We start from the raw sequence: 54,917 nt of genomic DNA on the forward strand, positions 1-54,917 counted from the left end.
GGGTCCGGCCAGCAGGGTCCGGCCAGCAGGGTCCGGCCAGCAGGGTCCGGCCAGCAGGGTCCGGCCAGCAGGGTCCGGCCAGCAGGGTCCGGCCAGCAGGGTCCGGCCAGGGTAACGACAGAGCGAGGAGGTCAGGATGAACACTCTCTCCCCGGCCAGAAGTGCCCCAGTCGATGTCGCGGGCAGAACTGCGGACGAGCACAACCGGGACTTGATGTCCGCAGGAGCGCTCTATTCTGTCCCCATGGAGCTTGACCGGGTCGCGCTGCTCACCGACCCTGATGCTTTGCCCCGTGACCGGGAGGAGATTCCGGATGACACGCTGATCAACCTCAGTGTGTGGGCGGCACTCCAGGGCGTTAAGAAGGCGACCGTTGACTCCAACCGGGTCCGGTCAGAGGCGAGGCGTCGCGCGGGCGAGCCCAAGCCTGGGGACATGCCGCCATGTGATCGCACGATCAACAAGTCACCGATGTGGCGGATGTCTACCTATCGCGCGTGGGCAGCGTCGAGGCCGGGGAAGGGCGCTGGTGCAGGTCGCCCGAAGGGCACGCGCAAGCGGATCGGGCCTAGAAAGGTGGCCCTTCCTGTGGAGTGTCCTCACTGCGGGCACAAGATCACGAGCGCGGATCTGAGAGAAGGCAACTGACCGGAGGGGTCCCCGGCTCCCCTCGCGCATGGACCGGGAACCCCTCGGCCAGATGCTCCAGCAGCCGTGTGGGCTGCTGGCGGCCCCGAGACGTGCGGCCGCTGTCCGTCAGACGCCGTTCTCCGCTCGGGGCTGGTCAGTGACAAGCTCGGCGCGGGCCTGCCATGTGGGCGGTACGGGTCGGCCGAGCCTGATTTCCCGCTCGATGAGCGCCAGGTCCCGCAAGTCGTAGTACACCGTTCGGCCGACGACTCCCCAGCGGCGCGCCCCGTAACGGCTGGCCCATGAGCGGATGGTGGCTGGGGCGCGTTTGAAGTGGCGCGCGGCTTGAGCGACGGTCGTGACGTGTCCAGGGTGCGGGGGCAGGTCAACTCCTTCGAGGGTGTCCGTGGGCACAGCTCTCCCACTGCCCCTTATGTTGCACAGGCGCAACAAGTAGTGCAAGGCGAAGATGATCGGAGGGCTACCGCAGCACCGCGAGGCCGACTGCCGGGTCGCCCAGCCAAACCCACTGAGAGGTCGGAGTGACCGTCACTCCGAGCTGATCAGCGCGGGGGCGACCAAGGTCTTCCCAACGCCCCCAAGCGCTCATGACCTCGCGCCAGAGTCGTCGTGGTCCGCCTTGCCGAACCTTCGGAGCGATCCCAGCCGGGCGCGTCACCGAGGCCCATGAACCGTCGGGAGAGGTGAGCCAGACCGCATGCGTGTGCGGATCGCCATCGTGGAGGACGAAGCGGCGAACTCCTGGCAGCAGGAGGCCCACGGTGAAGGCGGCATCGTCGCTGGGCCCCAAAGCGCACGGGCAGCCCGGCTCGGCCGGCAACGTGCCGAATGGCAGCGAGGCGAACAGGCCCGACGCCGTGCCATCCGGCTTCACCGCGAGCGTCACGCGGACCGCCGGGTGGTAGCCAGTCCAGATCGGCACCTCGACACGACCGCCAGCCTGAGTTCGCTCGACCCATGAGTAATCCACGACTGGCACCGGACGGTGGATGACGGTCCGGTCGAACAGTGAGCGAGGCTTGCCAAATGGCATGGCCGCATCGTCGCACATCACCACCCACTCGTGCGTGCGGCAAGGGCTAGGGAGCCTTGCAGCGAGAGCGAAGCTCGTGTAGGCGCTGCGTCCAGCAGGCCCATAGGCGCGCCGCGAACACCATTCGACAGTTTCCCCGCGCGGCCGTCTCTACAGCGGCCGCCAGCCTAAGTCCACCCGGTTACGCGGAGGAAGCACCTGCCATGCGCCGAGCTGACCGCGCAGGGGTCTTCCATGCCGTTGCGACGAGTGTCACGCTAAGAGTGGCCCTTGAAACGACGCATCCGAAGCCATAGGCGGGTGTGGATGACGAAGAAGTACTTTCAGGAAGCCCTCACCACTCTTGTCGCAGCGATCATCATCGCGGGACCGCTCTCCTACTTCAGCTACCGCCTGTGGGTCTGGCTCTGGACAGACGCCGCGCCTAGTGGGAGCACCGTTGTGTTCCTGGATCCCTACGGGCCGTTCAGCGGATGGCTCGACGTCTGGTTCTGGTCTTCTCTGCTCGTCTATGTGGGTCTGCTCCCACGCGCGCTACTCGACGTGCGCAGAAGACGCGGTCGGCCCGCGCCCGGCGGGGTCATCTCCTTTCGCGGCCGGGACGGTGATCTGAAGCTTCTGCGCACCGCAGAGACGTGGCTTCGCCAGAATGCCGAAGCGCTGACGGCAGCCAGGCGGCAGGCGGAGGAGGAGGAGAAAGACGCCGCTCGTGGGACTGAACCGCGCCGTACCGTCGATGAGCTACGCCAGGCGCTGCATCCGCCGTGCCCTCGCTGCGGAACGCCCGTTGAGGACTACAAGTTCAAGCCGAATGGGTGGGTGCTACTGAAGTTCAGTCCGTGCCACTGTCGCATGATCTTGAACAGCCGACGCAAGAGGTAGCCGCTGAGGATGCCGGCCGTTGACTCGCTCTTCCCTAGCTCGCGGGAAGGGCCGCCAGCTTCGGTTGGGGGCCGCGGTGGCCCGGCCGCGTCGGGACGGTTGGGCCACCGGGTGCTGTCATCACGAGTTCCCAGGCGCCGCTACGCGCCGCTTAGGCCGCTCCGCGGCGGGAGCGCCTGATCATGTCGCGTCGCTCGCGAGCGGTGTATCCGCCCCAGATCCCCGACCTCTCGTCGTTGGCGAGAGCCTGGTTGAGGCACGCCTGCCGGTGATCACAGCTGGCGCAGAGGCTCTTTGCTTCGCGGATCATCTTCTCCACCTTGTCGGGGTCGTAGATGCGTGCGTCGCCATAGGTCCCGTCGTCGGAAAAGAACAGGTCGGGGTCGTCGGTGCACGGTAGAGCCAGGGGTTCGTCGTTGCTCATGGTGAAGCCTCTCCGAGGGAGGGGCGTGGCCCACGGCGTTGTCCGCGTAGGGCCACGCCCACGCGTTTGCTACTGGCAGGTGTGGTCGCCGTGTCGGCTCGGCTCGGCGGGCAGATCTTCGAGGCAGGCCAGGCAGTACCAGGTGAGTGCGACAGGGTCGTACAGGCTCTGGCAGCGGCCGGTGATCTGCTCTCGCTGACGCAGGGTGAGGGGGATGTGGGGGCCTGGTGTAGAGGCGATGGGCGCCAGGTTGACGAGGGGGATCCCCGCGAAGCGGGGGCAGCTGGGCATGGCAAGACGCACAGTTCTGCTCATTGGTTCTCCGTGGCAGTCGAGCTTGATGAGGCGGTCACGCGCAGGCGTGCGGGGGCGCCTGCGCGTGGTTGACGGTCAGAGGACCTGGATGTTGAGCGCCAGATCGACGGCGATCGGACTCATGGCCTGCGCGTAGCGGATGTAGGGCTCGCGCTCGTCGGGCGTCAGGTACGCCGTGAGGGCGGTGCGGACGTCCTCGTCTCCGACCATGACATCGGTGGCGCCGTCCGGGGTGGTGAGGACGTACTCCTTGGTGCCAGCCCAGTAGGCCAGGCTCAGGGTCTTGATCTCCATTGCAAACCTATCGGCTTGTTGTGCTGACATAAATAACACTATGAGACCTGCCCATGCTTGCCAATAGCCAAGACAAAGAATCCGGGTCACCGCCAACTTTGTCCCACTAGTTGACAAGACCTAGGCAGTCACTTAATCTTGACTATGTCAGCACAACAACCCGAAGGTATAAGGTGTGTCCGCATCCGCATCCCGTGACGCGCTACTGGCTGCGGCCAACGCCTTTCGGGCAGGGGACATCTCCGCCCGAGATGCGCTGGCCACCGCGGTCAGCCTCAGCCCTCTCCGCGGCTCGATGGCCCTCGAATGGTTTGCCGAGCTGGTTCACAGCCTGGACCTGGCCGACGCCGCTGCGGTGGATCCGACGCAGTCGGACAGGGTGACCGACGCTCTCCTACACCTGGTCCCCGCGTAGCGGGTTTCCCGACTCCGCTGCTCGCCCCATCCCCGCCCGGGGCGAGCAGCGGGCCTCGCCCAGAAAGGACCCCAACACCATGGCGATCACGACCGTCGTCGAGGCTCACGCGGTCAGCGCGCTGGAACGCTTCCTACTGCCCCGCGACAAGCCTGCGAGCAGCGAAGACGCGCGGGATGCGCTGGGCATCCTTGCCGAAGCCGCCTATAAAAAGCTCCAGGCCGGGCCACGCAACAAGGACATCGCGGACCGCTGGGCGCGCCACGTAGTGCTCTCACAGGTAGCCCGAGCCCTATACGGAGACGACTACAACGCGCTGCTGGCGGACCTGTCCGAAGCACTCGGAATCGCGACGGCCCACCTGGACCGCGCATGGTTCGAGCAGTACCGCGACGCCCCTCTCACCGATGACCAGTGGGACGACATCCGGCCGCATCTTCGCCGTTACGCCGAGGAGATCGCCGACACCTGGGTGAACGAGCGTTTCGCCGACGAAGTGCTGGAACAAGCCCACATTCCTCCTTCGAGCGACAGCGAGGACACGGCGGCCGACGATGAGGAAGCCACCGAGGAGCCAGCACCAGACGGGGCGGAAGAGGAATTCGACGGAGCCGACCAGCACGAGCCGGAGCCGGAGCCGGATAGCGCTGACGAGGATCAAGAGAACCAGGAGAACGAAGAGGAAACGAGCGAGGAAGAGGCCGACGAACCGAACCCCACGCCCGCCGAGGAAGAGGACAACGTTGACCTCCCCCCGGATGGGGAGGAGGTGGACGAACCTCCGACCGACGAGGAACCGGACATTCCTCCGGAGGAGTAACCGACCGCAACCCGTGGGCGGCGGTTGACTGGTCAGCTCCCCTCTACCTGTCACCGCCGTCCACCCCCGCAATCCGCGCCGCGATGCGCCGCGGCGAGATCGCCGCGATCCTGTCGCCCGCGGCCGGCAACCGCCTACCTGAAGACTGCCTCTTCGCCGCCGACAACTCGGTGTACGGCGGCTCCTACCCTGGCGACGAGCCGTACCTGCGGTGGCTGGAGCGGTTGGCCCCGCACGCCGACCGAGCCCTATGGGTCACGGCCCCGGATGTCGTCGGGGACCACCTGGCGACGTTCGCCCGTTCCCGGCGGATGCTGGCAGACATCCGGGCCATGGGCTTCCCGGCCGCGTTCTGCGCACAGAATGGCATGGAATGGGACCACTCGGCGGACCTGTGGGATTCCTTCGACGTGTTGTTCTTGGCGGGCACCACGGCTTGGAAGATGAGCCCGGCCGCCGCCGAGCTGGTACGCATCGCCCTGGACCACGGCAAGTCTGTCCACGTCGGCCGCGTCAACTCCCTCAGTCGGATGAGGTACGCCGAGTACTTGGGCGCGAGCACTGCTGACGGCACCTACCTGACCTACGGGCCGGACCAGCTCCTGCCCACCGTCCTCGACTGGGTGCGCGAACTGCGCCAACAACCGGCGCTGTTCCACTACGCGCAGCCCACCCAAGGGTAGGCCGCAGCCATCGTCGCTCGGGCCGAGCAGGTCACTGCCGGGTAGACCGAGACGTCACGGCCCAGGTGGTCCCGCGCGCGCGTTTTGGCCGTGAGACCGGTCTCAGGGCCGTGTTTCCCTCACCGTCGGACCCCGAGCCCGTGTGAGCATCCCGCCCTGTGAGACGGGCGTTGGTGCCGTCTCGGACACTCACTGACAGGACAGTGCCCAGCGCTGGAGGGGGCGGCCCTCACGGTGCCGAGCTCGCCGAACGCATCACTCAGCAGAGACACCTCTGGGCCGAGGGCCACGACGCCCAGCCGACCATCACCCTGTAAACCCGCGGACACTCCGGACGAGCAGATGATTGATGGGCTGATCAACGACAAGCGCGACAGCCGCATGGTCTTCACATGGTGATTGTGGTGTCAGTGGGCACGGCACGCTAGGCCGCATAAAGACGGGCGAACTCTGTGTGATATGCCGACGCTCACTCACAGTTCCCCTCGTTTCCACGCCTCGAATTCTGCCTCGATGGCAGCGGCATCTGGGCGCCGGATGGGGTTGGAGTCGATCCATGCACGGATGAGGTCGGCGCCCTGTCGGACGGTGTCGGTGTCGACTTTGCCGTGGACGTGGAAGTAGGTGATGAGCGCGCCGGCGGTCGGGTCGTCGAAGTCACAGTTCGGGCAGAGCAGGACCTCGGTGGTGCCGTGGACCCAGTGGCCGTCGCTGCGTTGGATCGGGTACGGCATTCGAGCAGTGAGTAGCACCTGGTCTCCGCACCGCGGGCAGGGGGGCATGTCGCTGGTCAGGTTGACCTCGACAGGCCGGTTCTCCAGGTGCGGAGAGTTGCCGTTCTCCTCCGACTCCGGGATCACTGGGTCACAGATCCGGCGCCGAACAGCGACTTGAGGTCGCCGAAGAGTGCCGAGGAGGGTTGGACCTGGAAGTACTCCAAGTTGATCAGCAGGCCCTTGCGGCCTCCGTAACGCCGCAGCTGGAGGTGGACAGGCGCGTCGCCGGGGTGCGCTTTGAGAATGCGCTTGAGCTCCTCGGTTGTCTGGGGGTTGATCCTGTCTTCTACGACCGTGATGACCACGGGCGGCTCGCTGCCGGTTGCTGCCGCGATGTCGAGGAGTTCTGCCTCCTTGGCGTGCAGGGAGATGCTTCCCTCGCGGTTTTCGATGCGCCCGAGCACGGACATGACGACGTCTTGTGCGAGCATCGGCGCGTAAAGCTGGTAGACCTGGGGGAAGAACAGCACTTCGACGCTGGCGTCGAGGTCTTCGAGTTTGACGATCGCCCAGGTCTTTCCTTGCTTGGTGACCTTTCGGTCGAGTCCGGAGACGATGCCGGAGATCCTGGCCATACCTTCGCGGCCGCCTTGCAGGATGTCTCCGATGGTGCAGTCGCGGTTGCGTTCCAGGATGCGTTCGGCGCCGTCGAGGGGGTGGGAGCTGACGTAGAGGCCGAGCATTTCCCGTTCGAACTGCAGGAGGGTGGCCTTGTCCCATTCGTCGTCGGGGATGGAGACGGCGATCGATCCGCCTGTCGGGTCGTCGTCGTCCAGGCCGCCGAACAGGGAGTCTTGGCCGTGGGCGGCGTTGCGCTTCTCGTCGATGACCGCGTCGACGGCCTGCTCGTGGACCAGCAGCAGGCTTTTACGCTTGTGGCCGAGGCTGTCGAATGCTCCCGCCTTGATCAGCGATTCGATGGCGCGCTTGTTGCACACCGGCATCGGGACCTTGGAGAGGAAGTCGTTGAAGTCGGTATAGGCGCCCTTCTCCTTGCGGGCTTGGATGATCCCGGCGACGACGTTCTCTCCGACGTTGCGGATCGCCTCCAGGCCGAACCGCACGTCGTCGCCGACCGCGGCGAACTGTTCGACTGATGCGTTGACGTCGGGAGGGAGGACCTTGATGCCCATCCGGCGGGCCTCGCCCAGGTATACCGCCATGCGGTCTTTGTTGTCGCCGACGGAGGTGAGCAGTGCCGCCATGTACTCGGCCGGGTAGTTGGCCTTCATGTAGGCGGTCCAGTACGACACCATTCCGTACCCGGCGGTGTGTGACTTGTTGAAGCCGTACTGGGAGAAGGGCACGAGGACGTCCCAGACCGCCTGGGCGGCTTCCAGGGAGTAGCCGTTCTTCTGCATGCCTTCGGAGAAGATGGCCCACTGGCGGTCCATCTCCTCCTTCTTCTTCTTGCCCATCGCCCGCCGCAGCAGGTCCGCGCCGCCCAGGGTGTACCCGGCGAGTTGCTGCGCGATCGCCATGACCTGCTCCTGGTAGACCACCAGGTGGTAGGTGTTGCCCAGGATCGGCTCCAGCGCGTCCTTCAGGTCGGGGTGGATCGGGGTGATCTCCTGTTGCCCGGCCTTGCGGAGCGCGTAGTTGACGTGGGCGTTGGCGCCCATCGGCCCGGGGCGTCCCAGCGCCAGGACGGCGGAGACGTCCTCGAACCGGGTGGGGGCCATCAGCTTGGTCAGGTCCCGCATCATGGACGAGTCGAGCTGGAAGACGCCGAGGGTGTGCCCTTCCCGCAGCAGCTGGTAGGTCTTGTCGTCATCCATAGGGATCTCGGTCAACTGAATGTCGATCCCGCGGTTGGCCTTCACGTTGTGGATCGAGTCGCCCAGGATCGTCAGGTTCCGCAGCCCGAGGAAGTCCATCTTCAACGCGCCCAGCTCCTCACAGGAGGGGCCGTCGAACCCGGTGATGATCGCGCCATCGTCGGGCCGCTGGTGAATGGGCATCACGTCGATGAGCGGCTCGGATGACAGGATGACGCCCGCGGCGTGCACACCGGTGCCGCGGGTCAGGCCCTCGATGCCTAGAGCCGTGTCCATGACCCGCTTGACGTCGGCGTCATCGCTGTAGAGCTGCCGCAGCTCGGTAGCCTCGGGATAGCGGGGGTGCTTGTCGTCGAAGACCGCCGACAGCGGGATCTCCTTGCCGGCGGCCGCGGGCGGGAACGCCTTGGTGATCCGGTCACCAAGCGCGAACGGCAGCCCGTGGATGCGGCAGGCGTCCTTCACCGCAGCCTTGGACTTGATCGACATGTAGGTGATGATCAGGCTGACGTTCTCACGGCCGTACTTGTCGGTGACGTACCGGATCATCTGGTCGCGCTGGCGGTCGTCGAAGTCCAGGTCGACATCGGGCATGGACACGCGCTCGGGGTTGAGGAACCGCTCGAAGATCAGCCCGTGCTCGATGGGGTCCAGGTCGGTGATGTCGGTGACGTAGGCGACCATCGATCCGGTCGCCGATCCTCGACCGGGGCCGAGCCAGATTCCGTTGGCCTTGGCGTAGCGGCAGATGTCGGAGACGACCAGGAAGTAGCCGGGGAACCCCATGTCGTCGATGACTTTGAGTTCGTAGTCGATCCGCTCGATCACCTCGGCGGGCACGGGGTCTCCGAACCGCCGGACCGCCCCGGCGTAGGCTTCCTTACGCAGCCAGGACGACTCGGTCTCGCCTTCAGGGATGGGGTACTTGGCGGCCAGGTCGCGGCGGGAGAAGACTTCGTCGTAGGGCTCGACCATCTCGGCGACCAGCAGCGTGTTGCGGCACCCGTCCTGCCAGACGTCCGAGCCGTCGATCGCGCGCATCTCCTCGGCCGTCTTCAGGTAGTAGCCCGAGCCGCCGAACCGGAACCGGTCGGGGTCGGTCAGCAACGCCTGGGTCCCGACGCACAGCAGCGCGTCGTGGGCTTCGGCCTGGTCCTCGGTGACGTAGTGGGAGTCGTTGGTGACCAGCGGCGGGATGCCCAGTCGCTTGCTGATCTCCAGCAGGTCGTCACGGACGCGCTTCTCCAGCGGGAGCCCGTGGTCCATCAGCTCAAGGAAGTAGTGGTCCTTGCCGAAGATGTCCTGGTACTTGGCGGCGGTCTTGAGTGCTTCGTCGAACTGGCCGAGCCGTAGCCGGGTCTGCACCGCGCCGGACGGGCAGCCGGTGGTGGCGATGATGCCCTCGCCGTGCTCGGCCATCAGCTCGTCGTCCATGCGCGGCCACTTGCGGTAGTGGCCTTCCAGGCTGGCCAGTGAAGCGATCTTGAACAGGTTCCGCAGTCCCTGGGCGTTGCGGGCCCACATCGTCTTGTGCAGGTAGGACCCGTTCGCCGAGACGTCGCCGCCTTCACCGGTCGCCTCGTTGGTCTTCTTCTGGTGCGGCTCGCCCCACAGGATGGGCTTCTTGACGAAGCGGGACTCGGGGGCGACGTAGGCTTCGATGCCGATGATCGGCTTGATGTCAGTCTTCTTCGCGGCCTTGTAGAACTCGTACGACCCGAACACGTTGCCGTGGTCGCTCATCGCGACGGCCGGCATCTTCAAGCTGGCGGCGCGTTCGATCAGCGGGGAGATCTTGGCGGCGCCGTCCAGCATGGAGTACTCGGTGTGAACATGCAGGTGAACGTACGAGTCTGCCACGCTGCCCCTCCCCTTGAACCACTGGCGACTCACAAACGATAGTGCGTCGCAGGAGGCTGATACGGCGTCTCCACGGGCCCGGCACCGACGATCACGCACGGTACTGCCTGCATGGCAAGGCTTGGAGCGTTCTCGAGTTCGTGGCAGTGATAGCACGTTGACCGGGGAACATGGCGAGGCGCCCCGCCGCTCGTCCCTGGGCCGCCCGGAGCGGCGGGGACGTGCGGCGGGGCGCCTCAAGTACGCCGCGACACGTGCGTCATGTCACGCAGGGGCGCGGCAGGGGTGGGTGTCAGGCGCTGGTGCTGAGGGTGGCCGTGGCCTCGTGCCGGAGCGCGTAGTTGTCCTGCATGCCCTTGTCGCAGGGCGTCTCGGGGACGATCAGTCCCTGCTCGGTGGCGGCCATGAACGCCTCCACCTCGTTGTCGTCCAGGCCGAAGCCCAGACCGGGGGCCTCCAGCCTCAGGCTGGTGGCCGCTTTCTCACTGGGTTGCGTCACGGGTTTCTCCTTCCCTTTCGTGGGGGTGTGGCCCGGTGGGGATCACCGGACGGATTGGGCGACCGCGATCACCGCGAACTGGCCGCGTTCCAGCGGCACGACCGACGAGGTGAGCCAGCCCGGTGCGGCCAGGTGCGCGCCGGGGACGGGGCGGACCATGACCTGCCGTCCCCAGGGCAGGCCCGGCATCGCGGTCATGGCGCTGCCTGCGCGCGGGTCGGCCAGCGACAACGCGCCGGACTCCGAATGGGCCGGGGCCGGGCTGGTGGCCAAAAAGCACCAGCCGATGAAGTCGCTGCCGTGGCCGGCTGCGGGTTCGTCGTAGCCGTGCCGCCACACCTGCACCTCGACGTGGGCGCCGGTGATCGCGGGCGGGTCGTTGGGGTCCTGCGCGGCGGCAAGCGCGGTGAACGAGGCCAGGAACTCGTCCGCGAGCCGATCCGGGTCGTCCAGGACCTGCCGGAGGTCCAGCGTTTCGCGCGCGGGCCCGGCGGCGCCGATGCCCGAGAGGCCGGGGCCGATGATGTCGTCGATCGGCAGCTTGTCGATCGTGATGGGAGTTCCCCAGTAGCGGGTGACAGTTCCCGCTCCGAGCTCGGGTTCGGCGAGGGTCATGACATCCCCGTCCAAATCTCGTGGTAGGCGACGTTCCAGGCGATGGCGATGCGCAGGTTGCTGTCGGAGGCGGTCGCCCGTACCGAGTGCGGCTGCCATCCGGGGAAGGCGATCATCCGTCCGGGGACGGGCTTGAACCTCTCCACTCCGGGCGACGCCTGGCGGCCGACGGCTGCGGGCCTGGGGTCGAGCATCTGGAGGTATCCGGCTTCGTCGGCGTCGTCGCCGGTGTCGGCGGCGACGTACAGGACGCCGGACCAGACGGAGTCGTGGTGGGTGTGGGGGCGCAGGCTCCCTCCCGACCGGTACACCACCGCCCACGCCTCGGCCTTGACGCCGTGGCTGTTGATCTCCGCGGCCGCCTCACCCAGGGTGTCGTTGGTCAGCGCCGTGGCGGCGGCCATGATTTGGGTCTTCAGCCAGCCGATCGAGGGGTGGTCCCAGGTCAGCATCGTCTGGGACGACTTGATGGCGTCGATGCCGCCGAAGTTCGCCGCCTGGGTGTCGGTCTTCTCCGCCTCCAGGATCAGCTCGCGCAGGAGGGGAAGGTGCTCGTCTGCGCCCGGGCAGTCGGCCTGGTAGATCGGGGTCCGCCACATCTGAAGCACGCGCCGTTGCGGCGGAGGCGAAAGCGTGGTCGCCTCGTTGACGGTTTGCGTCACGGTGGCTCCTCCTCGGGGTGTTCAGGTGAGGTGTTCGGCGATTCGTTCGGCTATGCGTGCACCGGCTGGGGTGAGGTGCTGGGCGCGGTCGAGGCAGCCGGCCCCGTAGGCGGTCAGGTGCGCGACGCGTTCGGCCGTGCGTCCGGCCGGGATGTCGCCGCAAGCTCGGTAGAGGCGGATCAGGACTGCGGCGACGTGGGCGGCGCCCAGGGCCTCGGCCGGGCTGCGGTTGGTGGTGCCGGATGGCAGCGTGACCGGCGGTGCGTCGGTGTCGTCCAGCCGCCACAGTTCTTGCATCAGGTAGAGCCATTGGTGCGCGGTTTCGTGGAGGATCTGCTCGCGTAGTTCGGCGTCGCTGGTGAACGCGGCGTCGGCGAGAAGGACATGCTGGGGCCAGTCCCGCGAGGAGGCGGAGATTGCGCCACGGGAGGGCGTGAGCCGGGCGTATCGGATGGGGAGCTTCAGCAGCGGCTCCCATGTCGGGATCAACGCGCTGGCCGCGGCCAGCTGTCGCTTGACCTCGGCCTGGCGTGAGGGAGTCAGCGGTGCCGCAGGCATAGGCGCGGAGCTACGCAGCAGATGAACTGCCGACGGCCACAGCCACGCCTCCGCACGCCGCCCGGCGTGATGACCCGCATGGACGGCCTCGGCGTGGCGGACGGCGGCGACCCCGGCCAGCAGCCGCCGATGATGGAATCCGTCGTCCAGGAACGGCACGCCGTTCATCAGCGCCACCGGATCGGCCAGGTGCTCGGCGGTCAAAGACCCCGTCTCGGGGATCGGCACGCTGACCGGAGTCTGCGCGGTCGTCGATTCAGTCATCAGGGGGTCACCGTCCTTTGCGGCACAGCGCGGGCGAGTAGCCGAGGATGGGAGCGCAGCGGCGCCGTATTGAGGCCGCTGGTCACCACCGCGAAGCCGGCGCGGCGGCCCACCTGCAGGCACGGCAGCGGCCAGCGGGCGCCCGGGTCGGGGGTGAAGTACTCCTGCGGCGGGTCGGGAAGGGTGGCGAGCACATCGACGCCGCAGGTCACCCCGTTGTAGGCGTCAAAGGCGAACCGCGGGTGCCCGACGTCGAAGTCGTGGATGATCGCTACCGCTGCACCGGACCTGATCTTTGTCAGCTCCCGGGGCAGGGGCCAAGGGTCGCCCCAGTGGGCGTCGAGAAAGAACAGCGGCCGCTGGTGACGTGCCATGACGTCAGCGACCAGCTCGGGAGAGTCGCAGCAGCAGACGCGGGCGTTGGGTTGGTCGCCGAGCCGACGCCGAACCACGGTCACGTGCCGCTGGTCGATGTCGCAGCTGTAGACGGGCAGGTGCGGGTACCGGCGTGCCAGGTAGGCGGTGGTGTCGCCCAGGAAGGAGCCCGTCTCGCAGATCGCGTCGCATCCGTACATTTCCACCAGCTCGTGCACCAACAGCGCCAGGTGGATGTCGAAACCGAACGGGCCCCCGCCGTCGGACAACCTGACCTGGCCGGCGCGGGGAATCCGATAGAAGATCTCGTAGGTCCGTTGCAGATCCACGTCGATCGAGGACATGATCACCACCGTGTCGCCAACTGGTTGCTGACCAATAGCCAACGCATCGCGCGCTGGTCTGGCTAGACGCCGAGGTGTTTCTCGCTGTCTCTTGGGTGTTTCTGGTTGTCTCTCCCCGGCGCATAGTGGGAGGGGAGGTGGCGACGATGCCAAAGCCTCGAACCCGCCCGATCGTCAACGAATCCCTCGCGACCAGAATTCACCAAACGGGCCAGTCTTATTCCACGATCGCAGCCTTGATCAATGTAGTCGCAGAAGAGAACGGATTCGTGACCCGCTACAACCGGGGATCGATCAGCAACTGGATCGCGGGAACCCAGCCGATCACTGAAGCCATCCCCGCCGCTGTGGAAGCATTCCGCCGCCTGCTGGGAACACCTCACCTGAGCGCGGAAGACCTCGGCTGGGAGGATCCCGCCACCGATCATCCGGACGACCCCTGGGCAGGTGATCCGATCACCTGGCTCGATTATCTCGGGAGGCACGACATGACCGACATGGACAGGCGCGCGATCATGGGCGTGGGCCTGTTCTCCCTGGCCGCCGCCATCGCACCTCCCGTCCCCCTCCCCGAGATCGCGGAGAAGGTGGGCGGGGCCGCCAGGAAGTATCCGCGTGCAGGCGGTGCCGACGCGGCCCGGATCCGTGAGATGGCTGAACTGTTCGCCAGCATGGACGACCGTTTCGGTGGTGGCCACGCCCGCACCGCAGTCGCCACCTACCTAAGGAGCCATGTCGTTCCACTGTTGCGCGGCGCTGCGGGACCGTCTCGCTCCGACGTGCTCAGCGCCGGTGGTGAACTGGCCTACCTCGCCGGCTACATGGCCAGCGACGGCGGGCGTCCCGGATTCGCTCAGCGGTACTACGTGCAAGCTGTGAGAATTGCCGATGAGGCCGGCAACGCGACGCTTCGAGCAACGGCGTTGCGGGCCATGGCCGTCCAGGCTGTCGAACTCGGCCATCCCGATCGTGCGATCGATCTGGCTGACGCGGCCGCCCAGTCGCTTCCACGCGCCTGTCCCCTGCGGCTACGGGCGTGGATGACGGCCATGCGTGCCGAGGCCGCCGCCAACACTGGCCGCGCCCGCCAGGCGCGCGAGTTGTTGCGAGCCGCCGAGCGCGATCTGGATCGCGCGGAATCCCCGCCAAAGTCCGCATGGACCGGCGGCTACCCCCGAGCGGCACTCCACCACCAGACCGGCCTGGCGTTGATCGCGAATGGGGACCTGGGGACCGCTGAGACACACCTTGCGACCTCTGTGCGGGCACGGCAACCGAACGAACGCCGGTCACGAGCTCTTGTCGGCTCTCGGCTCGCGGTACTGCAAGCACGTCAGCGGCGGTTCGGCGCAGCCGCGCAGACCGTGCAGCAGGTCGAGGATGACCTGAGAATGGTGACCTCCGCGCGCGTGGAAGGCGAGCTTGCTGCACTCCGAGAGCTGTGGCGACCCGCTTGCATAGACCCCGAGGTCGCCGACACGGACCGGTCAGTGGCGGAGATCCTGCGTGGAGGACGCCGCCGAACCACGCCCGCGTAGCGAAGGCAACCCGCCCGGCCCGCAGAGTTACCTGACCCCCGGCAAGCCTGGCTACATTGAGGCCTAGTGCCCCTACCGGACGTGAAGGGAGGTGAACTCGTATGGCCGAGTGCACCATCGCCGGTCAGCAATACAGCACCTCCGTCGTCCTTGAATGGGTCGCGTCTGGGATTTCCATGCCCTGGCCCGTCCAGCTCGAAGGCAAGTCCACCCAGGTCAACGTCGACAGGATCTTCTCCGGAAACGTCCGCCGGGGGCTGAGCCCGGTTGAAGGCTATCTGGGCGTAGCTCTGGCGTCCGCGACGCAGTGGAGAGCCGACCTCAACTGCCAGCTGAACGATGGGTCCAATTTTTCCGGTCCGACTGCCCAGTACACGTTCTGGAATTACCGCGTCGACCTCCTATTTCAGATGGGTCGGATTCATCGGAGGAACAGGACTCTCATCCATGTGTCGACCCGGGACGGTATTCAACGGCGAGTTGCACGTTGGGAACTGCCAGTCGAAGCAGCTTCGTGTCGACCTTCCCGATGGGGGGCGAGGGGTCGGAAATCGACAGAAGCCGTCAACGGGTTCATCCCCAGGGCAGCGAACGGAATCGACCTACTCCGCGAGGGACCTTCCTCCGCATTGCCCTCAATTTCTGCGGGCTTTCTCACTGTACCTGTATGGCTAGTGCGCGAGGTCGCGCACGCTTGGTGCGCAATCCTCGACGGCTTCATAGCCGCACTGCGCACCATGCTCGGGATAGTCAAGGTCGCACTGGCCGCTGTCGTCGACTTGACGACGTTCCATCTGGTCATCATCGCCGCGTTCCGAAGATATGGACATCGCAGCGAACCTTCTGGCCACATCACCTCACTCGCGTACCGAGTTAATCCACTGGTGAGGGACGTTCCGCCACCGGCTTCTTAGGACACGCCCCTCGCCAAGAGAGTGAGGGGAATCCCGTGATTGAAGCACTCCTGCGTGTCGCTGCCGAGTGGGGCCCGGTAGGCGTATTTGCCGCATTCTTTGCGGTGATAATCATCATGTTCGTAGTGTTTACGGGGGTGGCCATGGTCGCCACTCTTCGCGCTAAGGACTCGCAGCAGGCCAGAATCCGCTACCGAGTGTTCCAGGACCTCCTGGCGCTGTTCCCGAGGCGGCTCAGATGAGCGCGTCGGCTCCATCGTCCCTTCGACGGCCAGGGCGCCCGCCGGTGTGCTCGTCGGACACCCGGGATCGAGCCATCGAACTGCGCGAGGCCGGCCTCAGCTACGCCGAGATCAGCAAACGTCTCCAAGCCGAGGGGCTGCCCACACCTGGCGGTGGGGCATGGACGAAGGCGCACGTCTACAACCTGCTGCATACGAGGCATGTCGAGGAGCGCAGATCTCAGCTCACGAGGGCTGGGGGACGAACAGAAGGTTGAGCGCGGGCCCGGCGGGTGCGTGAGCGCGGCGCCGCGTGGTTATGTCCATACGGCGCCGCGTTCGCTTGCCTGGGTGTTTCTTCGGCGGCTGTCGCTCGATCGCATGGACCGTGCTGCCGGACGTAGTGGACGTGCCGCCTCCCGCGCGTTTAGCGCTGCGACCGGGCGCAGGCGGCAGGCTCGACGGCCTTGCGCTCCGGGTGACCGACGCCGACGTCTGGTTGTCGGGCTCTGATGTAGAGCACGATCCGTCCCCACCGTTGTCCTGCTTGGGCTGCCTCTGGGTCGGGCGGTCCCAGGCGCGGGTCGGGTCCGATCAGGTGGGCGGCGTCGTCGTCGGGAAGGATCTGGGCATCGACCAGTGCGCCGTCTGCTGCGGCTTTGAAGGCGGGTGCCCAGTTGGCGGGGTCGCGGCGGCGTGTGCGTGGTCCGGGCCGGTATTCGGCGATGACGTGCGCGGCGGGCAAGGACGGGATGTTGGCGTTGCGGGCGGCGATCGCCGCGGCCGTGCGAAGGGCCCGGGTGCGTGTGTGCCGGACCTGCCAGCCGCCTCGGTCGTTGGCGGTGAACAGGGGGAGGCCGAACGGCAGCTCGACCATCCACAGGTCGGGGGGTAGGGAGGTGAGAGGGGCGTTGTGGGGGGTGGCGCGGGCGTAGTGGTCGGCGTCTGGGTCCCAGCGGAGTACGCCGTTGTGGTCGGCGGCGTACTCGTAGCATCGGGCGAACAGGTGGTCGGTGCGGTAGATCTCCCAGCGGTAGGCGACCGTGGGGCGAAGTCCTTGCGCGCGGGCCCAGGCGTTGAGCTGGTCTCGGTCGTTGAGTCGCGGGTCGTGGGAGTCGTAGACCGCGATGGGTTCGACGATCGGGCGGCGACGTCGGATCTTCACGTGGTGGCTCCGTGGAGAGCTTGTGCGGCCAGGGCGGCGTACTCGGCGGGTGAGTAGTAGGTGCCGCAGCTGGTGCAGGTGGCGGCGTCGTCGAGACCGGCGGGCCCGTCTGCGCGTTCCAGCAGCATCAGGCCGCAGGTGCCACAGGGCGCGGCCATGCGCTGTGGGGCACGGGTCAGCCCGAGCGCGGCACGGCAGCGTCGGGCGAGGTCGAGCAGTTCGAGTCCGGCATCGACGCCGTCGAGGTCGATCAGAGACCAGCCGTCTTCTTCGCTGGGCTTGGGCCGGGCCATCGGCTCGGCGGGCAGCGCGAGAAGGGCGTCTAGGTGTGAGGCGAGGGTGGCGGCGGCGCGGGTGACAGCGACGGTGGGGCGTACTCCTCGGGTGGGTGCGTCGGGCAGGCGTGCGACGGCGCGGACGCGCTCTTCCCAGCCAAGGAGCGTTTCGTGGAGCTGGTGGGCGAGGTCGGCCAGGTCCAGGCGGATGGGGGCGGCCGGGGTGGGAGCACCGGAGACGTGTTCGGCTGGGCCGGTGTGGCGTTCGCCGAGAGCCTTCCCCAGCGCGCCGTGGTAGCGCGGCATGGCGTCGAGCGCGGCCGCGATGCGTGCTCGGTCCGCTTCGCAGAAGGGCCGGGGGGTGCGGGCGGGGCCGTCACCGGTGCGGGCGGCGCAATGGGCACCGGCTGCGCACTCCCGCATGTCGTCGTGTTCGGGGTGAGTCATGAGTTGGTGTTCTCCAGGGCGGCGCTGATGCGGCTGAGTGTGAGCTCGGCGGTCAGAGCGCGGTTCTTCCAGGTCTGGCACTCGGTGCGCAGCTGGTCGAGTTCGGCCAGTTCTTCGAGTCGCTGGCCGAGCTCGGCGAGGGTCAGACGCGCGAAGGGATCGGTCGGCGCCGGTGCCGTGGCCGGCTCGGCGCTGGAAGCGGACGCCTTGCTCGCGGTGGCCGGCGTCGCGGAGGGCTTCCTGGCCCGCCGGGAGGTGCGCGGGGCGGTGGTGGTCTTGTCCGTGGTGCGGTGGCTGCGGAGGTGGTAGCGGATCTTGCCCATGTGCGGGGAGGTCTCAGTGCAGTCGCGGCAGCCGTACCAGGTGGTTCCGTCGGCGAGCTGGAGTTCGCGGATGCGATGGAACACCACGGGCTTGTCGGGTGTGGAGATCGGGGAGGGGGTCGGCTTGTCGGAGACGACGGCGATTCCGTTGACGTGGGTGGCGGTCATGCTGCCTCCTTTGCGGGGATCGAAGCGAAGTGGTTCGTCGCGTGGGTGAGCAGGTATGCGGCCCGTGCGGCGGGCTGCGCAGATGGCGGTGATCTGGCGGAGGGCCGTGGCGGCGGGTGGTCATGCCGCGCGGTCTTCTGCGACGCGTAGCCGGTTGAGGGTGCGTAGCTCGTCGTCGCAGCGCTTGCACCGGTAGGACCGTCCGGTCGGTGTCCTTCGGTCTCGGTAGAAGTGGTCGTGTGGCTTCCGCTGCTCGCAGCGGGTGCACATCGCTGTGTCGTCGTCGGAGGGTTCGAGCAGGCCGAGGGCTTCGGCCAGTTCGGCGCGGTTGTGTGCTGCGCGTTCAGGGCTGATGGGGGTGGTGAGCGGGTGCGTCCGGTTGAGCAGGTCGGCGGCCTCGTGGAGCGCGGGCAGTTGCGCGTCGGCGGGGACCATCTGGACCAGGACCAGCGCGAGCGCCTGTAGTTCAGCCCGGTTCAGCGTCGCAACGGTGTCGGTGACATCGACCAGATCGTCATCACGGTATGAGCAGATAAGGGTGGCGAGGGTCGGGAGCGTGACCGTCGCCAAGTGGTGCGGTACCGGCGCGTCGGTGGGCATGTCTCGGGCTTTCTGTCGAGCTAGTCGAACAGGGGGATGTCGGCGGGTTCGGGCGGCTTCCGGTAGTCGCCGGGTCTGGGGGCGCACAGCTGGCACCAGCCGGTGATGTCCAGGACGACTGGTTCGCGGGTGCGCGGGTGGGGCTGCCCGTCCCATGCGGTGCAGTGGCCGCGGTGCCAGCAGCCGACGCCGGTGCAGATGCAACGGCCTTCTTCCGCGTGGCGGGTCACTGCGGCACCCCTTTGCGGTTCTCGGGAGCAGGGTGTGCTGAGGTGCGTGTTGTCATCGTTTCCCCATTTTCAAATACCTTGGGTTGTCCATTTGATCTAGATAACCAGTACACAACCATGGAGGGTTTGTCAACTGACGCGACAAATGGCAAGGCGGGCCTGTGACGGGGGATTACGCGGTCCGGACTTCCTTGGGATGGCAGTCCGGGCACCGTGCGAGGCGTCCATCTCCCAGCTCGACCATCCGGGTGGTCTCGGCGTCGCACTGTCCACACCACGGTGGCCGGGCCGGTCGGGGCCGCGTCTGCCGCAGCGCTTCTCCCCACCACGGGCCGTCGTGCGTCAGCCGACTGGGAAGCCGTGTGTCCGGGTCGGCGGCGATCGTCGTGAACGCCGCGCGCACCAGGTCCCAAGGCCGTGAGCGCACGTCGGGATGTTCCAGGGTCCGGAAGATCGAGGAGACCGACCAGTCCGGGCGTAGCGCCTGGATCTCCGCGACGAGGCCCATGTCGATCACTTGTGCGCCGTTGCGGTCTTCGTTCTGCCCTTCTGTGTTCCGCCCTCCATCCGCCGTCCCGGGCTCGGTCTTGGCGCCTGTGGAGGCTGCCGTTGTGACGTGCGGGGGGCTTTGGGGGGAGGAGGGTTCGGGTTCGGGCATGGGATCGGGGGTGGGGGCCCGGCGCGCACGCGCGCGCGAGCCATCGTTTGTCATCCCGCTTGTGGCACTGTCGTGGCTCGTTGATGGCTCGTTGCCATGAGCCTCCTGGCTCGACGTTGACTCACCGCCATCACCGTCATTGCTGGTGCGTGTCTGTTTGCCACGCCATCGCGCTTCGGCGCCCTTACGACCGGCCGCGGCCCGCGCCTGTCGGGTCTCCTCGCTCGGCAGGTACTTGATGAAGTCGTGGATCACCCAGCCCCTGTCGGCCGCGTCCCACAGGCCCACCTCCACCAGGAGTTCGGCTGCGGCGCGCCCGGCGGCGCCGAGGTAGCGGCGCGGTAGGGCCGGAGGGATGTGGCCGGGAGCCTTCCCGGGCTTGCGTGTGTTGCGGTGCGCCCAGGTCAGGCACATCACCCACAGGGTGATCGCTGCCCACCCTTCCTCTTCGTGATCGAGGAGTTCGACGACCTTTGGATGATCGTCGAATCCGTCGTCGATCCTCGCCCAGCCCATCAGGACCGGCCTCCTTCAAGGTCGTGCTCGTGTCGTCCGTCGCGCCGCGCGGCTTCGTGGGGCGGCGCGTCCTTCGGGGGTTGGTGTTGGGAGTTCTGTTTCGTGTGCCGGGCGGTGGCCCGCTGGCGTCTACGGCGTTCGGCACGGCGTTCCTCGGCCGTCATGCCGCCCCAGATGCCGTCGAGACGCCAGTCGAGGAGAGCGAAGTCGAGGCAGTCCGCCTCAACGGGACAGGCGTGGCAGACGGCCTTGGCACGGTCCGCTTGTTCAGCACCCGTCCATCCGCTGTCCTCGGGGAAGAAGATGTCGGTGTCCATCCCCTTGCATGCGGCGAAGTCCTCCCACACGGCGGGCGCGCGGCCGGGCGTGGTCGTGGTGTGACGGACCTTCACCGGCCACCCTCCCGGCTGGGAGCAGGCGCGGCCTGCTGCCGCTGCGGCGCAGGGACGGCACCGGTCGGCTCATCGCCCTGGTGCGCTGGCCGGGCGGCGGTGGCCGGTGATTCGGTGAGGACCTGGTCGAGCCACCGCGCGGCCTGGCGCCACCGCTTCACCAGTTCGCGAAGGAGCTCGAATGCCAGGTAGGCCAGCAGCGCGATGCCAGCGAGCAGGAACACTGCGCGGATCAACTGCGAGCTGGTCACTGTGCACCTCGCCAGATCCGGGCGGCGCTGGAGCGCGCGGTGGGCCTTCGGGAGTGGCCGTATCCGGTGGGGATGATGAGTCCTTCGCGGCTCAACGCGGCGAACAGGGCACCCCATTGCTTGGCCGGGTTGCTCGGCTCGGGCAGGCCGCAGCGCGTCACCAGGTCATATGCCTGGAAAGGGGCGCCGGTCGCGGCGAGCTTCCGCACCGCCGCGACGGCCTGGTCCCACCAGTCGGGGTCGGCGGCTTCCACCGCCTCCGCAAGTCCCGGATTGCTCGGTCTGATCTGCTGGGCCGCACGCTGTCGTGCTTTGGACGGGTCGTCGACCTCGAACAGAGGGAGGGTGGGGGGAATGGTTCGTGTCATCGGTCTCCGTTCGTTGCGTCGGAGGCGGCCACGCTGGTGTTGCTGAACACCACGTTCGTGGCGACGTGGGACGCGCTGTTCACGGCTCCGCCGTTCGCAAGTTCGGCGGAGCGCCGACTAACGGCATCGACGGCTGCGCCGCCGAAGCTGTCGCTGGAGATGTCGAGGGAAGGGCGCGGCCGGCGCCGGTACCGGATGTTGACGACGGCCTGATAGGACCGGCCGAGCTGCGCCGCGATCTCCGCGATCGGGCGATTCGACAGCGCCATGGCCACCTGCTCGGACGTCCACGGCAGTCCCGACGTGGCTGTGGCGCCACCACCACGGACTTCGCGATAGGCGTCCTTGCACTGCTGGCAACGGCAGTCCCAGTTGATGTAGGCCGACTTGGTGCCGTGCGGGATCAGTGAAGGGTCGGCCGCCGCCCGCGCTAGTCGACGCTCCTTCTGCTCACGCATGCGGCTGGCGTGGGCGTCTGTGCACTGATCGCACCGGCAGCCGCGGCGGTAGGCGGTCGCTGTACCGCACCGCGCGCCCATCAGGCGCCCTCCTCACCGACAGGGGTGACCGCGCCGTCGTGTCCCAGCAGCACCAGGCCGTGCACGGCGTGCTCCACAGGGACGTGGGCCGGATCGTGGTGGGCCGCCACGGTGAACCCGTGGCTCCGTGCCCAGCCGGGCTCGTTGCTGAGCCACTGACGGCATCCCGTCACAGCGGTGCCGCAGACCAGCAGCAGTCCGGCAAGGTCGAACCGGGGCGACGAAGTGTGGACGCTGCTACGCGGGTAGATGGCCAGCACACCGGACGCGCATCCGCAGACTGCGCAGCGCCCGCGATCACGCTCGTTGAGCCGCGCGGTCACCTGGGCCTCGGTGATCGGCTCAGGGCGGCCGTTCATGAAGTACATGAGGTTCCTCAGCAAGGCAGGCAGGGAGGGCCCTGGGGGCGGGCGAACGGACGCCCGCCCCCAGGACGACTTCGCGGGAACGGAGTGGGGGTTAAGGCTCTTCGTCGACGCCGAGGGCGCCTGGTGGCGCGGGCAGCTCAAGCAGCTCAGGAAGGCTCAGCTGTCCGTCGATCCATGCCGCCGCGATCGCGGCTTGGCCGTCCTTGACGAAGGAGTTCCTCAGGTAAGGCGTGCCGTGCCGCAGCTGCACGCCGGGGATCTCCTCCCCGTTCTTGGCCGCCTGGGCCAGCAGGGCTTTCCTGTAGGACGGGCGAACGACCTCGATCACCTCATCGGGCCGGGTGGCCTTGACATGAGTCAGGAAGGCGTCCTCGTCCACCACCTTGGCAACAGCAGCGCCTCCAACCAGGGCCACCGACGCGACCTTGGTTCCGTCCGGCAGGACCGCGGCGGCCCTGTCGGCTCCCACGCCTACGAGGGAAGTCATCAACGCCTTGCGGGTGTCTTCGTCGGCTTCTGCGATCTTGTTGGCCAGCGCGGCAAGGACGGCGACGCGCAGGGAGAGTTCCTGAATCGGTGTCATCGGCGCGCTCCCTCCTTGGCCAGGTGTTCACGCAGACGGGAGGCGACTTGCTCGGCATCGGGGACGGTCAGTTCGTCCTCGGTGACCGGACGGCCGAGCACTTCCGCCAGGTAGGTGGCGCGGCTGTCGGGGTCCTCGAAGCCGCCGACCTTGGTGAACAGGTCGGCGAGCATGTCCCGTTGCGCGGGAGTGGCCCGTGGGGGTGTTCCGGGGCCGGAGTTGCCCTTTCTGGCCTTCCTGTCGTTGCCACCGCTGGTGTTGCTGGCTTGCTTACGTTGGGTGGCGACGCTCCTGATCAGATCTCCCAGTGCGCCTTCGTTGCCCCACCCGTCGGTGACGAGCACGTTTTCGAACCCGAGGATCTGGGTCAGCTCGTGGAGTTCACGAAGCCGCTCCACTGTGGTGGTGGGGTTGAGCACTTCGGCGCGGATCTGTTCGGGGGTGGGCTCGGACTTGCGGTCCACCAGGGCACGAGATTGCGCGGAGGCGGGGTCGCAGCCCAGCGCGTCGAACACCACCCATTCCAAGATCCGGTCCTCGGGTGGGGCCAGCAGCGCGTCGCGGCCGGACTGCACGCCGGTACGGACGGACCTCCACCCGACGACGGCCGGGGGCTCGTCCCGGGACAGGCGGATCCATACTGAGGCGTCGAACGGCACCGTCCGCTGGGCTTCTACCCGGTACTCCTTGGCGCCCGGGATGAGACGTCCGTTCTCGTCGACCGCGGCAGCGAACTTCCCGCGCGCCAGCATCACGCAGATGCCTGGGAAGGTCAGCAGCAGCCGCATCAGGCGGCGGTGTCTGGCGTTGGCGTCGTCCCAGATGTTGTTGGGGATCGTGATCTCGGCGTTGGGATCACGCGCCAGAAGCCTGCGGTTGCGGTGGCTGTTCTTGGTTCGGTCGGCAGCCCAGTCCCGGAGCAGTTCCCACTCGGCCGTCATCCCATCGAGGATGAGCACTACGGGTGGTTCGCCGGGCGGGACCTCTGCGGCGATCGCGTGGATATCAGCGACGGCGGCGTAGATGGAGGCGAACGTGCCGTCGTGGAGCACGATCTCATAGTCGGCGCCGGGCAGCGCGCCGTACTCGTCAGCGAATCCCCCGACGATGTCGAGCCAGAAGGCGCGGCCGACCTTGGAGGAGGCGGTGAGCTGGGCGCATGCCCAGCGCTTGCCGGACTTCTCCCCGCCTTCCAGCAGGATGAGGGGCCATGGGCTGGCTCCCGTGGGCTTACGGGTCTGTACCATGCGTTTGTTTTCCTTTGCGAGGGGAAACGTGCGGGTCCGCTCCGGCCAGGGAGCGGACCCGCGGCTCAGCAGGACTGGTTCGGGTGAAGGTGACCCGCCAGGACCTCCGTGGCGGTCTGGATGCGACTCGTGATCCACTCCACGGACTCGGGCATGATGTTGGCCAGCCTGAGGAGAGCGGCGAGCTCACGGATCCAGTAGGCGCGCACCGTCACGCTCATGGACGGGGAATAGCGGCGCAGGCAGTCGGAAGCGTCCACCAGATCGCGCTCGCCTTCGGCGTACTCGCGCACGATCCTCTGGACTTCTTCCACTTGAAGTTCCGCCAGCGTGGTCTCGGCGTGCCGGTCGCGGGTCCATGGTTCGACGTGGCGGTAGACCGCTTCCGCGTTGATTCCATCGGCCGCGAGTTCGAAGACTCGTCGCGCCGCGGCCTCAGCATCCTCGGCAGGCTCCTGCTCCGGCTCCTCACCGGAGGCCCGGCCATGGCGGTAGATCAGAACGCAGTGTTCTGTCGGCATGGGGGTGTTCCTCCCAGCGGCTATTGCTATAGCTAAGACAATATCATTATCGCGATAGTTGTCAACACAGGGGTGATAGTTGCCATCACAGGAGTGATACCGATCGCCTACACTGGCCGCATGTCGTGGTGGGCCTATGTGGAGCGAATCGCCAACGGCGACAACCAGACCAAGATCGCTGAGCGCACCGGGCTATCCCAGGCCGGCGTCAACGCCTGGAAGACGCGAACTCCCAAGCCCGAAACCGTCGCCACGTTCGCGCGCACCTACAACCGTCCCGTGCTCGAAGCGTTCGTCGCGGCCGGATTCCTGACCGAGGAGGAAGCCGGCACCACCGCGCTCCCGCAGCCCCTGAGCGAAGTGCCCTCTGGCGAGTTGCTGGCCGAGTTGGGCCGCCGCCTCGGTGTGCGCTGAGCCTCACGCTGACCCCGTTCCGATGTCACGCGGCCTCCTGTCGCCGCGGCCGCACCTCGAACAGGTCCTCGAACGCGCATCCGAACGTGCGAAGCGCTCCAGCAATGAAGAAGCGGTTCAGGTGACGCTCTCCCGACAGGAGGCGATTGAGGTAGCTGGCTGAGACTCCGATCGCGCGAGCCTGATCCGCCTCGGTTTCCAGCCCCGCACGCTTGCAGCAGAGTTCGTACCGATCGCGCCGTAGGACGGCATCCCAACCGGGCTCGGAGATCATGCGAGCAACATAGCCCGACTTGATGCGCCGACGCAACAAATCCCGCGTTGCGCAACTAGGTATTCGCGCGATTGCGAAATGTGATGATGCCTGTGGCCGCCCCCAAGCGCATGTCAGCTCCTCGCCAGCTCCCGGGCGCTTCAGACCACCGGGGACGCCACGCGAACGTGGCCGCTATCGGACCATGAGCCGCCTAGCTTGCCAAGTGGCAAGGTAAGGTTTCGCGCGTGGACGCAACACCAGGACATCAAGACTTTGCGCACTGGCTCCGTGAGCAGATGGTCGCGCGGGGCTACAGGATGGACGGGCTCCGCGCCGGAGGTCCTTCCCTTCTGGCGCGGCAGATCGGTGTCCACCGCGCCACCATCAGCAGGATCTTTGCCGCAGGTGCGATCCCCAAGCCCGAGACGCTGAGACTCATCGCCGACCAGCTGGGCATACCGAGGCGAGAGGTCTTCCTTGCCGCAGGGGTCGTCACGGAGTGCGAGCTCGACGTTCCGGAAGAACCGCCGACCGACGCGCCGGACCCGAGTCCAGATCAGGTACTTCCGGGCGGCCTACGGGACGCCAACGAAGCAACGATCTGGGCCATGAACCTCCCATGGCAGGCCCGCAAAGCGGTGATCGAAACCCTGCGACGCGAGGCCCGACGCATGCTCAGCCGCGAGGACACCACCGCATCGCGCAGCCGCCGGTCTGCATAGCTCTCACCTCGGTCATCGATCAGCACACCGGCTGCACTTCGTTCTGCTCAGCCGACAGCACTGGATCTTGCTCGGGTGTAGGCGTGGGCTCGGCCGTCGGTGTGGTCGTCGGTTCAGTGACAGGCACTGCTGTTGCTGGGGGGCTCTCAACCGGCGTGCTTCCCGGTTCCGGCGACGGTGTACTACTCGGGTTCGGCGGAGTACAGGGGCGCGGGGACGGAACACTGGCCGGGGGAATCACCGGATCAGCGGGGGCGGTGCTGTTGTCAGGGCTGGCCGACCGCGTGACCGGGATCTGCGGGTCGAAGGGCCGGCGTGATGGCATGGCGCCATGCGAACTGGCTGGATCAACTCGCGGCATCACCGGACGCAACTCCACCGCCGCAGAGTCGTGCAAGGGTGGAGGGTCCCCAAAGATCACCTTGAACATCTCTCCCGCGCCAGACGACCAGGCCGTGACGACCACGACCACCACCGCCACAGCGACCGTCGCTACGCCCCTGCTCAAGCGGGATATCCGCTTGCGGGCCAAGCGGCGCTGACGCAGCAGAGCGACAGCCTCGCGATGCGCCTCGTCCGGCGCCAGGTCCTCGGATATCGCCAAGTGGACGCGACCATCCGAGCCCGTGAACGCTACCGACGCAACCCCATCCAGCGAGGCCATAGTGCGTGCCGGGAGAGGCGTGGGGTCATTCACTGGGCTGCTCGATACGGTCGATGGCGTTCACCAGCGACTCCAGCACCTTCGCCGGGCTGACGTCCTTGCCCGGGATGACGCGGGCGGTCGCGGTGTAGCCACATGCCCGTACATCCACCGGCACGGGCGGCAACCCTGCCGGAAGAGCGAGGGCCGCCCCGATCGCATCGCGCGAGACGCCCTGGTCATGTGCTTCCTCGGCGCCCCGCCGAAACGCCACGGCGGCCACCATCCGCACAAGGTCAACCATCTGGGTTTCAGCCTCGATGACGACGCACTCGCGGGCGTTGAGGTCCCGTGTCTTCTCCTCGACCGCGCGCTCACGCGCCCTCAGCGCCTCCTCGCGTCTCTCAAGGGACGCCTCCCATTCCCGCAGCGCCCATTCGGGCAGCACCCTGCGGTCCTTCCCGCACGTTCTCGGCATCAGCTTGCAGTCTCGCTGCACCTCCGGATGCGTCACGTCACCACACTGCAAGACCTGAAGATCGTTCATAACAAGTCCCATCTGGCACCGCCCTGCCGGACGGACGAAGCAAGCAGGTGACCCCAGGCGTCAACCATAGATGATGCCCGTGTCATGAAGATCCGCAAGAGGTGATCCACCTTACTCGCCCTCAGTCCGGTAGCGCTGCACCCCAAGCCTCCATCTGCGCTAGGAGCACGCCACAACCACAGAGGGCGACCAATCTTGGAACTAGGACCCGCAGTGGTGACAGTCAGTTACTATGAGTCGATCTATGGTGATCGCTTGGCCGCCCGGGAGCTTCGTCATCTGTAGATGACGCGATAGTCTCAGTACATGCGTGGCGCTTCCCAGCCGAGTCCGACCAGCCTGCCACCGCCCCGGAAAGGCTCCGCGCGTGAACACACTTGCCGAACGACTTGACTACCTCTTCAAGACCGTCCACCCCGCCGGCAGGGGCCCCTACTCTTACGAAGAGGCCGCTCAGGCGATCACGCAACAGACAGGCGTCTCCATCACCCGCACGGCGCTGTGGAAGCTTCGCACCGGGCAGACCGCCGACCCCCAGTTCAGCACCCTGAAGGCCATCGCAGAGTTCTTCGGAGTACCCGTCACGTACTTCTCCGACGACAGCAAAGCCCAGGCCGTTATGGAAGAACTGGAGCTGGTCAAGCTGATCCGCGACACCGGCCTCGGCAGCGGGCACCTCCGCACCCTCGCAGCCATGACCCCCGAGGGACAGCAGCACATCGCCGAGATGATCCTCTCAACCGCTCGGATGGAGCAGCAGCGCCGCGCTACCTGACTCTTCTCCTCTCCTGCACTGACAGAGCCCGTTTGGTATAGAACGGGCTTCACGTACATACTTCTCCCTCGGGATGATCACCAGCGATCGGCGTCCTCCCGGAGAGAAACCTGAATGCAGCACGCTCAACAGCTCCTCAGGATGCGCGTGGCCCAGTTCCTTGACGAGCTCGGCATCCCCACCCCCTGGGACCTCACAGAGTTCTGCCGCCGCTGGGACCGCCAACGAGGCCGAACTACACGGCTCATCCCCACCCCCGCCCTAGACGAGAAGATCTCTGGGCTGACGCTGTCCTCCGGAAACACCGATTACATCTGGTACGTCCAGACCACCGGTCTCCACCGCGACCACATCGTCATGCACGAGATCGGCCACCATGTCCTAGGCCATAGCCCGCGATACCAAGCGGACCCGGCCCTGCTCGCCCGGCTCCTAGGCTCAACCTTGACGCACGTGTCCCCAAAGACAACCAAGCTCATGCTCTGCGCCCGAACAGTGTTCGACTCCATCGACGAGACGGAAGCGGAACTGTTCGCCACCGTGGTGTTGGCCCAGACCAAGGCCGTACCTCCCCCAGCACCGAACGATGCGCTTCATCACCTGCGCGCTACCTGGGGGCAAGGGTGAGCGTCGCCTACTACCTGGCCGCAGCGCTCATCACGGCCGCAGGTATCTACACCGCCCGGCGCTGCAGAGCCACACCCTCTCCGGCATTGCGCGCGTTCACCGCAACACTCTTCCTCATAGCAGCCGCGTTCCTGCTGCTCGCAAACGGCACCCGACCACTGATCGACAAGGCCATCGGGATACCCTGCATCGCCCGATGGGCAGGCCACACCCTCACCCTCGCCGCCGCGGCCGGACTGAACATCATGCTGGCGTGCTTCGCCCGGCGGCCCGACGACGAGCCTCCCCGCAAAGCACCCCACGTCTCCGTCATCGCGGTGTCCTCCGCTGTCATGGCGACTTTGATCCTCGGGACGCCCGACCATGACGACTTCGTCGACGTCTACGCCACCCGAGGTGACGTCACCGCGTACCTGATGATCTATCTGGTCAGCCTCGGGGTGACCATGTCCGTAACGATGGTCAGCGGCATCCGGTACACCACCCGTACCACCGGATGGCTACGCGCCGGCATGAAGCTGGTCGTCACCGGCGCGGCCTTCGGTGTCGCCTACAGCCTTTACAAGACAGCCGTGGTCGCCGCGCATCACAACGGCCACACCCTCGGCACCGAAAGCATCATCGGCCCAACGCTGGGTCTCGCCTGCGCCTTGCTGCTGACGATCGGCACCACCCTGGGGTCCTGGGCGCCATCGCTCTCAGCCGCGGTCCGGCGCGCCGTCCTCTACCAGCGGATCGCACCGCTCCACAAGGCTCTCTCCAACGCATTCCCTGAAGTACAGCTCAACGTAGACGTCAGCGACCGCCGTGAACGCCTCGACCGGCGAGTCGTGGAGATCCACGACGGGCTCCTGCGTCTCCGTCCCTGGAGCGATCCACTCCACCGCGCCGCCACTCACGCAGGAATGATCCACGAGCATGACTGCGCGGCCGTGGAAGCACTCGTCATCTACCAAGCGCTCCAAGCTCGCGCCAACGGGGAGCCCCCCGCCGCTCTCCACACTGACCGCCCCACATGGGCAAGCACCACGGACCTGGAGGCCGAAGCAGCCCGACTCGCACGCATCGCTCGCGCCTTCGTCAATCCCCCCGCTCACATCGCCTTCTCCGAATCGACACTCCACACGAGATGACCACAGCCCCCACCGCTCAGACCACGACGCCCCGCCCGTCCACCACAGCCAGTTACCGTCTCGCACGAGTGGCTACCGAGGTCGGCGCACCCTGGGTCCTTATCATCGCGCTGTTCCTCGCCGTCGGCGCTCACGCCGCCGGCTGGGCCGGAATCGCATGGGGCCTCACGGGCTCGGTATGCGCCTCGCTGGGACCCATGGCACTGATCACCCGAGGAACACGATCAGGCAACTACAGCGACCACCACCTCACCGAGCGATCCCACCGCATCCGCCCCCTGCTCGCCGCCGCAGCCCTGGTCATCCTCGGCCTCACCGTCTTCCGCCTGGCCAACGCACCCACCCAGGTCTTCGCAGTGATGGCCGCGATGCTCGCGGGCCTGGCCGTCGCCGTACCGATCACCCTGAAGTGGAAGATCAGCTTCCACGCCGGAGTCGCCACAGCCACGGTCGGCATCCTTACGTTGACCTACGGCCCCCTCCTTCATCTGGGCTGGGCGCTTGTCGCACTCATCGCCTGGTCCCGCGTCCACTTGAACGACCACACGCCCGCACAGGTCATCGCCGGAGCACCGATCGGTGGCGGAGCAGCGATCCTGGTCTTCTCTCTCCTTGCCTAACCAATCCGAGCGCGTGAGGACCTCGGCGACGAAGACGAGTAGTCCGGCGCCGGGGATGCCTCTTCCCAGGATGGGCGTAGGCGTCGCGCCTCGTTCGTGGTAGATGCCCTGGAACGGGATGCCGACGAGCCAGGCAAGAGTGCCGCTTCCAGTCGCTGCATCAGCAGCAAGCCGATCAAGGCCACCACGGGAAAGACCAATGCCACGACCAGCATGAGCGACCTCCTGCTGTCGGCGCCCCCTTACGGGTCCGCAGGCGCGGCCCGCCCACCACCAGGGCCCATACCGCCAAGAAACCAACCCAAACTGGATCTTTAGGACATGCCAGCCAGGCACAGCGCAGCGTCCGAAACTGTGGTCTATCCATCCACTCGCGGGGGCGAGCAGCCAGACGTCACCGAACCGAGGCGTCGGTTCAGCCGCTGCGTTGCCGGCTACGGCGCTGTTTCCAGTTACCGCTCGGCCGTTCCTTGACCCACTCGATGATGACCTCCGGCTTCCACGCGGGAGACCGGCCGAAGTAGCGAGTTGGTTCAGGCATGTCGCCACGGGACTTGTACCGATGCACGCTCACCGGCTTGACGCCCAAGTAGTCGGCGACCTCATCGACGCCCCACAGCGGGCTCTCGCGCGACTCCTCTGGTTCACGGTGCTGCCGGAACCACTGCTTGGCCCAGTCGCGAATGACCTGCGGATCCCACGTCATCGGGCGAGCGGACGGGTCGCGCGGCTGTGGCAGATCACCTTGCGAGCGCCACCGATAGACGGTCACCACCGAGACGTCACAGTGGTCGGCGATGTCTTCAACAGTCCACCACCGAGCGACCGCATCATCCGGGGGCTGCTGCTGGACGCCCACCACGCTCCTTCTCGATACATCCGGGTCGCGACAACATCACGATAGCAGCGCAGTCATCACCCGACTGCTCGCCGGACGACACGGCGGTGGGCCGCATCACCGGCACGTAAGGAGCTCGCTACTGCGGAGACTCACGGTCGTCCCTCGGAAACAAGCCAGCCGCCCACATCAGAGAAAGGATCACAGGGATGGAGGCGCCGAGCGCCGCGCCTCCGACCTTGATGGCCTCATACGTAGAACCGTCGTCGGCTTTGGTAAGAATCCCAGCGACGAGTCCGATGATCAGTGCGAATTGTACAGCGTTGGCCACGAGAGAGATCCGGACCTTGCGCTCCACGTTTTTTGCCCTTTCTCCCGGTCGAGAAAGGGCAGGGGAACCTCAGCTCGACCAGGACGTTGCCTGATGAGCCGAGTCCGCCGCCTGGAGTGGATCTCAGCGATCGTTTTAAGTTAGCTCGTGGGTGGGAGTATCGGTGTGGTAGACCGGTGGAGGCGCCCCACCGAGGCTGAGGCGGCTCGCTCGCCACGCCACCAAACCGCGCCGGACACTTGAGCACGGGTCGGGGTACCTCTGTGGCGAGCGGTCTCACTCTAGCCCAGCCCCAGACGCCTCAGGACGAACTTCGGAGAGTTGAAAAAGAAGGCCGCACCTCCACCAACCAGCCACTCGCGGAGTCGCATGAGGAGGGGCGAAGCTAGGTCCCTGCCTCCTGAAGCGCACGCATCAGCTCGCTTACGTCGCGGTACTCCAGCTCAACCGTGCTGTAGGGGCATGGCTCGTCGTGGTCGCACGGATAGAGAGCACCCGGGCCCACCACAGTGACGCGATCATCCGCACGCGAGACCTCGAAGGGGCGTCCCTGCCCGTTCAGGCCGGCCTCCCGGTAGGCACGGTGGCTGACCACCTGCTCCAGAGCGGCGAACACAGCCGACACGTCGTCCTGCGGGACGCTCCATCGTTCGGTCTCCACCACCATCCGGCCGCTCGGCCCACCCAGGTAGAAGGACTCGCGCCGGACCTCGACCCCGTAGGGCCCCATCGCTGGCGTAGGCTCAAGCACTCCGCCCATTGACCTCACCGTCCCCGTCCGAGCAACAGACGCGACGCGATTCGCCACGCTCATTGCTCCAGGCTCAGCCCAGCCTCGTAAGGCTATATGCTAACCGCATTGTCGCCTGCGGTTCTCGGGATAATATCCGGATTCACCCATCAGAGCCGTGGTGCCGGTTGGCACATTGTTGGCACAATCGGCGCCTCACCAGCTCTCATCGGGCCACACCAGCCCTCACAGTCAGCGCCATAAAGGCTGCTCTGACCTGCCAAAACATCAGACAGCCCCACGTGCCCTCATAAGACTTATCGGTCTGCTAATGCGGTTTGGGCTTACCGCCCATCCGGGGTTCAAATCCCCGATCCTCCGCCACTGTCCAGCGCCTCCGCCGAGGGTGAGCACCCCCGGCGGAGGCGTTTCGGTGTTTGGTGTGGCCATCGTGCGACCATCACGTCGCAGCGGCACCACGGCGGCCATCGCCTCAGCCGCGGCCGGACCGAGGCGTAGGTGTCCGCCGTGAACGATGACCGAGAGTGGCCGAACGTCGCGCTGATCACCTTCGACCTTGCCGAGGAGTCTCAGCGTCGCCGCGCCGTGGCGCAGGTCGTGGAACCTGGTCGGCGGGAGCGGTCCGCCGTCGATGGCTGCTTGGGCCGTCCGCAGGCTGACGCGATAGCGCCGTACTACTCGATCGAGCGGCCACTCTTCTTCGAGGTGACCGCCGCCGGATCGCGCGTTGAGGCCCGAGTGGATCTCACAGCGCTTCGACGTCCTGATCGAGCGCTACAACGGAACGGTCTTCACGGGTCAAGACTCTTCCGGAGTCCACCCACGCTTCAGGACTGACTGCGAGGTTCTCTTCCTTCTGGTGAGTACGCCATGAGCGAAGGACGGCGAGGGTACGAGGGTGACGGTTCGCTCGCCTGCTTCGGACTTGGTGGTTGCCACGTCCGGGTGACCGCAGGCGGGCCGTATCAGTGTTCGGGGCTCGCCGGTGTCGGTGGGACGGCCGTAGAGAGCGCGCGTAGATCGTCGAAGGCTCGGCAGAGATGCGCGTCCAGACCCGGCGCGGGGTCGTCGGCCCAGGCGTCGACCGCGTGCTGGAAGGCGGCCCAGCCGGTCCGGGCAGCCAGGTCGGCCAGCCCGTCACTGACACCGCGCTGCCGCAGCGCCTCGGCCACGGCGTCGGTGAGCATCGCGTGCTTGGCCAACTCGCGTTCGCGGAGTGCCGGGGTGACCGCGATGACTTTCCACCGTGGTTCGGAGAACGAGCGGTTGTCCTCAAGAGCCCGCGCGGATTCTCTGAAGGCGCGCAGCAGTACCTCGAACGGCTCCAGCCCCTCGGGCGCTTCGGCGACCGCCTGCATCAGCGCCGTGCGCAGGTCGGCTTCGCCGTCGAAGAGCACCTCACGCTTGTCCGGGAAGTGCCGGAAGAAGGTGCGCTCGTTGACCCCGGCCCGGGCGGCGATCTCCGCCGCCGTGGTCTGGTCGAACCCGCGTTCCTGATACAGCTCCACAGCCGCCTGCCGAAGGCGGCGACGCGCTTCTGCTCCGCTGCGTGGCACCCATGAAGGCTATCGCAACGTGTCAGTGACTGGCGGCATGTAACGCCATTGACTGACACTACGGTGTAGAGTCAGCGACTGGCGCTACTTAGCGCCAGTCGCTGGCGTTACCGGGGAGGGTTCCATGCATGTCTTCGTCACCGGCGGTACCGGCCAGACCGGCCCCGCCGTCGTCGCCGAGCTCGTCGCAGCCGGCCATACCGTCACCGGCCTGGCCCGCTCGGACGCCGCCGCCGCTCGGCTGGAGTCGCTGTCCGCCACACCGCACCGAGGCTCCCTGGACGACCTGGACAGCCTGCGCCGCGGTGCCGAATCGGCCGACGGCGTCCTGCACATGGCCTACGGCGGTGATTTCGCCGATCCGGACGCCCTCATCCGCCGCGACTGCGCCGCGATCGAGGCGCTCGGCCAGGCACTGGCCGGGTCCGGCAAGCCGCTCGTCAGCACGTCCGGCACGCTGGTGATGAGGCCCGGGCGGGTCGCCGCCGAACAGGACGCGCCGGATCCCGCTTCGGCCGCCGCCTTCCGCATCCCGGGCGAGCAGAGCTGTCTGGGCTTCGCCGATCAGGGAGTCCGAGCCAGCGTGGTGCGGCTCGCGCCGACCGTGCACGGCCCCGGCGACCACGGGTTCATCCCGGCTCTCATCGCGGCCGCGCGCAGGACGGGCGTCTCGGCCTACATCGGTGACGGCGCCAACCGCTGGCCGGCCGTCCACCGTTTCGACGCCGCGAGCCTCTTCCGGCTGGCGCTGGAGAAGGCCCCCGCCGGCACGGTGCTGCACGGCGTCGGCGAAAGCGCCGTCACGATCAAGAGCATCGCCGAACAGGTCGCGCAGATGCTCGACATCCCCACCGCCTCGCTGACCCCGGCGCAGGCCGCCGAGCATCTCGGGAACCCGTTCCTGGCCAGATTCTTCTCTCTCGACGTGCCCGTCTCCAGCGTGCACACCCAGAAGCTCCTGGGCTGGACACCCATACACGCAACCTTGCTCGAAGACCTCAAGACCGGCGACTACTTCACACCCCAGGCCAGCGCCCGCGCCGAAAAGATCTGGTTCAAGCACCACGACACCTGAGCCTCGCATGGCGCGCGCAATCCAATCGTCTACGTGACATCCTCATCTGCCGTTGAGCGATGCCACCGCAACGACAAGATTGGGATGACCCTTCTTCGCCATCACATCGGCTCGTATAGGTGTGGGTCCAACGGGGCCGACGCGGAACAATCTGCACGGAGAGTGATCGCGTATCTGAGCCCTCCGGGTAAGTTCGAAACCGTCCAGCAGGCTCTCTGGTGCCCGATCCTCCGCCACCTGACAGGTGCTTCGTCCAAGATCAGATTTTGGACGAAGCCCCCTGTCGCGTTCCGGGATATCCGGTTGGTGCGGGACTCGGCAGGGGGTGTGAGTCCGGCCGGTAGGTGGCAGAGGGGCGGACGGGGGGCCGCCCCTCGCTGGTCTTCATGCCGTGTCGAGGACCGCGAAGACGACCTTTCCCACGTCGCCGGCGATTGGGCGGACGCCCCAGCAGCGGCAGAACTGGTCCACGATGAACAGGCCCCGGCCCGCCTCGCTGATCGTGTCGGTCTCCTGCATGTGCGGGAGGTCGCATGTCGCGTCCTGGACCTCCATCCACAGCGCGCCGTCGTCCGTGCGTGCGATCCGAAACGTCACGTCGCCGTCCGACGCGGACGCGTAGAGCAGGGCGTTGGTGACCAGCTCGCTCGCCACCAGGCAGGGCACGAAGTCGTCCGTGTCCCACTGACCGGTGAACAGCTGCACGAACCGCCGCACCTCCGCGACGACCTTGAGGTCCTGCTTCACCACCATCTCGTTTTCGTGGCATGCCACCTCGCCCATGACCTCTCCTCACTGTGTGTTTCCTTCAACACACAGTGCGCTACTTTGGGGTTACGATGTGTCTACCGCTCCAAGGTGGCAGATGACGGTAGACACGAAGCCCCGCCCGACATATACCTCCCGAGAAATAGGAGCCATGCCCCCACGACGCCAACGCCCCCGAGAGTCCCCCGCCCTCGTTGCTTTCGGCCGTCAGATGCGACGGCTACGCGAGGCCAAGGACGTCAAGCAGGAGGCCATCGCTCATCTGACGAAGGTGAGCGGTCCCCAGGTCAGCCGAATCGAGAACGGGAAGAAGCGCGCCACACGAGCGTTCGTCGTAGCCGTGGACGAGTACCTGGAAGCAGACGGCTCTCTCATCAGTTTATGGGAGGACCTCAATAAGGACGGGCACCCAGTACCGATCTGGTTCGACTGGCCCCAGGTCGAGGCAGACGCAGCCATGCTCGTGTGCTACGAGCACTCGGTGATTCCCGGTCTGGCGCAGACCCCGACCTACGCCCTGGCGATCCTCCACGGGAACCAGGAGGCTGCTGACGCACGGCTCCAGCGGCAGGCCATCCTCGCTCCGGAGGGCACAACGGTCGCACCAACCATCGTCCTGCTTATCGACGAACAGGCGCTTCATCGCGCCGTCGGCACCCCCGAAATCATGAAGGAACAACTGGAGCATCTGATTGCTATCAGCAGGTTGCCCAATGTCACGCTTCAAGTAGTCTTGGGAAGCGGCGAACATGACGGCAACATGGGGGCTTTCGTGGTCGCGACGATGGAGGATCGCAGCGAGGTAGCGTACGTCGAGACGGCGATCCGCGGCATCACGACGGACAACCCCGCCGAACTATCCACTCTGGCGCACCCTGGTCGACCTCCGTTCACGGGCACTCACGCAACCGATGTCGCGTGACCTGATCGAAAGGGTCATCAAAGAAAAATGGACCTGAGAGACGTCGCTTGGCGCAAGAGCAGCTACAGCGGCTCCAACGGTGGGAACTGCATCGAGCTGGCGGACGCTGCCGGGGCAGTAGCCGACGCGGTGGCGGTGCGGGACAGCAAGGACCCGGACGGTCCCGTCCTCCTACTGACCCGCGCGGCACTGCGCACCGCCGTGAACTCCGCCCCCACGATCCGCTGACCAACTCACGCCGCCCCCTCACGCAACAGCTGTCGCGTGGACTGATCAGGAAGGTGGCCGAGGAAAAATGGACCTGACGAACGTCACCTGGCGCAAGGCGAGCCGCAGCGGCGAAAACGGCGGCAACTGCGTCGAACTTGCGGGGCTCTCCTGGCGCAAGAGCAGCTACAGCGGCGAAAACGGCGGGGACTGCGTCGAGCTGGCGGGGCTCGCGTGGCGCAAAAGTAGCCGCAGCGGCTCCAACGGCGGGGACTGTGTCGAGTTGGCGGACGCGGGTGGGGCGGTGGCCGACGCGGTGGCGGTGCGGGACAGCAAGGATCCGGACGGTCCCGTTCTCCTGCTGACCCGCGCGGCACTGCGCACCGCCGTGAACTCGGCCCTCACAACCCGCTGACCGGCTCACGGTCGTCCCCCGCTCACGTAACGCTGAGTCGCGGCGGGTCCGTCCACCCCATCCCGGACGGCCCGCCGCGCACCGCCGCGTCCCCGGAAGCATGGCCCCCGGCCCGTTCACGAGGAACGTCCGGGCCTCCCGGTCCGTGCGCACGGCCGCCGGGCCGACGCCCGATCGTCCGTCCGCCGGTCTGCTCGCCTGCCGGGTCAGTGGCGGAGCCTGCGGTTGACCTCCGCGAGGGAGAATTCCTTCGGGTCGAAGTCGTCGCCCGAGTCCAGGCCGAGCCATTCGAGCATGTCCTCGTGGTCCTCGGCGTCCGGGTCAGCCAGTGTGGCCTTCAGCTCCTCGTATCCCCAGACGCCACCGCAGTCTTCGGGCGGGCACGCCCCTTTGCCGGCGGTGCAGCACGGATCGGCGACCTCGGTGCCGGGCGGCAGGACCTCCTCCAGGACGATGTCGTGCTCCCAGCCGTCGCCGAAGTCGTAGGTGTAGCCGATCCTGTCGCCCGCGAGGGTGAGCAGCTGCGACAGCGCCACCTTTCGCTCGTCGCGATGCCCGAGTTCGCGGTCGGGGAGCCCGTACTCGCCCGAGCCGTGGGAGAACACGTGCATGTGGTAGTTCTCCCAGCCCATCGCGGCCTGGATCACCTCATGGAGCCGGTCCAGCCTGATGTCGGCGGGGACCTGGAGACGCCGCCACACCGGCGGCTTGGTCACCCCTCGCAGCTGGACCTTTATTTGGTACGCGGCACCAGAACCCCCTTCGCGGGGCGCCGGTACCGGCAACGGGATCGGAGCCGGGACCGGGCCGGAGCCCGGGTCGCCGCCCAGCAGTCCGGCCAGCCGCGGTGCGTCCGGATGCCCGCACCCCTCCAGCAGCGGCAGGACCTCGGCGAGCTCGGCACCGGCGCCGGCCCGCAGGATGGCGGGCAGCAGGTTCGCGGGCACGTCGGCGGGCAACGAGTCCAGCAGGACGGTCAACGTGTCCACGGCGACCCATGCCTCGTCGGCCTCGGCCGGCTCGGTACCGTCCTGCTCGGCCAGCCAGACCCGGGCGTGGGCGCCGAACCCGTCCCGGGCCGCCCACTCGCGCCACGCCGGCGCCGCCTCAGGGCCGCGCCCGCGCGCCAGGGCGAGGGCGGTCAGGCGCTCCTGGCCCGACGCCGCCGCACCGGCGGCGAGCAACTCGCGGACGGCCGCCGCGGGAGTGCGGGCCGACAGCCACGATCGGCCCATCAGCTCGGTCACCATGTCGGGAAGCCCTGAGAGCGCGGCGACCAGCTCCGCGGCGTCGGCGTCCGCCGCCGGGGCGTTCACGCGGAAGAGCAGATCGGTGAACCAGTGGCCGAGCGGGGTCAGTTCGGCGCCCTCGTCCCGCGCTTGCGCGATGCCGAACTCGCCCAGCGCCCACACCGCGTCCTCCTCGGCCCCCGCCTCGTCCGGGTCGAGGTCGGACAGCCCCGCCACCGCGCCGGGTGCCTCGCCCCGCGCCGTGCAGTCTGGGCACTCGCAGAAGGGCGGGCCGCCCGCCAGTTCGTCGATGGCCGCGCTCAACTCCGCCGACGAGGCCGCGCCGCCGCGCTCATAGAGAGTGGCGAGTACGACCAGGTATTCCAGATCCTCCGGTTCCGCCTCACCCGCAAGCCCCAGCGACTGGGCCGCGCAAGAGGCCCAGACGGCCAGGACGTTCTCCGGTGTTCCCTCCAGCCACTGCCCGAGGCCCGGGCCGGCCGCCACCCGGCCGCCGGTCACCTCGATGAACCCGGCCGCGGCCGCCGCCGACCACACCATCATCAGCTCATGGACGTCCAGAGCACTGCGCAGCCTGCGGGACGGCACCTCGATGCCCAGCAGATCACACGCCTCGACGGCGGCGGCGGGCCGCAGCACCCCGCGCGCGGTGACCTCCCTCCCCGTGCCAACCCATTCGGCCAGCGTCCGCGCGGTGGCGAGCGCCGGACAGGCACGTGCCTGTGCGACCAACCGTTCAGGTGAAAGACCCTCTACATCCGCGACGGCACGATTCGACATGCGCAGCAGCCTAGGAGGCAGCGCCCCCGGGCGACGCCGGTTTCGGCGTGGGGCACGCGGCCGCCTGTGGTGCGGTCGCAGCGCGTCCAGCGTCGCAGCCGCCCAATGCGGCTTGGGCTTACCGCCCATGCGGGGGTTCGCATCCCCGATCCTCCGCTGTGACCAGCGCCCTCGCCGAAGGCGACCGCTTCGGCGAGGGCGTTCTGGTTCTCTGATGTGGTCACGGCTCTGAAGCGGCACCACGGCGGTCACCGCGCCGGACCGAGGTACGTGCCGACGATCGGGGCTGCCCCAGCTGGTCACCTTCATGGCCGCCTTGCCGAGCGCCTGGAGCATCGGCGGTGGATCAGGAAACGCGAGCGCGACGGCTGGCGCTTCGGCCCCTGCACGACGATGAACGCAAGCTCCAACCCGACATTGCCGACTGGCAGCACCTGAGCGAGCACGCCAGGGACAAGGGCCGCGACGCCGTGCAGGCACTGCCGCAGATACTGGCTGATGCCGGCTACCAGATGGTCCCCTCGAAGAACGCTTAGACCACAGGCCCCTGGCCGTCAGCGGGTAAAGCCAGACCCAAGCCCCACGACGCCGCCACCGCACCTCTCCACCACAACGCGACTACCCACGCCCCGCACACGTTCCCTCAACCTTCAGCCTCAACACGCACCGGCCTCTTCACACGTCAACGAAGCCGAGCACCTCACCATCACCCATCCCGCGCCCTCCCCAACACCCGCCAACACCACACACGCCCCGCACACTCCCCTGGATCCCAACGTCAACACCGCCGTTTTCTGCACAGGCCAAGCAAGCCGAACACCTCACCACGCCCGCCCTCCCGCAGGCCCCCCACGCACGCCCCACACACTCGCGGCCCCGAGCCTCAGCACGCGCCGATCTCCACAGGCCAACACGGCCACCCAGCACAACACGCCCTCATCAAGACGCGCCACCCACGACAGCGCGACCACCCAGCACGACGCGACCAGCTACCACGACACGCCTGCCCACCACGACGGGCCTGCCCACCACCACGCGGCTACCCGCGGCAACACGGGCACCCACGGCAGGGCGCCGCTGCCATGGCGCGGGTACCCGCCGCGATACGGCTGCCCACGCGGGGGCGGTTGCGCAGGGTGGGGTGGCTCTGGGGGGGCGGGTTTTTCGCAGGGCTTTTTTCGCGGGGGGAATCATCCTTTTGGGGGACGGGGGGCTCTTCCGGGCGGGGGAGAATTGGGCCGTGTGGTGGAGATCGATGATGTCGGGGAGGGGGCTTTTATCTAGTTGATCGAGGGCGCATGCGTTCGTGCGGATGATCTTCTGAAAACACGGGACGGGCGTCCCGTGCGTGGTCGCACGGGACGCCCGTCAGGGTCGTCACACGTCGGCGGGACTAGAAGCCGAAGCCGCCGAAGCCACCGCCGAAGCCACCGAAGCCCAGGCCGCCGAAGCCGAGGCCGCCGAAGCCCGTGCCACGGCCCTTGATGCCGACGCCGCGCTCGTGGATGTCACCCAGGGGGCCGAAGTAGTGGCGCTTGAACACCACGACACCCACGCTGCGCTTGTGGTGCTTGTACCGCTTGCAGCGCTTGCGGCCGCAGGCCAGCGCGGTGGCGGTGGAGCCGGCCTGGCCCGTCGCGGTGGTGTGGCCGACGGTGGACGCCTGGGCGGCGGGAGTGAGCACGGCGGCACCGCTCAGCGCGAGGCCGGAGATGCCGAGGACAACTCCCGTGCGAATGTTCTTCCGCATGTCTCCCCCTATCTGGGTTTTCGACCGAGACGAGATATTGCGGAATTCGCTCCATCTCGCCGAGAAGAGGGATTCCCGCACCATCTCGGACAAATACCTCCAGATCAGCAAAAAGAAGCAAGATTACGTCAAAGCGATCACTAGCCTTAAATCGGATGTTTAGCGGCAAATCGCTGCGGAGAGTATGCAAGCAGACACACTCTGTAGTGGGCGGCGCCTGTGCCTCGCGATGCTCGCGCCTGGGAGCGGCAACCGGGCGGGCAGCCGGGGGGCGCGGTCAGGCGCGTTGGCGGGCGGTTTCGTAGAGGGCGACGGTGGCGGCCGACGCGGCGTTGAGGGAGCTGGCCGAGCCGGTGATCGGGATGCGGACCGTCACGTCGCAGGACTCGCGCCAGCCGGTGCTCAGGCCGCTGGTCTCGTTGCCGACGACCAGCAGGGTCGGGCCGGTGAGGTCCTGGTCGGCGATCTCCACCGCGCCCTGCTCGTCGGTGCCGACGACGGTGACCGGCAGGCCGTCCGCGCGCAGGTCGTCCACCCAGCGCAGCACCTCGCGGTGGGAACGCGCCCGGACGGTGGGCACCGCGAACAGCGAGCCGGTGGACGCACGGACCGCCTTGGGGTCGTAGGGGTCGGCGGCGTGCCCGGTGATGATCACGCCGGTGCCGCCGAACGCGTCGGCCGAGCGGACGAGCGTGCCGATGTTGCCCGGGCTGGTCGGCCGGTCGAACACGAGCGCGAGGAAGGACGGGCCCGGCGGGATGCGGGTCAGGTCGTCCGGCGGCAGGGCGACCACGGCCAGCAGCTCGGGGACGTCCTCGGTCTTGCCGCCGAGCTCGGCGAGCAGGTCGGGGGCCATGGCGACGCGCTGTGCCTCGGGAACGCGGTCGAGGATGCCGGCCGCCCACGTCGAGAGCTTGCGCGCGTCGTCGTGGATCAGGGCGCGGATCGTCCACCCGTGCTCGACGGCGAGGGTGATGGGGCGGACGCCCTGCACGAGGAACTCGCCCGCCCGTTGCCGCTTGGTGCGGTTCGACAGCAGGGCCTGCCACTGCTGGAATCGTGCGTTGCGCCGTGTGACGCGCAGTTCCCTGTCCAACCCGGTCGGTCCTTCGGCGGAGATCCTCAAGTGGCCAAGTCTTTCATACCGTGTCACGAGGTGCCGTGTGATGTGCGCCAGGGACGAACGGAGGCTGGTCGGCGGGGTTAGCAGAATCACAGGCCGAGACATTGCCGAGAACGGCCGGCGACGCTACGGCAGGACACGCACGAGGTGAATTCTCCCGGGCTCGCGGTGGGGATTTCGCCGATAGTCCGGCGGCCCGGTGGAGCGTCGAGGCCGGGCATTCGGCGACGTGCGACGGCGCGGATCCCCTGCTCGTCCGGGTGACGACACCGAGAACCGTCGTGACGACGTGCCGGACGTTCCCCGATTCCGGGCGCCGTCATGCCGGCCGTTCACCGGAAAGGCGTAATCGAATTCGGTGCATGGTGGGCGCGCGGGCCGAATGGCAGCGGCCCGTCCCGGCTCCGGACTTGCGGCAATGCGGGGCACGTAAGATCAACCCGGCATCGAAAGGCGAGACGGGGGCATGGCCGAATACCGCATCGACGAGCTGGCGCGGGCCGCGGGGAGCACCGTGCGCAACATCCGGGCGTACCAGGACCGCGGGCTGCTGCGGCCGCCGCGGCTGCGGGGCCGGATCGGCATCTACGACGACGCGCATCTGGCCCGGCTGCGGCTGATCGGCCGGCTGCTCCGCCGCGGCTACACGCTGGCGATCATCAAGGAGCTCCTCACGGCCTGGGAGACCGGCCGGGACGTCGGCGACGTGCTGGGGGTCGAGCAGGTGTTCACCGAGCCGTGGTCGGACGGCGTCCCCGGCACGGTCACCCTGGAGGAGCTGGTCCGCACGCTCCTGCCGGGACGCGGCGGCGAGGCGCCGGAGGTGGCGCGCGTCGTGCGGCGGTCCGTCGAGCTCGGCCTGATCGAGCCGGACGGCGACCGGTTCCGGGTGCCGAGCCCGCGGCTGCTGCACGCGGGCGCCGAGCTGGTCGCCGCGGGGATACCGCTGGACGCCGTGCTCGACGCCGCCGGGCGGATCCGCGACGACTGCGACGTCATCGCCGGGCGGTTCGTCGACCTGGTGCAGGAGCAGGTGGTCCGGCGGCACGCGGACGTCTGCGCGGGCGCCACGGGCGACGCGGCGGATCTGGCGCGGCGCGTGCGTCCGCTGGTGAAGATGGTGGTCGACCCGTTCGTCGCCCGCGCCGTGCAGACCCGCGTCCAAGCGCTCCTCGACGAACAGCGGCGGACCGGAGGCGACGCCCCCGAGCACTGATCCCGGCCGGCGCTCAGACGAAGTAGAAGCCCCAGACGACGTCCAGGCGGCGGCTGGTGCCCTCGTCCACCGAGAAGGTCACGGTGCCCTCGCCCGGCGGGTTCAGGAACGTGGTGCGCAGGGTGACCGTCAGGTCGACCGAGTCGCCCTTCTCGAGGCTGCCCTCGGCGGGGGAGACGCTGATCCGGTCGCTGGACGACACCGAGTTCCAGACCATGGGGCCGTTCTCGGCGGTCAGCCGGACCTGGGCGGTCTTGGTCCCGTACAGCTCGATCTTGGCGGGCACGACGGTCGGCACGCCGGGCGGGGACGGGGTCACCGGCGGCGTGACCGGCGGGGTCGGGGACGGCGACACGGGCGGCGACGGCGACGGCGTCGGCCGGCGGTCGCCGCCGCTCGGCTGGGGCGACGGCCCGGCCGGGACGGCCGGCGCGGCGGGGACCTGGGCGAGCGGCGGGCGGGCGCCGGAGTGGCCGCCCGCGTCCGGCCGTCCGCTGGTCTGGCGGTCGGGCGTCACGGCGGGCTGCGGATGCGTCCGGAACGGCGGCCAGGTGATCGTGGACGGCGGCAGTCCCGGCCCGATCAGCAGCGCCGCCACCAGGGCGGTGACCAGGGCACCGGCCATACCGCCGCCTGCGAACAGCCAGCGGCGGGTGTACGGCGACGGGACGTCGGGCTGGCTGGGCATGCCGTCGGGGGTCAGGGAACCGCCCCGCGCGGCGATGTCGGTCCGGTAGCCGGCCAGTTCGGGGTCGGTGGCGGTGTGCATGACGCGGTGCCGCAGCGCGGCGGGCAGCACCGGGGACGGAGCGTGGACGAGCAGCGCCCCGACCTCCACCCGGCGACGGCGCCGGCACGCCGGGCAGTCCTCGTGATGGGCCCCGCCCTCGCCGTCGCCCCCGTGCGCGCGGGACGCCACGGCCGTGGACGGGCGGGACGAGCGGCGCACGGTGAGGACTCCGGCGGCCCGCCGTGACCGTCCGCCGTGCCGTCTTGCCGCGGCCGCGGGCCGCTCGGCGGCGACAGTGGCGGCGGCGGCTGTGCCGCCGATCGTCGCGGCGTCCCCGGCGCGGCCCGCGGCACAGCGACGGGCGCACGCGACCTGCTCGGCCTCGTACGCGGTGCGCAGGCGCGACCTGGCCTTGCTCGTCCGCGCGGCGGCGCGCCGGGCCGACAGCCCCAGCGCGGCGCCGATCTCGGCGGGGCGCAGGCCGTGGCGTACCGAGAGCAGCAGGAGTTCCTGGTCGGAGGCGTCCAGCCGGGCCAGCGAACGTTCCAGAAGCGCCGACAGTTCGGCGGCGGGCGGCGGCTCCTGCCGGGTCGCGGCGTCCGCGGCGCCGTCGGGCGGGAGGACGTCGGCGAAGTCGGCGTCGGTCTCCCAGTGCAGCTGCCGGTCCCCGCCGCGCTGCAGGCAACGGCGCCGCGCCGCCGCGTACAGCCAGGACCCCAGCCGCATCTGATCGCGCATGCGCGGCGCGCGGCGCCAGGCGTCGATGAAGGTGTCATGCACGATGTCGACGGCCGTTTTGTATTCGCCCGTCATTGACACGCAGTAATCGTAAAGGCGCTCGGCGTACGCGTCGTAGAGCGCGGCCAGGGAGGTCCTGTCACCACCGTTCAGACCGTGCACCAACCTGCGGTCGGCGGCGCCGTCGAACGAGGACCATCTGGGCATGAGCGCTCCCCGCATCCGCATGGGAGTCCGGCCCCAACGGAGCCTTCCGGACAATCGGCCCACTCTGAATACACCCCACCACACCATCCGCACCACATGATCTCGCGAAAACGGCAGAAGGATGACCCGAAGGTGAGGACGATGGAACCGGTGGTATTGAAAAACCTTCGGTTTGTCCACGCCACCGAGGCCCCATATCGGTCAGAGACCGTCAAGAGTCCAGTCGGGCGCCGGGGCTGGCCGTACTGATCACGGATCCGGGCCCGTCCCCGCACCGTGGGCGGCCGCACCCGACACTGCTCGCCGCCACCACGGCCGCCCGGCCGTGTCAGTCGCCCAGGCGCACCATCGCCTGACCGAGCTGCTCGGCTTCCACCGTCCACGGCGCCTGCCGGCCGACCACCACCCGGTAGACGTCCCGCTCGGGCACGGCCCGCCCGTCGATCAGGAACACGCACCGCTCCGCCGTGGTGCCCAGCGTGTTCCTGCGGAATCCCTCGGGCGCGCCGCCTCGGAGCTGCGAGACGCCGAGCACCTTCCCGTCCTCGTCGCGTACCTCCACCACCGCGCCCTGGGCGACGTCGCCGTACCTGCCTGCGCCCGTGCAGCTGTCCTTGTCCCAGATGAAATACGCGGTCGTCGGGTCGGTGTCGGTGATGATGACCTGCCCAGTGAAGATCACCTGCCGCTCGGAGGTGCCACGGGTGGCGAGGAAGATGATGGCACCCGCGACGGCGACGGCGGTGACGGCCGCCGTGACGGCCACGACGACGACCACGTTCGGGCCACCCCGGCGGCCGCGATGTGCGGCGCGGGTCGGCTGGTGGTGTAACTCGGCCACAGGCACCCCCTGGGGGAACGAGTGGGACGCCCCGTTGGACGCGGCCGTCCGGCGAAAGGTTGGCCGGCCGCGCGTCAGCGCAGGTGAAGGACGTCGAGTTCGCCGTCGGCGAACCGCCTGCGCAGCACCTTCTTGTCGAACTTGCCGACCGAGGTCTTGGGGATCTCGGGGATGAACGTCCACCGCTCGGGCAGCTGCCATCGGGGGACGCGGCCCGCCAGGAACTCCCGGAGCTGCTCGGCGCCGACCGTCGCGCCGTCGCGGACCACGACCGAGGCCAGCGGACGCTCCTGCCAGCGGTCGTCCGGCACGCCCACCACGGCGGCCTCCACGACGTCGGGATGGGCCATGAGCTGGTTCTCCAGCTCCACCGAGGAGATCCACTCCCCGCCCGACTTGATCACGTCCTTGGCCCGGTCGGTCAGCACCAGATAACCGTCGGGGGACAGCGTGCCGACGTCGCCGGTGCGCAGCCAGCCGTCGTGGAACCGGGCCGGGTCCTCGTCGCGGTGGTACGCGCCGGTCACCCACGGCCCGCGGATCTCCACCTCGCCGACCGACGTGCCGTCGTTGGGCAGCACCACGTCGCCGTCACCGACGATGCGGACGTCCAGCCCGGCCAGCACGCGGCCCTGCGTGACGCGGTACCGCCACGACTCCTCGCCGTCGGCCGTGACGGGCGGATGCGCGACCGTCGCCAGCGGGGACGTCTCGGTCATGCCCCACGCCTGGACGATCCGCACGCCGATCTCGTCGTAGCCGCGCATCAGCGACTCGGGCACCGCCGAACCGCCGCACGGCACCAGGCGCAGCGAGCCGAGGTCGCTGCCGTTGTCCCGCGCGTACCGCAGCACGTCGTTCCAGATCGTCGGGACCGCCCCGGCGACGGTGGGACGTTCCGTCTCGATGATCCGGACGAGCGGCTCGGCCTGCAGGAAGCGGTCCGGCATGATCAGCGACGCGCCCGCCATGAGCGCCGCGTACGGCAGCCCCCAGGCGTTGGCGTGGAACATCGGCACGACGGGCAGCACCCGGTCCTGGGCGCCGAGGCCCATCGCGTTGGCCGTGCAGGCCGTCATCGAGTGCAGGTACGCCGAACGGTGCGAGTAGACGACGCCCTTGGGGTTGCCGGTGGTGCCGCTGGTGTAGCACATGGCCGCCGCCGAGCGTTCGTCGATCTCCGGCCAGTCGAACGTGGGCTGGGACGCGGCCAGCAGTTCCTCGTACGAGTGCAGCTCCTTGCCCGCGTCCGCCAGGGGCGCGGTGTCGGCCGCCCCCACCACGACCACGTCCCGCACGGTCTTCATCCGCGGCAGCACCGGCGCCAGCAACGGCACGAGCGACCCGTCGACGATGACGACCCGGTCCTCGGCGTGGTCGGCGATGTAGGCGAGCTGGTCGGGGAAGAGCCGGATGTTGAGCGTGTGCAGCACCGCCCCCATGGACGGCACGGCGAGGTAGGCCTCCAGGTGCTCGGCGTTGTTCCACATGAACGTCGCCACGCGCTGGTCACCGTCGACGCCGAGCGCCCGCAGCGCCCCCGCCAGCCGCGCGACCCGTTCGCCGAGCTCGCCGTAGGTGATGCGCCGCGTCCCGTCCCCCGTCCAGGTCGCCACCTGGGTGTCCCCGAAGACGCCCGTGCCGTGACGCATGATCGAGGCGATGGTCAGGGGAAAGTCCTGCATGGTGCTCCACACGGCACACCTCCAGCTCGACGGCCCTCAGAACCGGATTCTCGACCGCGCCGATGTGATTGTCATCACCAGACAGGCCCCTATTTCCCCAGAAGCCCCCCGCAACGCCCCTCTCGGCCGTTCGCTCGGACGACCCCGCCGGAAGCCGGGCGCCCCTACGATGACCCCGATGCGCCAGGCCGTCCCGACGCCCTACTGGAACACCAACGTCGCCCGCCACGCGGGCATCCTCCGCGCCGTCCCCGAGGGGTGCGGCGACGCGCTGGACGTCGGCTGCGGGGACGGGCTGCTCGCGCTGAAGCTGACCGGACGGGCTGACCGCGTCACCGGCATCGACAGGTCTCCGGAGATGATCGCCCGCGCCCGCGAGCTCGGCGCCGGCCACCCGGCGCTCACGTTCGTCCACGGCGACTTCCTGACCGCTCGCCTGCCCGCCGACGGCTACGACTTCATCTGCTCGGTGTCCACGGTCCACCACATGGACTTCGAGGCGGCCCTGGTTCGCATGCGCGAGCTGCTGCGTCCCGGCGGCGCGCTGGTGGTAGTGGGCTTGGCCCGCGACGCGACACCGGCGGACTGGGCGGCGACGATCGCGGCCGCGCCGTTCGTCCGCATCACCAAGGTGCTGCGCCGCGCGGGCGGCCCGGGAGGCATGCCGGTCGCCGACCCGCAGATGAGCTACGGACAGGTGCGGGCCACGGCACGCCGCCTACTCCCCGGCGTGCACTACCGCCGCCACGTCCTGCGCCGCTACTCCCTAACCTGGAGCAAACCCGCCCCCTAGCAGCGGAAATGCCGTTGCGGGGCGGGGCCGCACCGTCCACCCCACCGGCCGACGCACCGCCACGAGCGGCCAAGCAGCCAGCAGCACGCCCAGCCGACACAGACGCGCAGGCGCAGCCGCAACCCGCACAGCCTCCTAGAGCCCATGCCTGCCCCCGATGCAGAAGCATTTGTGTGCTTGGTGTGACTTGTGTGAATTGGCGTTCTGCGACGGCGAGTTGTGGGCGGTGGCGGGTTTTCTGGGGTGGAGATGGTGGAGTAAATATCGATTAATACGGGTCGGGAGGGAGGTCGGGGAACTGGGAGCCGAGAGCGGCGTCGTCGCGGAGTTTTGCCATGGCGCGGGAGACGGTGCTCTTGACGGTGCCGACGCTGACGCCGAGGACTTCGGCGATCTCGGTTTCGGGCATGTCCTCGTAGTAGCGGAGCATGACCGCGAGGCGCTGGCGTTGGGGAAGGCGGTCGAGGGCGCGGCCGAGGGCGTCGTGCAGCTCGCTGCGGCGGGTGTGGTCGTCGACGGGCTGGTCGGGCAGCTCGTCGGTGGGGTAGATCTCCAGCTTGCGGCGCCGCCACCAGGAGATCTGCGTGTTGACCATGGCGCGGCGGACGTAGCCGTCGATGGCGGCCGGGTCGTTGATGCGGTCCCAGGCCAGGTACGTCTTGGCCAGCGCGGCCTGGAGCAGGTCCTCGGCCTCGGCGCGGTCTCCGGTCAGCTGCATGGCCATGCGCAGCAGGACGGAGCCGCGGGACGCGACGTACTCGCGGAACTCCTCGTGCCGCGTTGCGTTCACATCACCACCGAACCAGGGGTTGGAGGGCGTCAGCCGAGCCGTACCATTGAGGGATCTTGAACGGGCAAGCTCCCGGCGCTCTCGACGATCGCACGAAGATCGTAATTCCGGTCCAACAAAAAACACATATTCGGGTCAACCTGGAGTGCGATTCTCCTCTCCAGGGTGATAAATCTCAACCCCTCGGCTGACTTGTCGCGACAAATCCGTCGACAGTCGGATCACGGTGCGTGAACCTTGAGTCGCTGTTCCGTACAGCCAGGCCCCGCAACCGAGATCGATGTCGGAGAGTCGCATGCCGCCCCACCCCCGTGCAGCCAGGCGTCGTCGTCACCGGGAGGCCGTGCTCGGGGCGTCCCGTGTCGGGGCGGTTCCCGGCGGCCTCCCGGTGCGCGCCGTGGCCGGGACGATCCTCGACGCCAGCCCGCACCTGCTCGTCCTGGGCGGTGACAGGGGCGAGGTGCGGGTGCCGATGACGCAGGCGACCGCGGTGTGGCACGGCGGACGCGAGGGCCCGGACGCGCTGCGGCCGGGGCGCCGCGCGATCGTCCGCACCGCCGACGGTCTCGGCGCCGACCGGGTCTGGGTCGACATCGTCCGGGTGACGGGCACGGTCGTGAGGTGCGGGCGGGACGCCGTGGAGGTGGACATGGGCCCCCATCGGGGATGGGCCCATGTGGTGGTCCCGCCGAACGTTCTCGGCCGGGTGCTGGTGCGCCATCCCCGGCTGGAACCCGGTTACCTGATCGACGTCATCTGCGTCGCGTCCCCGGACGGCCCCCGGGCGGCGCGGCCGGGCACCGCGCAGCCCGGCTACCGGGCCGACCAGCCCCCGGCAGCCGATCCTTCGGCGCCCGTGCCGGACGAGGTGCGCGGAACGGCGACCTGGTTCGGCTCCGGGGACGTCGGCCTCGCCTACCCCGCCGTGGATCCGGAGGGCAACGCGGGCGGTTGCCACGGTGCGCCGAGCGCCTGCCTGCCGCTGCCGTACGTGTCCCTGGGCAGCGAGCTGTCCGTCCGCAACGACTGCACCGGCCGTGTCGCGTGCGTCCCGGTGACCGAGTGCGGGTGCGTCGCGGCCCGCTTCTGCGACCGGTGCGTGGAGTGCGGCACGTCGCCGCGGGGACGCGTCGTCGAGCTGGCGCCCGTCGCGTTCGCCGGCCTGGGCGGGGATCTGGCCGCCGGCTGCTTCAACGTGACCGTCGGCGGTGTCGTGCCCGGTCTGGAGGGTTGAGCCGTGCTGCCCGTCGTCCAGAGCACGCAGGTGCTGGTGCTCGCGTTCGTCCTGCTGGCGGCGAGCCTGGCGAAGCTGACCGTGCCGCAGGTCGTGCCCGCGGCGCCCCATAGCGTGCGCGGCGTCCCCGCAGCCGATGACGTGCGCGGCGTTCCGGCGGCCGACGAGGTGTACGGGGTTGCGGCGCCCGGCCGGCGGACGCCGTGGCTCAGCCGCCAGGTCACCCTCGGACTCGGGGTCTTCGAGGGCGTCCTGGGGCTGGCCATGATGATGTCGGCGCACTCCTCGGTCCGGCTGGCGACGACGGTGATGTTCGCCGCCGCCACCTGGGTGGTCGGTGAGCTGCGCAGGCAGGGCGTCGGCACGGGCTGCGGCTGTTTCGGCGAGCTGAGCCGCGAGCCTGTGGGGCGGCGCGGCGTCGTGCGGACGGGCCTGTGCACGCTGGCCGCGGTCGTCGCCCTGGGCGCCCCGCACTCGGGAACGGACGTGCTGCGGCAGGGGCCCGCGCTGGTCGGCCTGGTGTTCGTGGCCGAGCTGACGCTGTTCGCCGCCCTGTCGCCGGAGCTGCCGGCGCTGCTGGAGCGGCTGGGGCTGCGCCCGCGTGCGGCCGCGCCGTGCGATCGCCGCCGCAGCCCGCTCGCCGAGACCTACCAGGCGCTGCATGCGAGCGACGCCTGGCTGAGCCGGGAGAACGCGATCGCCAGCGCGGCGCCGCTGGACGTCTGGCGGGAGGGCTGCTGGCGGTTCCTGGTGTTCCCGGCGCGGGTGGACGGCCGGGACATGGAGATCGTGTTCGCCGTCTCCACGGCCGCGCGGCACCGGACCGTCCGGTCCGCCCTCGTGGAGGCCGAGCCGTCCGGGGCGCCGGACGTCGCCGCCGCGCGTTCCGCCTGACGGTCTCGCGTTCTCTAGCCGCCTCTAGATCTACCGCTAGAGACGGCTAGAGAAGTGCAGAGGTCAGGACGGGATGCGGACCGCGGCCAACTGGGTCGCCTGGGCGACGAGACGGTCCTTGCTGTCCCAGACGTGGACGGTCTCGTCGATGCGGTCGCCGCCGACGTCGGTCGCCCGCATCCGCACCCGGACGGGACCGGGGGCGGGCAGGCGCCGGATGTAGGCGGTGAGCTGGATGGTCGGCGCCCACCCCGGCAGCGCCAGGTCGTAGGAGGCGGGCGGCACCATGTCCAGCGCCACCAGCAGGCTGAACGGATCCCAGTCGGTGCCGTCGGCCAGCCGCTGCCACCCCTGGATCAGCCCGCGCCGGGACGGTTCCCCCAGCGCGAATCCCAGGACGCCAGGATCGACGTGCTCCTCGACGACCTCCATCAGCGGCACCGGGAAGCCGGCCCCCGGCGGCTCCTTCGGCGCGAGGAAGCAGTCCTGCCGGTCGGGCAGTTCGACGGGCGGCGCGGCAGACCACCACGGGTCGGCGTCCTCCAGCCGCTCCTGGCAGATCAGCGCCTCGACCATCGGACGGTCGTCCTGCGACATCCGCACGCGCAGTTGCGAGACGGTGCGTCCCTCGCGCAGCGTGTCGACGGCGATCACCACCGGCCCCGGGTCGGGTGCCCGCAGGAACGTCGCGCTCACGGCGGCCGGATGCGGGTGCTCGGGGGAGGCCGCGCGGGCGGCGGCCCGGGCCATGACCGCCAGGACGTATCCGCCGTGCAGCTTGTCGCCGACGCTCCACTGCGCGTCCAGGTCGGCGTCGAACTCCACGCGCCGTTCCCCTGCGTCGGCGGCGTCCCCCTCGTCCTCGTTCCGCGGCCTGACCGCCGTGGCCCGGCTGAACTCCTTCACTCGGCGCTCCGTTCGCTCGCTCGGTACGGCGTGCGGCCGTCGGCCGGCCGCCCCCGCGGTCCCCCGATGACCTGCCACGATCCCGTTTAGAAGAGGAATCTAGCGAGGCCTCTCTAAAAGGTTCAACGCGGGGGCCTTCCGAGCGTTCTCTAGAGGCTTCTAGGCGAGGACATAGAGACGCCTACACATTTATATGGCCTGGCACGGCGGCTTCGCCCGCACCTGCGGAGTTCGATCGGATTCTCTAGGGCTTTCTGGGGCGGACGCTAGAAAGGCCTAGAGAAGCGTAGGCGAAGGCACGGGTGCTGCCGGGGCAGGTCGAGCGGAGGCGGTCAGGCGGGCTGCGCGCGCAGGAACTGGCCGAAGTGCGGGACGGTGAAGGCGACCAGGCCGCGTTCGGCGCTGTAGATGAGCCCCTTCTTGATCAGGCCGTCGCGGGCCGGGGACAGGCTGGAGGGCTTGCGGCCCAGCTCCTCGGCGACCGCCGAGGTCGCGACCGGGCTGTCGCCCTCGTCGCCGAGCATGGCCATGGCGCGCATGTAGTCGCGTTCGGCCGGGGTCGCCCGCTCGTACCGGCTGCCGAAGAAGCCGACCGCCAGCTCGCTCTCGGCCTCCGGTGCGGCGACCCGCACGTCCTCGGCGGTGATGGGGCTGTCGGGTGCCACGTCCCAGGCCACCTTGGCGTACGCCTGGACGAAGTAGGGATAGCCGTCGGCCGCCAGGTAGAGGGCGTCCAGGGCCTCGGGGGTGAAGGTGACGTCCTCGCGTTCGGCCGGGGCGAGCAGCGCGATGTCGGCGGACTCGCGGTCGAGCCGGTCGATGCGCGAGTAACGGAACAGCCGTTCGGAGTAGGACTTGCTGGCCGACAGCACCGCGGGCAGATGCGGCAGCCCCGCGCCGACGACGATCAGCGGCCCGCCGATCTGGGACAGCTCGTGGCAGGCGGCGCACAGCGCGGACACGTCGTCGCCGGGGACGTCCTGCATCTCGTCCACGAACAGCGCGATGCCGACGCCGACGTCGGTGGCGACCGAGGCCGCGTCGACGAACAGTTCGGTCAGGTCGATCTCCAGGTCGCCGGAGTCGGCGCGGCCGCGCACGGCGGGCACGTCGATGCCCGGCTGCCAGCGGTGCGCCCGCGCCCGGGCCCGGCCGGACGGCTCCTCGCCCGCCTGCGCGAACGCCTTGAGCACGCCGAGGAACCGCTCGATGCGGTCGGGGGCGCGGTGCCGGGGGGCCAGCTCGCGCACGGCCATGTGCAGGGCCGAGGCGACGGGACGGCGGATCGACTGGTCCGGACGGGCCTCGATCTTGCCGGTGCCCCACAGCCGCTGGATCGCCATCGAGCGGAACGCGTTGAGCAGCACGGTCTTGCCGACCCCGCGCAGCCCAGTGATGATCATGCTGCGCTCGGGACGGCCGCGGGCGACCCGTTCCAGCACCACCTCGAACTGCTGCAGCTCGCGGTCGCGTCCGGCCAGCTCGGGCGGACGCTGCCCGGCGCCCGGGGCATAGGGATTGCGCACGGGATCCACGCTCTCGGACTCTATGAGCCGATATAGCTGCGGCCGTAGATTTGCATAGAAACCGCTGCGGCGTGTCGCGTGCGTCCCGCGACGCGCCGTCCGGCGGCGCGTCGCGGGATCCGCGGTCACCGTCGCCACCATGCCGCCTCCCAGGCGAGGGCGTTCGAACGAGGCCGTCGAACTTCTGTTCGACTGTTCGAACACACTAGCGCACGCCCTCGCCACCCGTCAGCCGCTCCCGGCAAACGGCGGGCGCCGCGCCGTGCGGCGCGGCGCCCGGTCGTCAGGTCAGGGACGTGTCGTCCGCGGCCGAACGGTGCGGGACCTTCTCGGCGGGGACCGTCCCCATCCGGCCCGCCTGGAAGTCCTCGAACGCCTGGACGAGCTCCTCGCGGGTGTTCATCACGAACGGCCCGTACCGGGCGACGGGCTCGCGGATCGGCAGCCCGCCCAGCACGAGGATCTCCCAGCCGTTCCCCGCCGCCGTCGGCTGCCGGTCGGCCGCCCGCACGACCAGGCCGTCCCGCTCGCCCTTGTGGTGCGAGCCGCCGAAGACGGCCAGCTGCCCCTCGTCCAGCGCGATCTCCTCGACGCCGGCGGTGCCGCGCCCGGACAGCACGTACACCATGGCGTTGAACTCGCGCGGCCACGGCAGCGTCAGCCGCGCGCCCGGCGCGACCGTCGCGTGCAGGTAGTTGATCGGCGTGTAGGTGACGCCCGGCCCCTGGTGCTCCCCGAGCGACCCGGCGATCACCCGGACGAGCGAGGAGCCGTCGTCGGCGGCCAGCAGCGTGACGTCGCGCGCCTCGATGTCCTGGTAGCGCGGCGTGACCCACTTCTGCGCGCGGGGCAGGTTCACCCACAGCTGCACGCCGTGGAACAGCCCGCCCTTGGCCACCAGTTCCGGCGGCGGCTGCTCGATGTGCTGGATCCCGGCCCCGGCGGTCATCCACTGGGTGGCGCCGTCGGAGATCAGGCCGCCGCCTCCGGTGGTGTCCTGGTGCTGGAACGCTCCGTCCATGATGTAGGTGACGGTCTCGAAGCCGCGGTGCGGGTGCCAGGGCGTGCCCTTGGCCTCGCCCGGGGCGTACTCGACGGCGCCCATGTGGTCCAGCAGCAGGAACGGGTCGGCCAGGGACAGGTCCATGCCGGGGAACGGGCGCCGGACCTGGAAGCCCTCGCCCTCCAGGTGGCGCTGGGCGGTGACGACCTTGGCGACGCGGCGCCAGCCGGTGCCGGCCTCGGGCAGGCGCGGCAGCCGGGGCAGGGTCAGCGGGTCCG

At 68.6% G+C, this 54,917-nt stretch carries 63 protein-coding genes (1 of these 63 cut by a window edge); 21 read left to right on the top strand and 42 right to left on the bottom strand.

The features are described 5' to 3' along the window. Positions 1-136 precede the first annotated feature (136 nt). The gene (locus ABZ801_RS01120) at positions 137-649 is read left to right on the top strand and encodes a hypothetical protein (RefSeq protein ID WP_360691073.1); all 513 of its coding nucleotides are present in this window, start codon (positions 137-139) and stop codon (positions 647-649) included. A 463-nt stretch (positions 650-1,112) separates the two neighbouring features. Here the strand turns inward: ABZ801_RS01120 and ABZ801_RS01125 are convergent, their stop codons facing one another. After that, the gene (locus tag ABZ801_RS01125) at positions 1,113-1,685 is read right to left on the bottom strand and encodes a hypothetical protein (protein ID WP_360691076.1); all 573 of its coding nucleotides are present in this window, start codon (positions 1,683-1,685) and stop codon (positions 1,113-1,115) included. A 306-nt stretch (positions 1,686-1,991) separates the two neighbouring features. On the opposite strand from ABZ801_RS01125, the gene ABZ801_RS01130 reads away from it, so the two are divergent. Then, complete coding sequence (locus tag ABZ801_RS01130; protein ID WP_360691079.1) at positions 1,992-2,567, top strand: hypothetical protein; 576 nt, start codon at positions 1,992-1,994, stop codon at positions 2,565-2,567. 151 nt (positions 2,568-2,718) lie between these two features. On the opposite strand, the gene ABZ801_RS01135 is transcribed toward ABZ801_RS01130, so the two are convergent. The 3 genes from ABZ801_RS01135 to ABZ801_RS01145 all read right to left on the bottom strand — a co-directional run bounded on the left by ABZ801_RS01135 (position 2,719) and on the right by ABZ801_RS01145 (position 3,600). Then, a complete protein-coding gene (locus tag ABZ801_RS01135; protein WP_360691081.1) occupies positions 2,719-2,991 on the bottom strand; it encodes a WhiB family transcriptional regulator in 273 nt (90 codons plus the stop codon). 69 nt (positions 2,992-3,060) lie between these two features. After that, complete coding sequence (locus tag ABZ801_RS01140; protein WP_360691084.1) at positions 3,061-3,306, bottom strand: hypothetical protein; 246 nt, start codon at positions 3,304-3,306, stop codon at positions 3,061-3,063. A gap of 75 nt (positions 3,307-3,381) precedes the next feature. Further along, on the bottom strand, positions 3,382-3,600 hold the full coding sequence (locus ABZ801_RS01145) for a hypothetical protein (protein ID WP_360691087.1): 219 nt from the start codon (positions 3,598-3,600) through the stop codon (positions 3,382-3,384). 494 nt (positions 3,601-4,094) lie between these two features. Between ABZ801_RS01145 and ABZ801_RS01150 the strand changes: the two genes are divergently transcribed. Both ABZ801_RS01150 and ABZ801_RS01155 read left to right on the top strand, forming a co-directional pair. Next, positions 4,095-4,835 (top strand): hypothetical protein, encoded by a 741-nt coding sequence (locus tag ABZ801_RS01150; protein ID WP_360691090.1) that lies wholly within the window; start codon positions 4,095-4,097, stop codon positions 4,833-4,835. A gap of 83 nt (positions 4,836-4,918) precedes the next feature. Then, positions 4,919-5,518, top strand: coding sequence for a hypothetical protein (locus tag ABZ801_RS01155; RefSeq protein WP_360691093.1), 600 nt, complete (start codon positions 4,919-4,921; stop codon positions 5,516-5,518). 473 nt (positions 5,519-5,991) lie between these two features. Here ABZ801_RS01155 and ABZ801_RS01160 read toward each other — a convergent pair whose 3' ends face one another. From ABZ801_RS01160 to ABZ801_RS01190, 7 genes are all read right to left on the bottom strand, one after another. After that, positions 5,992-6,300, bottom strand: coding sequence for a DUF6300 family protein (locus tag ABZ801_RS01160; protein WP_360692667.1), 309 nt, complete (start codon positions 6,298-6,300; stop codon positions 5,992-5,994). Between the two features lie 74 nt (positions 6,301-6,374). After that, on the bottom strand, positions 6,375-9,932 hold the full coding sequence (gene dnaE / locus ABZ801_RS01165) for a DNA polymerase III subunit alpha (RefSeq protein WP_360691096.1): 3,558 nt from the start codon (positions 9,930-9,932) through the stop codon (positions 6,375-6,377). A 292-nt stretch (positions 9,933-10,224) separates the two neighbouring features. After that, positions 10,225-10,431, bottom strand: coding sequence for a hypothetical protein (locus ABZ801_RS01170; protein WP_360691101.1), 207 nt, complete (start codon positions 10,429-10,431; stop codon positions 10,225-10,227). A gap of 42 nt (positions 10,432-10,473) precedes the next feature. After that, entirely contained in the window at positions 10,474-11,046 is a 573-nt protein-coding gene (locus ABZ801_RS01175; protein ID WP_360691104.1) for a hypothetical protein, read from the bottom strand. Then, entirely contained in the window at positions 11,043-11,708 is a 666-nt protein-coding gene (locus tag ABZ801_RS01180) for a TIGR02466 family protein (protein ID WP_360691107.1), read from the bottom strand. The genes ABZ801_RS01175 and ABZ801_RS01180 overlap by 4 nt, the downstream gene beginning before the upstream one ends. A gap of 21 nt (positions 11,709-11,729) precedes the next feature. Continuing rightward, a complete protein-coding gene (locus ABZ801_RS01185; protein ID WP_360691110.1) occupies positions 11,730-12,470 on the bottom strand; it encodes an HEXXH motif-containing putative peptide modification protein in 741 nt (246 codons plus the stop codon). 59 nt (positions 12,471-12,529) lie between these two features. Further along, a complete protein-coding gene (locus ABZ801_RS01190; RefSeq protein ID WP_360691114.1) occupies positions 12,530-13,249 on the bottom strand; it encodes a class I SAM-dependent methyltransferase in 720 nt (239 codons plus the stop codon). Between the two features lie 236 nt (positions 13,250-13,485). Here ABZ801_RS01190 and ABZ801_RS01195 point away from each other — a divergent pair, with 236 nt between their 5' ends. Then, positions 13,486-14,787, top strand: a complete 1,302-nt coding sequence (locus tag ABZ801_RS01195; RefSeq protein ID WP_360691117.1) for a hypothetical protein — start codon at positions 13,486-13,488, stop codon at positions 14,785-14,787. A 671-nt stretch (positions 14,788-15,458) separates the two neighbouring features. Here ABZ801_RS01195 and ABZ801_RS01200 read toward each other — a convergent pair. Then, positions 15,459-15,617, bottom strand: coding sequence for a hypothetical protein (locus tag ABZ801_RS01200; RefSeq protein WP_360691119.1), 159 nt, complete (start codon positions 15,615-15,617; stop codon positions 15,459-15,461). A gap of 322 nt (positions 15,618-15,939) precedes the next feature. On the opposite strand from ABZ801_RS01200, the gene ABZ801_RS01205 reads away from it, so the two are divergent. Next, positions 15,940-16,200 carry a recombinase family protein gene (locus ABZ801_RS01205; protein WP_360691122.1) on the top strand — a complete coding sequence of 87 codons (261 nt, stop codon included), beginning with the start codon at positions 15,940-15,942 and terminating at the stop codon, positions 16,198-16,200. A gap of 149 nt (positions 16,201-16,349) precedes the next feature. Here the strand turns inward: ABZ801_RS01205 and ABZ801_RS01210 are convergent, their stop codons facing one another. From ABZ801_RS01210 to ABZ801_RS01275, 14 genes are all read right to left on the bottom strand, one after another. Continuing rightward, positions 16,350-17,087, bottom strand: a complete 738-nt coding sequence (locus tag ABZ801_RS01210) for a hypothetical protein (RefSeq protein WP_360691125.1) — start codon at positions 17,085-17,087, stop codon at positions 16,350-16,352. After that, positions 17,084-17,809: a hypothetical protein gene (locus ABZ801_RS01215; protein ID WP_360691128.1), complete on the bottom strand. Its 726-nt coding sequence runs from the start codon at positions 17,807-17,809 to the stop codon at positions 17,084-17,086. Before ABZ801_RS01215 ends, ABZ801_RS01210 begins: the two co-directional genes overlap by 4 nt. Then, the gene (locus ABZ801_RS01220; RefSeq protein WP_360691131.1) at positions 17,806-18,300 is read right to left on the bottom strand and encodes a hypothetical protein; all 495 of its coding nucleotides are present in this window, start codon (positions 18,298-18,300) and stop codon (positions 17,806-17,808) included. The genes ABZ801_RS01215 and ABZ801_RS01220 overlap by 4 nt, the downstream gene beginning before the upstream one ends. 120 nt (positions 18,301-18,420) lie before the next feature. Next, a complete protein-coding gene (locus tag ABZ801_RS01225; protein WP_360691134.1) occupies positions 18,421-18,900 on the bottom strand; it encodes a hypothetical protein in 480 nt (159 codons plus the stop codon). Positions 18,901-18,920: 20 nt separating this feature from the next. Beyond that, positions 18,921-19,130 (bottom strand): hypothetical protein, encoded by a 210-nt coding sequence (locus ABZ801_RS01230; protein ID WP_360691137.1) that lies wholly within the window; start codon positions 19,128-19,130, stop codon positions 18,921-18,923. Positions 19,131-19,302: 172 nt separating this feature from the next. Then, positions 19,303-20,304 carry a hypothetical protein gene (locus tag ABZ801_RS01235; protein WP_360691140.1) on the bottom strand — a complete coding sequence of 334 codons (1,002 nt, stop codon included), beginning with the start codon at positions 20,302-20,304 and terminating at the stop codon, positions 19,303-19,305. Next, a complete protein-coding gene (locus tag ABZ801_RS01240) occupies positions 20,304-20,696 on the bottom strand; it encodes a WhiB family transcriptional regulator (protein WP_360691143.1) in 393 nt (130 codons plus the stop codon). The genes ABZ801_RS01235 and ABZ801_RS01240 overlap by 1 nt, the downstream gene beginning before the upstream one ends. Continuing rightward, positions 20,693-20,947 carry a hypothetical protein gene (locus ABZ801_RS01245; protein WP_360691146.1) on the bottom strand — a complete coding sequence of 85 codons (255 nt, stop codon included), beginning with the start codon at positions 20,945-20,947 and terminating at the stop codon, positions 20,693-20,695. The genes ABZ801_RS01240 and ABZ801_RS01245 overlap by 4 nt, the downstream gene beginning before the upstream one ends. Continuing rightward, entirely contained in the window at positions 20,944-21,315 is a 372-nt protein-coding gene (locus ABZ801_RS01250) for a hypothetical protein (protein WP_360691149.1), read from the bottom strand. The genes ABZ801_RS01245 and ABZ801_RS01250 overlap by 4 nt, the downstream gene beginning before the upstream one ends. Then, positions 21,312-21,773, bottom strand: a complete 462-nt coding sequence (locus tag ABZ801_RS01255; protein ID WP_360691152.1) for a hypothetical protein — start codon at positions 21,771-21,773, stop codon at positions 21,312-21,314. Before ABZ801_RS01255 ends, ABZ801_RS01250 begins: the two co-directional genes overlap by 4 nt. A gap of 80 nt (positions 21,774-21,853) precedes the next feature. Then, complete coding sequence (locus ABZ801_RS01260) at positions 21,854-22,222, bottom strand: hypothetical protein (protein WP_360691155.1); 369 nt, start codon at positions 22,220-22,222, stop codon at positions 21,854-21,856. A gap of 91 nt (positions 22,223-22,313) precedes the next feature. Beyond that, positions 22,314-22,805: a hypothetical protein gene (locus ABZ801_RS01265; protein ID WP_360691158.1), complete on the bottom strand. Its 492-nt coding sequence runs from the start codon at positions 22,803-22,805 to the stop codon at positions 22,314-22,316. Next, the gene (locus ABZ801_RS01270; protein ID WP_360691161.1) at positions 22,802-24,052 is read right to left on the bottom strand and encodes a hypothetical protein; all 1,251 of its coding nucleotides are present in this window, start codon (positions 24,050-24,052) and stop codon (positions 22,802-22,804) included. The genes ABZ801_RS01265 and ABZ801_RS01270 overlap by 4 nt, the downstream gene beginning before the upstream one ends. A gap of 65 nt (positions 24,053-24,117) precedes the next feature. After that, positions 24,118-24,573 carry a hypothetical protein gene (locus tag ABZ801_RS01275; protein WP_360691164.1) on the bottom strand — a complete coding sequence of 152 codons (456 nt, stop codon included), beginning with the start codon at positions 24,571-24,573 and terminating at the stop codon, positions 24,118-24,120. 120 nt (positions 24,574-24,693) lie between these two features. Between ABZ801_RS01275 and ABZ801_RS01280 the strand changes: the two genes are divergently transcribed. Continuing rightward, a complete protein-coding gene (locus ABZ801_RS01280) occupies positions 24,694-24,987 on the top strand; it encodes a helix-turn-helix transcriptional regulator (RefSeq protein WP_360691167.1) in 294 nt (97 codons plus the stop codon). Positions 24,988-25,012: 25 nt separating this feature from the next. Here ABZ801_RS01280 and ABZ801_RS01285 read toward each other — a convergent pair whose 3' ends face one another. Further along, positions 25,013-25,261 (bottom strand): helix-turn-helix transcriptional regulator, encoded by a 249-nt coding sequence (locus tag ABZ801_RS01285; RefSeq protein ID WP_360691170.1) that lies wholly within the window; start codon positions 25,259-25,261, stop codon positions 25,013-25,015. Between the two features lie 227 nt (positions 25,262-25,488). Between ABZ801_RS01285 and ABZ801_RS01290 the strand changes: the two genes are divergently transcribed. Then, positions 25,489-25,965 (top strand): helix-turn-helix transcriptional regulator, encoded by a 477-nt coding sequence (locus ABZ801_RS01290; RefSeq protein ID WP_360691173.1) that lies wholly within the window; start codon positions 25,489-25,491, stop codon positions 25,963-25,965. A 689-nt stretch (positions 25,966-26,654) separates the two neighbouring features. Here the strand turns inward: ABZ801_RS01290 and ABZ801_RS01295 are convergent. After that, the gene (locus ABZ801_RS01295) at positions 26,655-27,155 is read right to left on the bottom strand and encodes a hypothetical protein (protein WP_360691176.1); all 501 of its coding nucleotides are present in this window, start codon (positions 27,153-27,155) and stop codon (positions 26,655-26,657) included. Positions 27,156-27,522: 367 nt separating this feature from the next. Here ABZ801_RS01295 and ABZ801_RS01300 point away from each other — a divergent pair, with 367 nt between their 5' ends. The 4 genes from ABZ801_RS01300 (at position 27,523) to ABZ801_RS01315 (ending at position 30,310) form a co-directional block, all read left to right on the top strand. After that, entirely contained in the window at positions 27,523-27,930 is a 408-nt protein-coding gene (locus ABZ801_RS01300; RefSeq protein ID WP_360691179.1) for a helix-turn-helix domain-containing protein, read from the top strand. Positions 27,931-28,077: 147 nt separating this feature from the next. Further along, the gene (locus ABZ801_RS01305; protein ID WP_360691182.1) at positions 28,078-28,557 is read left to right on the top strand and encodes a hypothetical protein; all 480 of its coding nucleotides are present in this window, start codon (positions 28,078-28,080) and stop codon (positions 28,555-28,557) included. Continuing rightward, positions 28,554-29,690, top strand: coding sequence for an MAB_1171c family putative transporter (locus ABZ801_RS01310; protein ID WP_360691185.1), 1,137 nt, complete (start codon positions 28,554-28,556; stop codon positions 29,688-29,690). Before ABZ801_RS01305 ends, ABZ801_RS01310 begins: the two co-directional genes overlap by 4 nt. 68 nt (positions 29,691-29,758) lie before the next feature. After that, positions 29,759-30,310, top strand: coding sequence for a phosphatase PAP2 family protein (locus ABZ801_RS01315; RefSeq protein WP_360691188.1), 552 nt, complete (start codon positions 29,759-29,761; stop codon positions 30,308-30,310). A gap of 415 nt (positions 30,311-30,725) precedes the next feature. Here the strand turns inward: ABZ801_RS01315 and ABZ801_RS01320 are convergent, their stop codons facing one another. From ABZ801_RS01320 to ABZ801_RS01330, 3 genes are all read right to left on the bottom strand, one after another. Beyond that, positions 30,726-31,169, bottom strand: a complete 444-nt coding sequence (locus tag ABZ801_RS01320; RefSeq protein ID WP_360691191.1) for a hypothetical protein — start codon at positions 31,167-31,169, stop codon at positions 30,726-30,728. Positions 31,170-31,864: 695 nt separating this feature from the next. Beyond that, positions 31,865-32,239: a hypothetical protein gene (locus tag ABZ801_RS01325; protein ID WP_360691194.1), complete on the bottom strand. Its 375-nt coding sequence runs from the start codon at positions 32,237-32,239 to the stop codon at positions 31,865-31,867. 956 nt (positions 32,240-33,195) lie between these two features. Further along, positions 33,196-33,738, bottom strand: a complete 543-nt coding sequence (locus ABZ801_RS01330; RefSeq protein ID WP_360691197.1) for a TetR family transcriptional regulator — start codon at positions 33,736-33,738, stop codon at positions 33,196-33,198. Between the two features lie 172 nt (positions 33,739-33,910). On the opposite strand from ABZ801_RS01330, the gene ABZ801_RS01335 reads away from it, so the two are divergent. After that, the gene (locus tag ABZ801_RS01335; RefSeq protein ID WP_360691200.1) at positions 33,911-34,861 is read left to right on the top strand and encodes an SDR family oxidoreductase; all 951 of its coding nucleotides are present in this window, start codon (positions 33,911-33,913) and stop codon (positions 34,859-34,861) included. Positions 34,862-35,245: 384 nt separating this feature from the next. Here the strand turns inward: ABZ801_RS01335 and ABZ801_RS01340 are convergent, their stop codons facing one another. After that, positions 35,246-35,644 (bottom strand): ATP-binding protein, encoded by a 399-nt coding sequence (locus ABZ801_RS01340; RefSeq protein WP_360691203.1) that lies wholly within the window; start codon positions 35,642-35,644, stop codon positions 35,246-35,248. A 136-nt stretch (positions 35,645-35,780) separates the two neighbouring features. Between ABZ801_RS01340 and ABZ801_RS01345 the strand changes: the two genes are divergently transcribed. From ABZ801_RS01345 to ABZ801_RS01355, 3 genes are all read left to right on the top strand, one after another. Continuing rightward, complete coding sequence (locus ABZ801_RS01345; protein ID WP_360691206.1) at positions 35,781-36,551, top strand: helix-turn-helix transcriptional regulator; 771 nt, start codon at positions 35,781-35,783, stop codon at positions 36,549-36,551. A 27-nt stretch (positions 36,552-36,578) separates the two neighbouring features. Then, positions 36,579-36,779, top strand: coding sequence for a DUF397 domain-containing protein (locus tag ABZ801_RS01350; RefSeq protein ID WP_360691209.1), 201 nt, complete (start codon positions 36,579-36,581; stop codon positions 36,777-36,779). A gap of 67 nt (positions 36,780-36,846) precedes the next feature. Next, positions 36,847-37,173 (top strand): DUF397 domain-containing protein, encoded by a 327-nt coding sequence (locus ABZ801_RS01355; protein ID WP_360691212.1) that lies wholly within the window; start codon positions 36,847-36,849, stop codon positions 37,171-37,173. 206 nt (positions 37,174-37,379) lie between these two features. Here the strand turns inward: ABZ801_RS01355 and ABZ801_RS01360 are convergent, their stop codons facing one another. Continuing rightward, complete coding sequence (locus tag ABZ801_RS01360) at positions 37,380-39,155, bottom strand: plasmid pRiA4b ORF-3 family protein (RefSeq protein WP_360691215.1); 1,776 nt, start codon at positions 39,153-39,155, stop codon at positions 37,380-37,382. A gap of 389 nt (positions 39,156-39,544) precedes the next feature. On the opposite strand from ABZ801_RS01360, the gene ABZ801_RS01365 reads away from it, so the two are divergent. Next, positions 39,545-39,739, top strand: a complete 195-nt coding sequence (locus ABZ801_RS01365) for a hypothetical protein (RefSeq protein ID WP_360691217.1) — start codon at positions 39,545-39,547, stop codon at positions 39,737-39,739. Positions 39,740-40,596: 857 nt separating this feature from the next. Here the strand turns inward: ABZ801_RS01365 and ABZ801_RS01370 are convergent. Continuing rightward, entirely contained in the window at positions 40,597-40,953 is a 357-nt protein-coding gene (locus ABZ801_RS01370) for a hypothetical protein (RefSeq protein ID WP_344941585.1), read from the bottom strand. A gap of 277 nt (positions 40,954-41,230) precedes the next feature. After that, positions 41,231-42,049: a TrmH family RNA methyltransferase gene (locus tag ABZ801_RS01375; RefSeq protein WP_344941588.1), complete on the bottom strand. Its 819-nt coding sequence runs from the start codon at positions 42,047-42,049 to the stop codon at positions 41,231-41,233. A 493-nt stretch (positions 42,050-42,542) separates the two neighbouring features. On the opposite strand from ABZ801_RS01375, the gene ABZ801_RS01380 reads away from it, so the two are divergent. Next, positions 42,543-43,292, top strand: coding sequence for a MerR family transcriptional regulator (locus tag ABZ801_RS01380; RefSeq protein ID WP_360691221.1), 750 nt, complete (start codon positions 42,543-42,545; stop codon positions 43,290-43,292). A 13-nt stretch (positions 43,293-43,305) separates the two neighbouring features. On the opposite strand, the gene ABZ801_RS01385 is transcribed toward ABZ801_RS01380, so the two are convergent. The 3 genes from ABZ801_RS01385 to ABZ801_RS01395 all read right to left on the bottom strand — a co-directional run bounded on the left by ABZ801_RS01385 (position 43,306) and on the right by ABZ801_RS01395 (position 47,493). Beyond that, entirely contained in the window at positions 43,306-44,967 is a 1,662-nt protein-coding gene (locus tag ABZ801_RS01385) for a sigma-70 family RNA polymerase sigma factor (protein ID WP_360691224.1), read from the bottom strand. Positions 44,968-45,295: 328 nt separating this feature from the next. Beyond that, positions 45,296-45,745, bottom strand: a complete 450-nt coding sequence (locus ABZ801_RS01390) for a hypothetical protein (protein ID WP_360691227.1) — start codon at positions 45,743-45,745, stop codon at positions 45,296-45,298. Between the two features lie 137 nt (positions 45,746-45,882). Next, the gene (locus ABZ801_RS01395) at positions 45,883-47,493 is read right to left on the bottom strand and encodes a long-chain fatty acid--CoA ligase (RefSeq protein ID WP_360691230.1); all 1,611 of its coding nucleotides are present in this window, start codon (positions 47,491-47,493) and stop codon (positions 45,883-45,885) included. A gap of 178 nt (positions 47,494-47,671) precedes the next feature. Here ABZ801_RS01395 and ABZ801_RS01400 point away from each other — a divergent pair, with 178 nt between their 5' ends. Beyond that, on the top strand, positions 47,672-48,286 hold the full coding sequence (locus ABZ801_RS01400; RefSeq protein WP_360691233.1) for a class I SAM-dependent methyltransferase: 615 nt from the start codon (positions 47,672-47,674) through the stop codon (positions 48,284-48,286). Between the two features lie 268 nt (positions 48,287-48,554). Here the strand turns inward: ABZ801_RS01400 and ABZ801_RS01405 are convergent, their stop codons facing one another. After that, positions 48,555-49,076 carry a SigE family RNA polymerase sigma factor gene (locus ABZ801_RS01405; RefSeq protein ID WP_344941607.1) on the bottom strand — a complete coding sequence of 174 codons (522 nt, stop codon included), beginning with the start codon at positions 49,074-49,076 and terminating at the stop codon, positions 48,555-48,557. Positions 49,077-49,419: 343 nt separating this feature from the next. Here ABZ801_RS01405 and ABZ801_RS01410 point away from each other — a divergent pair, with 343 nt between their 5' ends. Continuing rightward, positions 49,420-50,310 (top strand): hypothetical protein, encoded by an 891-nt coding sequence (locus ABZ801_RS01410; protein ID WP_360691236.1) that lies wholly within the window; start codon positions 49,420-49,422, stop codon positions 50,308-50,310. A 3-nt stretch (positions 50,311-50,313) separates the two neighbouring features. Further along, entirely contained in the window at positions 50,314-51,204 is an 891-nt protein-coding gene (locus tag ABZ801_RS01415) for a MauE/DoxX family redox-associated membrane protein (protein ID WP_360691239.1), read from the top strand. Between the two features lie 63 nt (positions 51,205-51,267). On the opposite strand, the gene ABZ801_RS01420 is transcribed toward ABZ801_RS01415, so the two are convergent. The 3 genes from ABZ801_RS01420 to ABZ801_RS01430 all read right to left on the bottom strand — a co-directional run. Then, positions 51,268-52,110, bottom strand: a complete 843-nt coding sequence (locus ABZ801_RS01420) for a thioesterase family protein (RefSeq protein ID WP_360691242.1) — start codon at positions 52,108-52,110, stop codon at positions 51,268-51,270. Positions 52,111-52,442: 332 nt separating this feature from the next. After that, a complete protein-coding gene (locus tag ABZ801_RS01425; RefSeq protein WP_360691245.1) occupies positions 52,443-53,645 on the bottom strand; it encodes an AAA family ATPase in 1,203 nt (400 codons plus the stop codon). 274 nt (positions 53,646-53,919) lie between these two features. Next, on the bottom strand, positions 53,920-54,917 hold the 3' portion of the coding sequence (locus tag ABZ801_RS01430) for a pirin family protein (RefSeq protein WP_360691248.1). Its footprint extends 16 nt past the window's final position; only the last 998 of its 1,014 coding nucleotides appear in the window; the start codon falls outside the window, past its right edge; the stop codon is at positions 53,920-53,922.

The sequence above is a fragment of the Actinomadura sp. NPDC047616 genome (assembly GCF_040642915.1).
In the GTDB taxonomy this organism is placed as follows: Bacteria; Actinomycetota; Actinomycetes; order Streptosporangiales; family Streptosporangiaceae; genus Spirillospora; species Spirillospora miaoliensis.

Coding starts and splice junctions, on each gene's coding strand:
- ABZ801_RS01280 (WP_360691167.1), top strand. CDS start 24,694: ATGTCGTGGTGGGCCTATGTGGAGCGAATCGCCAACGGCGACAACCAG.
- ABZ801_RS01220 (WP_360691131.1), bottom strand. CDS start 18,300: ATGACCGCCACCCACGTCAACGGAATCGCCGTCGTCTCCGACAAGCCG.
- ABZ801_RS01130 (WP_360691079.1), top strand. CDS start 1,992: ATGACGAAGAAGTACTTTCAGGAAGCCCTCACCACTCTTGTCGCAGCG.
- ABZ801_RS01355 (WP_360691212.1), top strand. CDS start 36,847: ATGGACCTGACGAACGTCACCTGGCGCAAGGCGAGCCGCAGCGGCGAA.
- ABZ801_RS01345 (WP_360691206.1), top strand. CDS start 35,781: ATGCCCCCACGACGCCAACGCCCCCGAGAGTCCCCCGCCCTCGTTGCT.
- ABZ801_RS01150 (WP_360691090.1), top strand. CDS start 4,095: ATGGCGATCACGACCGTCGTCGAGGCTCACGCGGTCAGCGCGCTGGAA.
- ABZ801_RS01140 (WP_360691084.1), bottom strand. CDS start 3,306: ATGAGCAGAACTGTGCGTCTTGCCATGCCCAGCTGCCCCCGCTTCGCG.
- ABZ801_RS01145 (WP_360691087.1), bottom strand. CDS start 3,600: ATGGAGATCAAGACCCTGAGCCTGGCCTACTGGGCTGGCACCAAGGAG.
- ABZ801_RS01335 (WP_360691200.1), top strand. CDS start 33,911: ATGCATGTCTTCGTCACCGGCGGTACCGGCCAGACCGGCCCCGCCGTC.
- ABZ801_RS01125 (WP_360691076.1), bottom strand. CDS start 1,685: ATGCCATTTGGCAAGCCTCGCTCACTGTTCGACCGGACCGTCATCCAC.
- ABZ801_RS01250 (WP_360691149.1), bottom strand. CDS start 21,315: ATGACACGAACCATTCCCCCCACCCTCCCTCTGTTCGAGGTCGACGAC.
- ABZ801_RS01350 (WP_360691209.1), top strand. CDS start 36,579: ATGGACCTGAGAGACGTCGCTTGGCGCAAGAGCAGCTACAGCGGCTCC.
- ABZ801_RS01370 (WP_344941585.1), bottom strand. CDS start 40,953: ATGCGGAAGAACATTCGCACGGGAGTTGTCCTCGGCATCTCCGGCCTC.
- ABZ801_RS01205 (WP_360691122.1), top strand. CDS start 15,940: ATGAGCGCGTCGGCTCCATCGTCCCTTCGACGGCCAGGGCGCCCGCCG.
- ABZ801_RS01160 (WP_360692667.1), bottom strand. CDS start 6,300: ATGCCCCCCTGCCCGCGGTGCGGAGACCAGGTGCTACTCACTGCTCGA.
- ABZ801_RS01395 (WP_360691230.1), bottom strand. CDS start 47,493: ATGCAGGACTTTCCCCTGACCATCGCCTCGATCATGCGTCACGGCACG.
- ABZ801_RS01325 (WP_360691194.1), bottom strand. CDS start 32,239: ATGGGCGGAGTGCTTGAGCCTACGCCAGCGATGGGGCCCTACGGGGTC.
- ABZ801_RS01380 (WP_360691221.1), top strand. CDS start 42,543: ATGGCCGAATACCGCATCGACGAGCTGGCGCGGGCCGCGGGGAGCACC.
- ABZ801_RS01265 (WP_360691158.1), bottom strand. CDS start 22,805: ATGACACCGATTCAGGAACTCTCCCTGCGCGTCGCCGTCCTTGCCGCG.
- ABZ801_RS01175 (WP_360691104.1), bottom strand. CDS start 11,046: ATGACCCTCGCCGAACCCGAGCTCGGAGCGGGAACTGTCACCCGCTAC.
- ABZ801_RS01135 (WP_360691081.1), bottom strand. CDS start 2,991: ATGAGCAACGACGAACCCCTGGCTCTACCGTGCACCGACGACCCCGAC.
- ABZ801_RS01225 (WP_360691134.1), bottom strand. CDS start 18,900: ATGCCCACCGACGCGCCGGTACCGCACCACTTGGCGACGGTCACGCTC.
- ABZ801_RS01120 (WP_360691073.1), top strand. CDS start 137: ATGAACACTCTCTCCCCGGCCAGAAGTGCCCCAGTCGATGTCGCGGGC.
- ABZ801_RS01190 (WP_360691114.1), bottom strand. CDS start 13,249: ATGTCCTCGATCGACGTGGATCTGCAACGGACCTACGAGATCTTCTAT.
- ABZ801_RS01155 (WP_360691093.1), top strand. CDS start 4,919: ATGCGCCGCGGCGAGATCGCCGCGATCCTGTCGCCCGCGGCCGGCAAC.
- ABZ801_RS01270 (WP_360691161.1), bottom strand. CDS start 24,052: ATGGTACAGACCCGTAAGCCCACGGGAGCCAGCCCATGGCCCCTCATC.
- ABZ801_RS01200 (WP_360691119.1), bottom strand. CDS start 15,617: ATGTCCATATCTTCGGAACGCGGCGATGATGACCAGATGGAACGTCGT.
- ABZ801_RS01215 (WP_360691128.1), bottom strand. CDS start 17,809: ATGACTCACCCCGAACACGACGACATGCGGGAGTGCGCAGCCGGTGCC.
- ABZ801_RS01260 (WP_360691155.1), bottom strand. CDS start 22,222: ATGTACTTCATGAACGGCCGCCCTGAGCCGATCACCGAGGCCCAGGTG.
- ABZ801_RS01235 (WP_360691140.1), bottom strand. CDS start 20,304: ATGGGCTGGGCGAGGATCGACGACGGATTCGACGATCATCCAAAGGTC.
- ABZ801_RS01340 (WP_360691203.1), bottom strand. CDS start 35,644: ATGGGCGAGGTGGCATGCCACGAAAACGAGATGGTGGTGAAGCAGGAC.
- ABZ801_RS01385 (WP_360691224.1), bottom strand. CDS start 44,967: ATGCCCAGATGGTCCTCGTTCGACGGCGCCGCCGACCGCAGGTTGGTG.
- ABZ801_RS01275 (WP_360691164.1), bottom strand. CDS start 24,573: ATGCCGACAGAACACTGCGTTCTGATCTACCGCCATGGCCGGGCCTCC.
- ABZ801_RS01295 (WP_360691176.1), bottom strand. CDS start 27,155: ATGAACGATCTTCAGGTCTTGCAGTGTGGTGACGTGACGCATCCGGAG.
- ABZ801_RS01400 (WP_360691233.1), top strand. CDS start 47,672: ATGCGCCAGGCCGTCCCGACGCCCTACTGGAACACCAACGTCGCCCGC.
- ABZ801_RS01285 (WP_360691170.1), bottom strand. CDS start 25,261: ATGATCTCCGAGCCCGGTTGGGATGCCGTCCTACGGCGCGATCGGTAC.
- ABZ801_RS01255 (WP_360691152.1), bottom strand. CDS start 21,773: ATGCGTGAGCAGAAGGAGCGTCGACTAGCGCGGGCGGCGGCCGACCCT.